The organism is Stenotrophomonas sp. STEN031, from assembly GCF_056759975.1.
In genome coordinates this window covers 53,670-110,247 of record NZ_JBRREA010000010.1, presented here as the reverse complement: position 1 = coordinate 110,247, position 56,578 = coordinate 53,670, and the positions used below count along the sequence as shown (strand labels likewise).

The 56,578-nt window shown below is 63.3% G+C and carries 54 protein-coding genes (2 of these 54 only partly in view); 17 read left to right on the top strand and 37 right to left on the bottom strand.

The features are described 5' to 3' along the window. From trpE to ACVOLQ_RS07050, 3 genes are all read left to right on the top strand, one after another. Positions 1–1,460, top strand: the 3' portion of a protein-coding gene (trpE, locus tag ACVOLQ_RS07060) for an anthranilate synthase component I (RefSeq protein WP_481527508.1). It extends 31 nt beyond the left edge of the window; 1,460 of the gene's 1,491 nt are visible here — the last part of the coding sequence; its start codon lies beyond the left edge, outside the window; it ends in the stop codon at positions 1,458–1,460. Positions 1,461–1,537: 77 nt separating this feature from the next. Further along, complete coding sequence (locus ACVOLQ_RS07055) at positions 1,538–2,185, top strand: SIMPL domain-containing protein (protein WP_481527507.1); 648 nt, start codon at positions 1,538–1,540, stop codon at positions 2,183–2,185. 329 nt (positions 2,186–2,514) lie between these two features. Further along, entirely contained in the window at positions 2,515–3,795 is a 1,281-nt protein-coding gene (locus ACVOLQ_RS07050; protein ID WP_003060765.1) for a tyrosine-type recombinase/integrase, read from the top strand. Positions 3,796–3,878: 83 nt separating this feature from the next. On the opposite strand, the gene ACVOLQ_RS07045 is transcribed toward ACVOLQ_RS07050, so the two are convergent. Then, positions 3,879–4,526, bottom strand: a complete 648-nt coding sequence (locus ACVOLQ_RS07045; protein WP_020307796.1) for a substrate-binding domain-containing protein — start codon at positions 4,524–4,526, stop codon at positions 3,879–3,881. 106 nt (positions 4,527–4,632) lie between these two features. On the opposite strand from ACVOLQ_RS07045, the gene ACVOLQ_RS07040 reads away from it, so the two are divergent. After that, complete coding sequence (locus tag ACVOLQ_RS07040; protein ID WP_003050003.1) at positions 4,633–4,926, top strand: helix-turn-helix domain-containing protein; 294 nt, start codon at positions 4,633–4,635, stop codon at positions 4,924–4,926. Positions 4,927–4,944: 18 nt separating this feature from the next. Here the strand turns inward: ACVOLQ_RS07040 and ACVOLQ_RS07035 are convergent, their stop codons facing one another. The 19 genes from ACVOLQ_RS07035 to ACVOLQ_RS06945 all read right to left on the bottom strand — a co-directional run bounded on the left by ACVOLQ_RS07035 (position 4,945) and on the right by ACVOLQ_RS06945 (position 30,908). After that, a complete protein-coding gene (locus tag ACVOLQ_RS07035) occupies positions 4,945–5,835 on the bottom strand; it encodes a LysR family transcriptional regulator (RefSeq protein ID WP_003050005.1) in 891 nt (296 codons plus the stop codon). 187 nt (positions 5,836–6,022) lie between these two features. Beyond that, on the bottom strand, positions 6,023–7,540 hold the full coding sequence (locus ACVOLQ_RS07030; RefSeq protein WP_020307800.1) for a thymidine phosphorylase family protein: 1,518 nt from the start codon (positions 7,538–7,540) through the stop codon (positions 6,023–6,025). Next, positions 7,537–8,895, bottom strand: a complete 1,359-nt coding sequence (locus ACVOLQ_RS07025) for an MBL fold metallo-hydrolase RNA specificity domain-containing protein (protein WP_020307801.1) — start codon at positions 8,893–8,895, stop codon at positions 7,537–7,539. Before ACVOLQ_RS07025 ends, ACVOLQ_RS07030 begins: the two co-directional genes overlap by 4 nt. Positions 8,896–8,978: 83 nt before the next feature. Next, on the bottom strand, positions 8,979–11,309 hold the full coding sequence (locus ACVOLQ_RS07020; protein WP_020307802.1) for a phosphoketolase family protein: 2,331 nt from the start codon (positions 11,307–11,309) through the stop codon (positions 8,979–8,981). Between the two features lie 38 nt (positions 11,310–11,347). Next, positions 11,348–12,244 (bottom strand): ribose-phosphate pyrophosphokinase, encoded by an 897-nt coding sequence (locus tag ACVOLQ_RS07015; RefSeq protein WP_003050021.1) that lies wholly within the window; start codon positions 12,242–12,244, stop codon positions 11,348–11,350. Between the two features lie 203 nt (positions 12,245–12,447). Then, positions 12,448–13,521 (bottom strand): lipid A deacylase LpxR family protein, encoded by a 1,074-nt coding sequence (locus ACVOLQ_RS07010; protein ID WP_018715726.1) that lies wholly within the window; start codon positions 13,519–13,521, stop codon positions 12,448–12,450. Further along, positions 13,518–14,012, bottom strand: a complete 495-nt coding sequence (locus tag ACVOLQ_RS07005; RefSeq protein ID WP_018715727.1) for a universal stress protein — start codon at positions 14,010–14,012, stop codon at positions 13,518–13,520. The genes ACVOLQ_RS07010 and ACVOLQ_RS07005 overlap by 4 nt, the downstream gene beginning before the upstream one ends. 87 nt (positions 14,013–14,099) lie before the next feature. Further along, entirely contained in the window at positions 14,100–15,851 is a 1,752-nt protein-coding gene (locus tag ACVOLQ_RS07000) for a PHA/PHB synthase family protein (protein ID WP_020307805.1), read from the bottom strand. Positions 15,852–15,994: 143 nt separating this feature from the next. Further along, on the bottom strand, positions 15,995–17,200 hold the full coding sequence (gene gltS / locus ACVOLQ_RS06995) for a sodium/glutamate symporter (RefSeq protein WP_003050035.1): 1,206 nt from the start codon (positions 17,198–17,200) through the stop codon (positions 15,995–15,997). Beyond that, the gene (locus tag ACVOLQ_RS06990) at positions 17,197–18,435 is read right to left on the bottom strand and encodes an acetate/propionate family kinase (RefSeq protein ID WP_003050037.1); all 1,239 of its coding nucleotides are present in this window, start codon (positions 18,433–18,435) and stop codon (positions 17,197–17,199) included. Before ACVOLQ_RS06990 ends, gltS begins: the two co-directional genes overlap by 4 nt. Positions 18,436–18,514: 79 nt before the next feature. Then, positions 18,515–19,267 (bottom strand): SDR family NAD(P)-dependent oxidoreductase, encoded by a 753-nt coding sequence (locus tag ACVOLQ_RS06985; RefSeq protein ID WP_003050039.1) that lies wholly within the window; start codon positions 19,265–19,267, stop codon positions 18,515–18,517. A gap of 43 nt (positions 19,268–19,310) precedes the next feature. Then, a complete protein-coding gene (locus tag ACVOLQ_RS06980; protein ID WP_003050041.1) occupies positions 19,311–20,732 on the bottom strand; it encodes a bifunctional enoyl-CoA hydratase/phosphate acetyltransferase in 1,422 nt (473 codons plus the stop codon). After that, positions 20,729–23,095 (bottom strand): DUF3141 domain-containing protein, encoded by a 2,367-nt coding sequence (locus tag ACVOLQ_RS06975; RefSeq protein WP_023656967.1) that lies wholly within the window; start codon positions 23,093–23,095, stop codon positions 20,729–20,731. The genes ACVOLQ_RS06980 and ACVOLQ_RS06975 overlap by 4 nt, the downstream gene beginning before the upstream one ends. A gap of 85 nt (positions 23,096–23,180) precedes the next feature. Next, a complete protein-coding gene (gene phbB / locus ACVOLQ_RS06970) occupies positions 23,181–23,927 on the bottom strand; it encodes an acetoacetyl-CoA reductase (RefSeq protein ID WP_003050045.1) in 747 nt (248 codons plus the stop codon). Continuing rightward, complete coding sequence (locus ACVOLQ_RS06965; protein WP_003050047.1) at positions 23,917–24,378, bottom strand: phasin family protein; 462 nt, start codon at positions 24,376–24,378, stop codon at positions 23,917–23,919. Before ACVOLQ_RS06965 ends, phbB begins: the two co-directional genes overlap by 11 nt. A gap of 47 nt (positions 24,379–24,425) precedes the next feature. Next, entirely contained in the window at positions 24,426–25,556 is a 1,131-nt protein-coding gene (locus tag ACVOLQ_RS06960) for an ABC transporter permease (RefSeq protein ID WP_003050050.1), read from the bottom strand. 1 nt (position 25,557) lies between these two features. Further along, positions 25,558–28,323, bottom strand: coding sequence for a ribosome-associated ATPase/putative transporter RbbA (gene rbbA / locus ACVOLQ_RS06955; protein WP_003050052.1), 2,766 nt, complete (start codon positions 28,321–28,323; stop codon positions 25,558–25,560). 3 nt (positions 28,324–28,326) lie between these two features. After that, the gene (locus ACVOLQ_RS06950; protein WP_003050054.1) at positions 28,327–29,406 is read right to left on the bottom strand and encodes an HlyD family secretion protein; all 1,080 of its coding nucleotides are present in this window, start codon (positions 29,404–29,406) and stop codon (positions 28,327–28,329) included. A gap of 14 nt (positions 29,407–29,420) precedes the next feature. Next, a complete protein-coding gene (locus tag ACVOLQ_RS06945) occupies positions 29,421–30,908 on the bottom strand; it encodes an efflux transporter outer membrane subunit (protein ID WP_003050056.1) in 1,488 nt (495 codons plus the stop codon). Positions 30,909–31,359: 451 nt separating this feature from the next. Between ACVOLQ_RS06945 and ACVOLQ_RS06940 the strand changes: the two genes are divergently transcribed. From ACVOLQ_RS06940 to ACVOLQ_RS06915, 6 genes are read left to right on the top strand one after another with little or no spacing between them, the layout of a single operon-like run. After that, positions 31,360–31,998: a TetR/AcrR family transcriptional regulator gene (locus tag ACVOLQ_RS06940; RefSeq protein ID WP_003050058.1), complete on the top strand. Its 639-nt coding sequence runs from the start codon at positions 31,360–31,362 to the stop codon at positions 31,996–31,998. A gap of 8 nt (positions 31,999–32,006) precedes the next feature. After that, positions 32,007–33,041 carry an Lnb N-terminal periplasmic domain-containing protein gene (locus tag ACVOLQ_RS06935; protein ID WP_003050060.1) on the top strand — a complete coding sequence of 345 codons (1,035 nt, stop codon included), beginning with the start codon at positions 32,007–32,009 and terminating at the stop codon, positions 33,039–33,041. After that, the gene (locus tag ACVOLQ_RS06930; RefSeq protein ID WP_003050063.1) at positions 33,038–34,978 is read left to right on the top strand and encodes an esterase/lipase family protein; all 1,941 of its coding nucleotides are present in this window, start codon (positions 33,038–33,040) and stop codon (positions 34,976–34,978) included. Before ACVOLQ_RS06935 ends, ACVOLQ_RS06930 begins: the two co-directional genes overlap by 4 nt. Positions 34,979–35,033: 55 nt before the next feature. Further along, complete coding sequence (locus tag ACVOLQ_RS06925; protein ID WP_199917100.1) at positions 35,034–35,240, top strand: IS66 family transposase; 207 nt, start codon at positions 35,034–35,036, stop codon at positions 35,238–35,240. Next, positions 35,237–35,506: a hypothetical protein gene (locus ACVOLQ_RS06920; RefSeq protein WP_003050070.1), complete on the top strand. Its 270-nt coding sequence runs from the start codon at positions 35,237–35,239 to the stop codon at positions 35,504–35,506. The genes ACVOLQ_RS06925 and ACVOLQ_RS06920 overlap by 4 nt, the downstream gene beginning before the upstream one ends. 47 nt (positions 35,507–35,553) lie before the next feature. Then, the gene (locus ACVOLQ_RS06915; protein WP_013520789.1) at positions 35,554–36,036 is read left to right on the top strand and encodes an AAA family ATPase; all 483 of its coding nucleotides are present in this window, start codon (positions 35,554–35,556) and stop codon (positions 36,034–36,036) included. A gap of 50 nt (positions 36,037–36,086) precedes the next feature. On the opposite strand, the gene mobH is transcribed toward ACVOLQ_RS06915, so the two are convergent. Beyond that, a complete protein-coding gene (gene mobH, locus ACVOLQ_RS06910) occupies positions 36,087–37,949 on the bottom strand; it encodes a MobH family relaxase (protein WP_481527506.1) in 1,863 nt (620 codons plus the stop codon). 315 nt (positions 37,950–38,264) lie between these two features. Between mobH and ACVOLQ_RS06905 the strand changes: the two genes are divergently transcribed. The 3 genes from ACVOLQ_RS06905 to ACVOLQ_RS06895 all read left to right on the top strand — a co-directional run bounded on the left by ACVOLQ_RS06905 (position 38,265) and on the right by ACVOLQ_RS06895 (position 39,980). Beyond that, on the top strand, positions 38,265–38,891 hold the full coding sequence (locus ACVOLQ_RS06905; protein WP_003050085.1) for a hypothetical protein: 627 nt from the start codon (positions 38,265–38,267) through the stop codon (positions 38,889–38,891). Between the two features lie 12 nt (positions 38,892–38,903). After that, entirely contained in the window at positions 38,904–39,536 is a 633-nt protein-coding gene (locus ACVOLQ_RS06900) for an RES family NAD+ phosphorylase (protein ID WP_003050087.1), read from the top strand. An 84-nt stretch (positions 39,537–39,620) separates the two neighbouring features. Beyond that, positions 39,621–39,980, top strand: coding sequence for a DUF3742 family protein (locus ACVOLQ_RS06895; protein ID WP_003050090.1), 360 nt, complete (start codon positions 39,621–39,623; stop codon positions 39,978–39,980). A 6-nt stretch (positions 39,981–39,986) separates the two neighbouring features. On the opposite strand, the gene ACVOLQ_RS06890 is transcribed toward ACVOLQ_RS06895, so the two are convergent. The 16 genes from ACVOLQ_RS06890 to ACVOLQ_RS06815 all read right to left on the bottom strand — a co-directional run bounded on the left by ACVOLQ_RS06890 (position 39,987) and on the right by ACVOLQ_RS06815 (position 53,951). Continuing rightward, positions 39,987–41,510 (bottom strand): conjugal transfer protein TraG N-terminal domain-containing protein, encoded by a 1,524-nt coding sequence (locus tag ACVOLQ_RS06890; protein WP_003050092.1) that lies wholly within the window; start codon positions 41,508–41,510, stop codon positions 39,987–39,989. A gap of 15 nt (positions 41,511–41,525) precedes the next feature. Further along, a complete protein-coding gene (locus tag ACVOLQ_RS06885) occupies positions 41,526–41,873 on the bottom strand; it encodes a hypothetical protein (protein ID WP_003050094.1) in 348 nt (115 codons plus the stop codon). Beyond that, positions 41,870–43,264, bottom strand: coding sequence for an integrating conjugative element protein (locus ACVOLQ_RS06880; protein ID WP_003050095.1), 1,395 nt, complete (start codon positions 43,262–43,264; stop codon positions 41,870–41,872). The genes ACVOLQ_RS06885 and ACVOLQ_RS06880 overlap by 4 nt, the downstream gene beginning before the upstream one ends. A 10-nt stretch (positions 43,265–43,274) precedes the next feature. After that, positions 43,275–44,192 carry a TIGR03756 family integrating conjugative element protein gene (locus tag ACVOLQ_RS06875; RefSeq protein WP_199917180.1) on the bottom strand — a complete coding sequence of 306 codons (918 nt, stop codon included), beginning with the start codon at positions 44,190–44,192 and terminating at the stop codon, positions 43,275–43,277. 26 nt (positions 44,193–44,218) lie between these two features. Beyond that, the gene (locus tag ACVOLQ_RS06870) at positions 44,219–44,665 is read right to left on the bottom strand and encodes a TIGR03757 family integrating conjugative element protein (RefSeq protein WP_003050101.1); all 447 of its coding nucleotides are present in this window, start codon (positions 44,663–44,665) and stop codon (positions 44,219–44,221) included. 163 nt (positions 44,666–44,828) lie between these two features. Further along, positions 44,829–45,323 carry a JAB domain-containing protein gene (locus ACVOLQ_RS06865; RefSeq protein WP_003050103.1) on the bottom strand — a complete coding sequence of 165 codons (495 nt, stop codon included), beginning with the start codon at positions 45,321–45,323 and terminating at the stop codon, positions 44,829–44,831. Between the two features lie 176 nt (positions 45,324–45,499). Next, positions 45,500–46,264 carry a DsbA family protein gene (locus ACVOLQ_RS06860; protein ID WP_003050104.1) on the bottom strand — a complete coding sequence of 255 codons (765 nt, stop codon included), beginning with the start codon at positions 46,262–46,264 and terminating at the stop codon, positions 45,500–45,502. 24 nt (positions 46,265–46,288) lie between these two features. Beyond that, positions 46,289–49,171, bottom strand: coding sequence for a conjugative transfer ATPase (locus ACVOLQ_RS06855; protein ID WP_003050106.1), 2,883 nt, complete (start codon positions 49,169–49,171; stop codon positions 46,289–46,291). Then, entirely contained in the window at positions 49,171–49,620 is a 450-nt protein-coding gene (locus ACVOLQ_RS06850) for a TIGR03751 family conjugal transfer lipoprotein (RefSeq protein WP_003050109.1), read from the bottom strand. The genes ACVOLQ_RS06855 and ACVOLQ_RS06850 overlap by 1 nt, the downstream gene beginning before the upstream one ends. Then, complete coding sequence (locus ACVOLQ_RS06845; RefSeq protein ID WP_003050111.1) at positions 49,601–51,019, bottom strand: TIGR03752 family integrating conjugative element protein; 1,419 nt, start codon at positions 51,017–51,019, stop codon at positions 49,601–49,603. Before ACVOLQ_RS06845 ends, ACVOLQ_RS06850 begins: the two co-directional genes overlap by 20 nt. Then, positions 51,009–51,920 (bottom strand): TIGR03749 family integrating conjugative element protein, encoded by a 912-nt coding sequence (locus ACVOLQ_RS06840; protein WP_003050114.1) that lies wholly within the window; start codon positions 51,918–51,920, stop codon positions 51,009–51,011. Before ACVOLQ_RS06840 ends, ACVOLQ_RS06845 begins: the two co-directional genes overlap by 11 nt. After that, entirely contained in the window at positions 51,917–52,609 is a 693-nt protein-coding gene (locus ACVOLQ_RS06835) for a PFL_4703 family integrating conjugative element protein (protein WP_003050116.1), read from the bottom strand. The genes ACVOLQ_RS06840 and ACVOLQ_RS06835 overlap by 4 nt, the downstream gene beginning before the upstream one ends. After that, entirely contained in the window at positions 52,606–53,004 is a 399-nt protein-coding gene (locus ACVOLQ_RS06830) for a TIGR03750 family conjugal transfer protein (protein WP_003050133.1), read from the bottom strand. The genes ACVOLQ_RS06835 and ACVOLQ_RS06830 overlap by 4 nt, the downstream gene beginning before the upstream one ends. Before the next feature lie 11 nt (positions 53,005–53,015). Further along, on the bottom strand, positions 53,016–53,375 hold the full coding sequence (locus ACVOLQ_RS06825; RefSeq protein ID WP_020307818.1) for a TIGR03745 family integrating conjugative element membrane protein: 360 nt from the start codon (positions 53,373–53,375) through the stop codon (positions 53,016–53,018). 16 nt (positions 53,376–53,391) lie between these two features. Beyond that, positions 53,392–53,625, bottom strand: coding sequence for a TIGR03758 family integrating conjugative element protein (locus ACVOLQ_RS06820; RefSeq protein WP_003050225.1), 234 nt, complete (start codon positions 53,623–53,625; stop codon positions 53,392–53,394). Beyond that, entirely contained in the window at positions 53,622–53,951 is a 330-nt protein-coding gene (locus ACVOLQ_RS06815; protein ID WP_481463376.1) for an integrative conjugative element protein, RAQPRD family, read from the bottom strand. The genes ACVOLQ_RS06820 and ACVOLQ_RS06815 overlap by 4 nt, the downstream gene beginning before the upstream one ends. A gap of 257 nt (positions 53,952–54,208) precedes the next feature. Here ACVOLQ_RS06815 and ACVOLQ_RS06810 point away from each other — a divergent pair, with 257 nt between their 5' ends. The 4 genes in view from ACVOLQ_RS06810 to cap8 are tightly spaced (at most 17 nt apart) and all read left to right on the top strand, a layout consistent with a single transcriptional unit that may run on beyond the window. After that, positions 54,209–54,679 (top strand): helix-turn-helix domain-containing protein, encoded by a 471-nt coding sequence (locus ACVOLQ_RS06810; RefSeq protein ID WP_003050245.1) that lies wholly within the window; start codon positions 54,209–54,211, stop codon positions 54,677–54,679. Beyond that, positions 54,676–55,251: a PIN domain-containing protein gene (locus tag ACVOLQ_RS06805; RefSeq protein WP_003050248.1), complete on the top strand. Its 576-nt coding sequence runs from the start codon at positions 54,676–54,678 to the stop codon at positions 55,249–55,251. Before ACVOLQ_RS06810 ends, ACVOLQ_RS06805 begins: the two co-directional genes overlap by 4 nt. 17 nt (positions 55,252–55,268) lie before the next feature. Next, positions 55,269–56,183 (top strand): CBASS system CD-NTase-associated protein Cap6, encoded by a 915-nt coding sequence (gene cap6 / locus ACVOLQ_RS06800; protein ID WP_003050256.1) that lies wholly within the window; start codon positions 55,269–55,271, stop codon positions 56,181–56,183. After that, positions 56,180–56,578: the 5' portion of a type III CBASS phage resistance system CD-NTase-associated protein Cap8 gene (gene cap8 / locus ACVOLQ_RS06795; protein WP_003050260.1), read on the top strand. The gene runs 72 nt beyond the window's last position; only the first 399 of its 471 coding nucleotides appear in the window; its start codon is at positions 56,180–56,182; the stop codon falls past the right edge of the window. Before cap6 ends, cap8 begins: the two co-directional genes overlap by 4 nt.

Sequence of the window (56,578 nt, the reverse complement as noted above, 5' to 3'; positions counted from 1 at the left end):
CCGCTGAAGGCCACAGCGCACACCCGCATAATTTTGTCCCCGTCGTCCGTGAAGTGCTGTCCGACCTGGACACGCCGCTTTCGGTCTACCTGAAACTCGCCGACGGCCCCTATACCTATCTGTTCGAATCGGTCGAAGGCGGCGAACGCTTCGGGCGCTATTCCATCATCGGCCTGCCGGCACGCCGCATCTACAGCTTCCGCAGCCATACGCTGGAAGTCAGCGAGCTGGGCGAAGTGGTGGAGCGCCGCGAGGTGGCCGACCCGCTGGCCGAGGTGGAAGTGCTGCGCAAGCAGTATTCGGTGCCGCAGCTGGACGGCCTGCCGGGCTTCACCGGTGGCCTGGTTGGCTGGTTCGGTTTCGAGTGCATCCAGTACATCGAGCCGCACCTGGGCGCGGGCGAAAAGCCTGATGAGCTGGGCACGCCCGACATCCTGCTGATGCTGTCCGAAGAGCTGGCGGTGTTCGACAACCTCAAGGGCCGCCTGTACCTGATCGTGCACGCCGACCCGGCGCAGCCACAGGCCTGGGCGCGCGCAAATCGCCGCCTCGATGAGCTGGCCCACCGCCTGCGTCAGGGCGGTGCCGGTTACCCGCAGTCGCAGGTGTCCGACGCCATCGACGAGCAGGATTTCCAGTCCTCGTTTACCCGCGAGGAATACCACGCAGTGGTGCGCAAGGCGCAGGAATACGTGCGTGCCGGCGATATCTTCCAGGTGGTGCCGAGCCAGCGCCTGCGCGTGCCGTTCCGTGCGCGGCCGATCGATGTCTACCGCGCGCTGCGCGCGTTGAATCCGTCGCCGTACATGTATTTCATCGATGTTGGCGGCACCCAGGTGGTCGGCTCCTCGCCGGAGATCCTGGCGCGGCTGCGCGATGGCATCGTCACCGTGCGCCCGATCGCCGGCACCCGCCCGCGCGGCGCCACGCCGGAGCTGGACAAGGCCTTGGAGGTCGAGCTGCTGGCCGATCCCAAGGAGCGCGCCGAGCACGTGATGCTGATCGACCTGGGCCGCAATGACGTGGGCCGCGTCGCCGAACCGGGCACGGTCAAGGTGGGCGAGCAGTTCGTGATCGAGCGCTACAGCCACGTCATGCACATCGTCAGCGAAGTCACCGGCACCTTGAGGGCCGGCCTGAGCTATAGCGACGTGATGCGCGCAACCTTCCCGGCCGGCACCGTCAGCGGCGCACCGAAGATCCGCGCGCTGGAGATCATCCGCGAGCTGGAGCCGGTCAAGCGCAATGTCTATTCCGGCGCGGTCGGCTACATCGGCTGGAACGGCGATGCCGATACCGCCATTGCCATCCGCACCGCGGTGATCCAGGACGGTTACCTGTACGTGCAGGCCGGCGGCGGCGTGGTCTATGACTCCGATCCCGATGCCGAATGGCAGGAAACCATGAACAAGGGTCGCGCGCTGTTCCGTGCGGTGGCGCAGGCGGCGAAGGGGCTGTGATGCGCTTCGTGCCGGCTGCTGATTGCCGTGCCTTGCAGGTTCGAGGCGATGTTCGATTTCACCAAGGAGATAGGTTGATGCAACGGATACTGCCGCGTGCTTTGGTTCTGCTGTTGTCGCTGGTTCCATTGGCCGCCATGGCGCAGGTCAACAGCCTCCCATCGCAGCCGCATCTACTGGTGAAGGGGCAGGCGCAGCGGGAAGTTGTGCCGGATCAGTTCGGTATCAAAGTCACCCTGCGTTCGATAGACAAGGCCCCCGCCGTTGCCCGCGAACGCGCGCAAGCCAATGCGGCGCAGGTACTGGCTGCCTTCAAGGCCCAAAAAGCATTGCCTGACAGCGTGCAGGCGTCGGCGCTGAGCATCACTCCGGAGTACAAGTACCAGAACAACGTGCAGGTATTTACCGGAAGCAAGGTTGAGCGCTCGTTGTCGGCCGAGTTCGGTTCATTGGAGGAGGTGCGCCGCCTGCTTGGTAGCTTGACGACCAGTGAAGAGCTGCAGGTTTCGGGGATCACCACCAGCTTCAAGGATGAGGCCGGCGTCCGCGTCGAATTGAAACGCCAGGCTGCTCAGCAGACCCGGGATACGGCCAAGAATCTAGCTGACTCCTACGGGGTACGTTTGGGTGGGCTGTACACCATCTCCGAAGTCGCTCCGAACTTTGCCTATGGCATTCAGGCTGGCACTTGGCCTGGCGAGAATGGGAGTAGGGGGGGGCGGTAGCCGACGGGCGTCCATGGCTCCCCCTGGTAGGCAGGGTGTCGGTGCGCCCGCATCCGCTGGCTTTGCCGAATCGCTTGAAGCCGGCAGCATCACTCTTTCCGAAAACGTCTACGCGGTCTTCCTGATCGCCCAATGAGTCCTTTCCCATGCTGTTGATGATCGATAACTACGATTGAGGTCTACTGGCGTCTATCAACCTCCATGGAACAACTCTAAGTCTATGTTTTTAAAGGGTTGATCGTCCATCGAGCGATTCTGAAAGCTGGACAAATCCAGTGCTCATGTGTGTAATGGAGTGTGTAACGGGCCAAACTGGAGGCGTTATACACATGGCACTCACAGCACTCAATCTTCTCTCGGCGCGCAAAGTGGAAACGGCGCAGCCCAGGCCCAAGGTGTACCAACTCCGGGACGGAGGCAGCCTCTTTTTGCGCGTTCAGCCCAACGGCTCCAAGCTCTGGTGGTACCGCTACCGGCTGGGCGGCGCTGAACAGGTGTACTCAATCGGGGTGTACCCAAAGGTCACGCTGGAGGCAGCCCGTGCGGAACGGGACCGGGCAAAGGCGTTGGTCAAGAAGGGCCTCGACCCCATCGTGGAGAAAAAGGCGGCGATCGCCCTCCAGGCCGACACATACGAACGCACGTTCGAGACCGTTGCTCGGGAGTGGATCGTCAGCAATGCTCACTGGAGCGAGTACTACACCAACCAGGTCACCAGCTACCTTGAGAAGGATGTTTTCCCCCGGATTGGCAAGTTGCCGATCAGCAGCATCAGGGCTCCACATCTGCGCCCCATCATCAAGGATGTGGCGGCTCGTGGCGCGAAGACTGTGGCGATCCTCATCCGCCAGTGGTGTGGGCAAATCTTCAGTTATGCGGCTGCCCAAGGTCTCTGCGAATACGATCCTGCCGCCTTGCTCAAGGGACTGGTCAAGCGCCCTCAGGTCCGCCACAACCCTCCGTTGACATGGGCAGAGATCCCGGACTTTCTCAATCGTGTGGACAACGAAGGGGGTTACCAGACGACAGTCCTCGCCCTCAAGCTGATGGCTTTGACCTACGTGCGCACCGTAGAACTGCGCAAGGCCTCCTGGGAAGAGTTCGACCTGGACAACGCCATGTGGTCGATTCCGTCCGAGCGCATGAAGATGCGACGCCCCCATCTGGTTCCCCTGTCACGGCAGGCGGTGGCCGCTCTTAGGGAACTACATGCTCTAACTGGCGGCGGCAAAGTATTGTTCCCGAGCTACAGAAAGCCGGGACAAGTGATGTCGGCAACGACGCTCAATCAAGCACTCAAGCGCATGGGTTATGGCGGACGGTTTTCGTCCCATGGCTTCCGCTCGACCGCAACGACGATCCTTGGACTGTTGGGATATCCGGAGAAGCGGGTCGATCTTCAACTCGCTCATTCCAAAAAGAGCAAGGACTCATCGCGCGCGCCCTACGATCACACGAAGTTTGTGGAGTCCCGCAAGGTAATCATGCAGGACTGGGCTGACATCCTTGACTCATTGCAGGCAGGGAAACCCGTTGAAGGGGTCACGAAGGCGTTTGGCCCCATGTCGAAGCGTAGAACGGCGCTGCTCCGTGTCATAGAGCGCGAGTGATGTCTGCTGCTTGGCGAGTGGAATGCCTAATGCACGTGTAGCACCTTGAACTGAAGACGCAGAACGAGGACATTGGCACTCGACTAGGTTGGAGCATTCTTGGCGACCTGCAGTGCTCTGCGCTCGAACCGCTCTGAAACAACGTCGGCTTGTCCGCAGGGCCGCTGCAGGTGGGTCACGATCTCGTAGGGTCCGTCAGACAGCGGCCGTGTGTGAATGCCCCATCCCTGCGCATGCTCAATGCGCGATTGCGCGGATACCCCGACGCCGTAGCCGGCAGCGACCCATAGCGCGATCATCTCGAAGGAAGAGACACGCTGAATGTTCTGTTGACTCACCGCGGGAAGAGAAGGCAGCCGCTGATCCAGCAAAGGGCAATTCTCTGCAGGCCAGCGAAAGACGGAGTAGTCCAACAGTTCGGCGATCGTGAGCTTCGCCTGGTCAAGTAAGGGAAAGCGCAACGGCATGGCGACGGCCATGTTCTCGGTCCATAGAGGTTGGCTTTTCAGCGACGGATCGCTCGATCCTTCAAGCGTCATGCCCGCGTCGTAGCGGCCTTCCCGAAGTCCCGCAATCAAATCATCGGCTGTGACCTCATGAAACGAAATGGTGACTTCCGGCTCTTCCGCACGCTGCAACGCAAGCAATGCCGAAAGATGCGATGACGGTACGCCAGGCGCTATGGCAAGCCTGAAATTGGAAAAGGAAAACTGGCTGGTGGCGTCGTGCATGAGAGCCCCCACAAAGCGATCGGATCAAAAAGGCGAGCCACCATGATAGCCAAAAGAGATATCTTTAACGTGGTTAAATTCGGTCGATTGATCGACGCTTCTGGTGATGCAGAAGCGCAGCGTTCAACCGGGCCGCCCCCCTGGCACAACCACCTATGAAGCCGAGCCGGCACTGGCCTTCGGCCAAGCGGTGCGTGCTGCCCGCTTGGCGCAGGGAGTCGCTCAGGATGAATTCGCGTCCATGGCTGGTATAGCTCGCTCGCATATGGGCAAGATCGAGCGTGGGGAGCACATGCCCACGCTCGCATTGATACTGAAAATCTCCGCTGCCCTCAGCATAAGTGCGGCAGAGCTGATGAGTGCAACGGAACGCAATCTTCGTGCCGATGCCCAATCTTAAGTGGTGCGGTCCGTTGCGTCAGTCGCTCGAAGGGTCCCGGAGGCGGTCGATAAATCGCACCAGCGAAGCCGATGAGTTGCTGCTTTCGAGTCGAAGCAGGTAGGTGGTGATCACGGCTGTATCCAGCGCCAATGGACGGATCACCACGTCCGGTCGCTGGCTGACCGGAATCTTGGTCGCCGTCATGAAGCCCACGCCGTAGCCGGCACCGACCAAGGTGAGCATCATGTCCAGCGAGGAAACCTCCTCAACGACATTCAGTTTGTGTTCCTGGGTCTGCAGGAGGCGCGCCAACTCGCGGCAGTAGCCTTCGCACACCTGGGGATCGCACAGGACAAGAGGATGCCCCCGGAGTTCATGGAGTGGAACCTCCTTGTGGACGAGCAGTGCGTGCCGGGCTGGCAAGGCGACCACCAGCGGGTCCTGCCAGATAGGTTCGGCGACGATGCCATCACCGACGTCGGCGGTATGAGCGAATCCGATGCAGAAGTCGCCCGAGCGCAGGCCGCGCAACTGCTCGGCCAAAGGCACTTCGGACATCCGTATCTCGATCTCGGGTTCTTCGGCACGGCAACGGGCTAGAAACGCCGACAGCCGGGGATCGAGCGCGCCGTCGGATACGGCGATGCGCAGGCTGCCTCGCAAGCCCGCCGCGACAGCCTTGACGTTCTCGCGGGCCTGCTCCAGGACGGTGAATAGCCGGCGAGTGTCCTGCAGGAACACGGCACCCGCAGCGGTCAGTCGGGTGCCCCGGCGGTCCCGGTCGAAGAGCACAGCGCCTAACTCGTCCTCAAGCTCCTTGATGGCGCGGGACAGAGGAGGTTGCTCAATGTGAAGACGCTCAGCCGCCCGTGTGAAATGAAGTTCTTCGGCCAAAACGATAAAGCAACGCAGGTGCCGCAGTTCCATGAGCAATGTTCCTATTCAGGCGCTGACGACCTCCTTCTGTTTGCTCCACGCGATGCAGGTTGAAAACTTCTTTTAAGCGATGTTTTTTCATATGTTCTTGAGCATGAGATGTAGGCGTTCAACTTTTCCAAACGAGAGGCCGGGCTGTGTTTGACCGAGCATTCAAGAGCCCTGTTTATCCACGGCGCTAAGGTTCAATCTTTACAATGTCCCCAATGCCTTGTACGTATGCGAGTGCATAGGCCATCTCTCCAGAGGTTTGCGCATGCAAAAACATCAATGGTTGTCCGCGTGTTATCTCGTCACCTAAGCGCACCTGCAATTGAATCCCTGCGGCTGGACTCTCAGGCGCACCGGCCAATTTGGCTAAACGAGAAAGCTTACGGTTGTCGATGTGTACTGCTCGGCCTGAAGTGGTTGCCAAAAGCGGTTCGACATAGAGAGCTTGGGGCGGCTCACGAAATCCCCCCTGAGCCGCGCAGATTCTCTGAAATTTTTCCCACGCGCGGCCACTGCTGATCGTCTCATGAGCCAACCGAAGTCCCTCCCCTTCTTTGGCGACGCCGCCAAGCTCAAGCACCGCGCCCGCCACCAACGCCACGCGGTCACATAGGTCTTGCGGCGCATCCGCCTCGTTGCGCAATACGGCCAACACGTCGCGCGCCTCCAACGCCGGGCCGATACCTCTGCCGACAGGCTGATTCCCGTCTGTAAACAGGCAACGCAATACAAGGCCAAATGACGCGGCGACTTCCGAAAGGTGATGCGCAAGATGCTCGGCAGTTTCCCGGCTGCGGACTTTTGCGGTTGGCCCAACCGGAATATCGATCACGATGTGGGTCGCCCCTGCTGCAATCTTCTTGGATAACACCGAGGCAATCAGTTGTCCTTGCGTGTCGATATCCAGTTCACGCTCAATACGCACGAAGATGTCGTCCGCGGGGCTGAGGTGCATCGCGCCGCCCCACGCCACGCATCCACCCTCTTTCTCCACGACCTTTCTGAGCGTATCCAGGTCCAGGTCTACAGGAGCCAGCGTTTCCATGGTGTCCGCGGTGCCAGCGGGAGAGGTGATGGCGCGTGATGAGGTCTTGGGCATCACCAATCCATTGGCTGCGGCGATGGCAACCACCAACGGCGTGGTGCGATTTCCCGGTAATCCGCCCACGCAATGCTTGTCCACAACAATCGGAGCCTGCCATTGCAGGTGATCCCCGACATCGACCATCGCACGGGTGAGATGGATGGTCTCTTGCATATCCAGAGGCAGTACCGCCGTTGCGGTCAGGAAGGCCGAAAGTGCGACATCGGTATAGCGACCATCGACCACATCACGGACGATCGCCTGCAACTCCGTCGTTTGCAGTCGGTGGCCGTGAATTCGCGCACGCACGGCCGACAACGATTCGAGCAGCGGAGGATGCCGAACCTGCACAAGATCGCCCTCATGAATGTCCAGGGCATCCCAGGCGGCCTCGGACAGAGCGATCTGTCCGGTTTTGAGCAGATCGCTGTCGATTTGGTACAGTAGCGCTTGCACAGTGCGGTCGCCGGCAATGATCAGTACCTGTGACCGCGGTGCCAGCCCTTCGGCACGGCAGACATGGCAATCGGTACGCATCAAGACGACGGGTTGATGCTGGGCATGCAGTCGCATGCGCAATGCTTGCAAGGCGGGTGTCTGGGGCGTGATGCGGGCACTCACAGGGCGAACTCCTGGTTTTGCATGGGCACCGATGCGTGCCAATTGAGTTCGCGCTGGATACGTTCGCGCAGCGCCTCAGAGGCATCAGATTCACCGTGAACAATGAACACTCTTTCCGGCGCCTTGGTAAAGCCGCGCAGCCATCGCATCAGCTCATCGCTGTCGGCATGAGCCGACAACATCGCAAGCTCGGCGACCTCTGCCTTGATCGGCATCCAGCGTCCATGGATCTTGACTTCGCGAGCGCCCTCAAGCAGCTTGCGCCCGCGCGTACCTGCTGCTTGGAATCCAGAGAACAGCAGCGTGTTCTGATGGCTACCGCCAAACGCTTCTATGTGATGCAGCACGCGGCCGCCGGTGGCCATGCCGCTGGCGGAAATAATCACCTTGGGGTATCGATTCGCCGATAGCGCCTTGGACTCTTCAACGTCGCGCACGTATGTGACTTCTGAGAATGCCGTCTCGAAATCGTGTTGAGCGAGCTTGTGGTCGTCGGCATGGCGGTGCAGCAGCGCAGTTGCGCTGGTGGCCATGGGACTGTCCAGATAGACGGGCACGTTGCGGAGCCGACCGCGCTGTCGCAACAGCCATAGGTCATAGATCAACGACTGCGCGCGTCCTACGGCAAAAGCGGGAATCACTACGGTGCCTCCGCGGCGAGTCGTACGCTCGATGATGTCGCCTAGCGCTTCGACGGCATCGGAACGGTCATGATGACGATTGCCATAGGTGGACTCGATGATGATGTAGTCCGCTTCCGTGACGGGTTCAGGATCAGGCATGACCGCATCGTCATAGCGGCCCAGGTCGCCGGAGAACACCAAACGCTTGCCGCCGATGTCGATCTGCGCCGTCGCCGCTCCAAGAATGTGGCCGGCCCTGCGTAGAACCAGGCGTGCACCGCCCGGCAATACCGTCTCCTGATGCAGTGGCACGGGCTTGAACTGCAAGAGCGTGCGTTCGGCATCTCGGACCCGATACAGGGCAAGGGCTGGCTTGTGCTTGGAAAATCCCTTCCGGTTGGCGAACTCGGCATCCTTCTCCTGCAACCAAGCACTGTCGAGCAGGATGAGTTCGGCGACGTCCCGTGTGGCTGGCGTCGAGAAAATCTTCCCGCGGAACCCGTTCAGCACCAATCGGGGGAGATATCCACAATGATCCAGGTGCGCGTGCGTCAGTACAACCGCATCGATGTCCTTGGACTCAACGACAAGATGCTGCCAGTTCAGCTCGCGCAGGTTCTTCAGTCCTTGGAAAAGTCCGCAGTCGATCAGGATGCGGGTACTGCCATATGTGATCAGGTGTTTGGAGCCGGTGACGGTACCGGCACCGCCCAGGCTGGTCAGTGAGAGCATGAAGTTGTCTCCTCGCTTGTTGGTGGGTTGTGAAATCAGGAGCTGGCGCGGTCACTGCGGACCGTGTCAGAACCACTTGAAATTCACGCGTCGGTCGCGGCAGCAGCAGCCTGCGAACTGTTCCAGCCGGTCACTTGCGCAGCGGCATAGATGGCATCCACCCAGGTGCATCGATTGGCGATCAGCATTCCAGCCACATCGAGGGTGCCGCCGTGGTTGATGTAGCCCAAAGCCCGCGTCTTCGAAGGGCCGCTGTCAATGCGGCGAAGCACGCCCAGCATCGGCTCAGGGCGGGTATGGCTTATCAACACGCGCGGCAGGTGAGGCGGGAAGAGCGCTTGCAGGGATTCGTCACCGAGCACGAAGGCGGCCTCAAGTTCGTCTCGCGGAATGCGTAGACGGCCGGGCTCGACCACCACGGTGATGCACGACGCAAGCCCATGGTGCTCCAGGCGGGCATGGGCTTTGAGCGCTTCCTCCAACTGGTAGGCGCCAATCGCTACGAATTGCAGTTGTGCGGTGGACGGATCGCCGGCTACATGGGCTGCTCCATGCTCGATCAGCGATTGAGCCGCGGCGGCACTGAAGTGATTCGGCGTGTCGCGCTTGGAGACCACCACACAAGCCACTTGGCCGCGGCTGGCGTAGACCGCTCGCAACGCGGCGCACGCCGTGTTTTCATCCACCGGGAACAACACGCGTGCGGTGTCCGACATCTCCCCCAGCAATGCTTCGCCAATGGTCGGGTCCTGGTGTGACTGCTCGTTCTTGCTGTTCTCCCAGGTGTGGGATGTGACGATCAGCGGGACGGAGATCCAGCCTGGCGGCTGGCCCAGCTCCTTCTGCCGACGCGCGAAGATGATCTCCTGGCGCATCAATCCAAGCATCTTGACCGCGAATGCCTCGTAGCTGACGATCAGGTTCAGCCCCCCTTTGTTGGCGAGGGCGGCGGCCGCAACGGCTTCTTCATTGAGTGCGGTGACCACCGAGCCATCCGTCGATTCCGGGACGCCGGGTTCGGGCACGTTGACGCGGTGCTTGAGCAGCGCCAGAGTGGCCCCCATCTTGTTGCTGGCCAGTTCGTCGGGATTGCCGATCCGGATGCGCAACTGTGGATTTGCCTGCACCAGCTCCACGAACCAACGGTCCAGTGCGGACATGGCGCTGCCCGATACCTCCGTTGGCGCCCAGGCCGGCATCGGCAGATGAGGGCTCGCTGGATGGCGTAGGGCCATGGGGTGCTCGCTTTCGCGCGAGCGCTGGCTCTGGCCGTGATTCGCAAGGACGGTGAGCGCGTTTTCCAGTTCGCTCTCGGGCACGAACAGCGCCGCAGCCCCTGCGTTGAAGGCCTCGCGTGCCTGCGCATCCTCGCGCGGATTGCCGTTCAGCGGCAGGTTGTGGGCGGCATTGGTCGCCGCGCCCGGGAAGCCAAAACCTTTCTCCGTCTCGGCGATCACGTAGGGCAGCTTGACCGGATAGCGCCGATCCGAGCGTGCGGCGAAGGCGCTCAGCGTGTCTTCGGCTTCAACAATGGCCCATGCGATCGCCATCGGATCACGTCCATCAACGATGACGGGATCGAAGCCGTTGTGGCGCAGATCTTCGGCCAGCCAGGTAGCGCCACCTTCCTGCACGATCTGGGTGCGCTGCTCGATGCGCCGTCCGTTGAGAATCATGACCGGGATGGCGAAGCCGCAGTCCTCGGCGCGCCACCAGCGCGGCGCCCAGTCCGAGCCACGGTGTTCCTCGAAAGCGCCATCACTGAGGAATGCCACCAGGCTTTCTCCCGGCAACGGCGTGTGCACATACTGCAGCCCGGCGAACCCCAGATAGCCGCCTTCGGAGATCGCGCCGGCCGTGTTCGGCCCGGCATGGCTACCCAGCGGTACCGCGGGCCGACCCTGCTTATCGATGGCATAGGAGTAGAAGTCCGCGATCAAACGCGACAGGCCCGCCTCGCTGCGGTCGTAGCGTCCACGCTGGGCGGCGGATACATCGCCGGTCAGTGCGTTCACCGCCTCGATCGCGGCCACGCAGTGCCCCTGCCCCATGAGCCAGCCGCGTGTCGTCCCGGTCAGCGCGTTGGCCAACAGATAACCCACGAAGGCTGGCACCATGTTGAGCGAGCCGCCGGTGTGGCCTTCGGGCGTTTGTTTGAAATCATCGGAGCCCAGTGGGCAGCCGCTTCGGTCGATGCGCCGGGCATAGGTCATATGCGCCACTACGCTCATGGCCGTGCAGGCCACCCGGTCGGCTGCAGCCAGCAGCGCATGGGCCGAGGCTTCGTCTGCTATACGCCTTTGCGCGACCAGACGTTGCACTAGGGCCTGCATACGTTCGATGGTTTCAGACCTGTGCGCGATGGGCCCGTAACCAGCACGCCAATCGGTTGCGAGGTTAGCTTGAGAGGACATTTCAGGTCTCCTTGAAAATAGTTGGATCGATAAAAAGATCAGCCTCGCGGATCGGTTTTCCCGCTAGAGAGAGCGTCGGCAATCAGCGAAGCGAGACCAATCCGGTTGCTCGGATGCGGTACTGCGTCGGTGGACGTAATTCGGGCAAACAACGGTGTCAATTGGGCCCAGGCATCCTCGGCGAACAGGGCATGCACCACTACGCACTCCGGCTTGCGCATTCCTTGCTCGGCGAGCTTGCGCGCCGCGACGGCGAGCGTGCGGCCTGATGATGCGATGTCGTCCACAAGCACCGGCGTTCTGCCGCGCCAGATCGACAGGTCGGGAACATCGATGTCCACGCTGCGATCGCCATGGCGTGTCTTGCGAAGCACAGCGTGCGGTACGCCGATGCGGGACGCGATGGCGCCGGCCCACTGCTCGCTTTCCTCGTCGGGGCCCACGATCAAAGGTTCTTCGACATGATTCGCGATCCAGTCGGCCAGCAGTGGTGCGGCATGCAAGGTGATGGTGGGGATCGTGTAGACCGCTGATAGTGTCGGATAGCGGTGCAGATGCGGATCCACCGTGAGCAGCTTGTCGAAGGTCGATGAGACCAGACGTGCGAAGGACCGCGACGTCACGCTTTCTCCGTCATGGAATCGCTTGTCCTGGCGCATGTAGGCCAGATACGGTGCGATCAGGTTCACCTCTTGCGCGCCAAGTTCGCGCGCCGCGTCAGCGGCAAAAGCCAGAAGCAGGAACTGCGGATCAGGATGGGCCAGCGTGCAAATCACATCCACGATCCGATCGGCAGGTTCGCCATGCAACCGGACATAGCTCTCGCCATCGGGGAATCGGCGCGTTTCGATGCGGCCGGCTTCGCTGCCGCATGCCTGCGCGATGCCGCGGGCCAGATCTTCATTGCCGGGTAGGGCCAGGGTGAGTCGTTGCATCCATTTATCTCCTTATTTGTTGTCCTTGGTCTCTTATCGAGCGCGGGTGCCTTATCGTTCAGCTCGCTGTGTTCACCTTGCCAACTGGCTAATGACGACGGCATTGGCAGTACTGCGTCGACGTGGTAGCTCCACAAGCAACCAGGCTCTTGTCATGAACAGCAACAGAGTGGCTTGCATGGCGTTCAAGGAATCGATCTGCATCAGAATCGCCGTCCTACGGTGATCGTTCCGTAGACCGGGATTTCCTTTTGTCCACGAAATTCGCGGGTGCGGTGGTAGCGGGCTATCGCGATGCGCCAGTTGCCCTGAGTCATCGCGATGCCATAGCCCACATCGGCCACGAATGGCCGTTTATCAACACTATGACTGGACTTGAACGTATTGCCGTCCAACGTGATGTCGTGCAAAACCCAGCGACCGTCGAGTGCCACGAACAGGTGCCCGTTCCAGTTGCTGCCAGCGGTCTTACGCACGGGCGAGGTGTTTTCTCCAGCCGGGCGCAGCGGTGCGGTGCCTAAGTCGTCCGGCAGGCGTAGGCCATAGCGCAGTTCTCCGCCGACATTCGCGTAGGTGGCGAAATTGCCCAAGCTGCCGCCCCAGTGGCGGGTCAGATCCCAACCCCAACCGCTGACGTTTTCTTGCCTGATGACTCGTGTTCGGCGTTCGTGGAGCAACTGCAGCACGGGTTCGTCGCGCAGTTGATGTCTCCAGCCATTGAATCTGTCCACTCCGACGGTGTCATGCCACCAGTTCTGGACTTGCCTGGCCTGGGAGGAGGGCCCCACCACCCCCACGCGGAGTTGCGAAGTGCGCAGCGTATCGCCCCGCCTCGCGTTATAGCCAAGGCTCAACATCAAGGCGCCCGCGAAAGGACGATCATCCTTGATGAGATCGCTGCGCGTTTTGTCGTTCGGGGTGTACATCATCTGCCCGAAGCCGATGGTCATGTTCTGTTCGTCGAAGCCTTGGGGTTGGAGCATCGTGAGAAAGCGATTCAGCCCACGGACGAGACGCGGTAGACAAGGGTCATCGCTATAGTCCACGAGGTTGGGGGAAACCCAACTGGCGAGAAACCCGTTGGAGTACCCTTGGTCTTGTCCAATGCCGCCGAACATGTCGTTGTCGATCCGCAGATTGAGCGTTCCCGTTGAGCGCAGCGGGTTGTCCTGGTGGCAGGACTGGGCCTGTGCGGAGGCGCTCAGCAATAGCAGCAGCAAGGGGGCTGCGACTTTCAGCCTCCATTCAGTTTGGTCGGTGGACTGAACCTTCGTCACGCTGGCGTGCCACCCTGCCCAGGGGTTGCAGTCGCAATGACCGATTGGGGCTGGCGCACCAGCATCACCGGAACTGGTGCGATGCGAGCGAGCTGCTCTGCATCGCTTCCCATCAGCAGCCTGTCCACGCCCCGGCGTCCGTGAGTACCCAACACCACCAACTCGCATTGAGTGGTCAGTGCCTGCTGAGCGATGAGCACCGAGACGCGCTCGCCCTTGCTTTCCAGAAGGACGGTCTCAACCGCCAGGCCTTCCTGCCTCAGCCGCAGCGCCGCCTCGTCCAGCAGCTTCTGCCCGGCCGCCAGGAAGCCCGGCCTCACTTCTTCAATATAGATCCTCGGCCTCTCGAAGCCGTTGCTGTGCTTCATCTCCTCGATGACGTGCAGCAAGACGATGGTTGCGCCATTCAGGCGTGCCAGCACCGCAGCGTGGTGGAGCGCCAAATCGGCAGTAGGACTTCCGTCGAGCGGAACCAGGATTCTTGAGTACATGAATGTCTCCAGTTATCAGAGTAGAACGGGATGACGAACAGATATTGCGTATACCGTGTCGCAATAGCGGACGCGGGATACGCTTATTCAGTTGCGTACATATTCCCCTGGGGCGTCGCAAACAGTGGGGTATCCACTGGATTCAGCACCTATGAGCGGAGGCGCAACAACATCACCGGAACGCTCTCGCAGCCACGCCGACCATGCGGGCCACCAGGAATCCGGATGCGTCTGCATCGTCGCTTGCCACTCATCCGGCGCCATGTATCCATCACCGGCCGCGCGGGTATGGATTTGATATTGGCGGTTACCTCGGCCGGGCTCGCTCACGATGCCGCCGTTGTGTCCTCCAGTGGTCAGCACGAAAGTCAGCTCGGCCGAAGACAGGAGATGCAGCTTGTAAACCGAGCGCCAAGGCGCAATATGATCCGAGGCAGTGCCGACGCAAAACACCGGTACAGCGATGTCTCCCACTGAAACGGGGCGACCCGTGACGGGATAACGCCCCGCGCTGAGATCGTTATTCAGGTAAAGGCGTCGGAGATACTGCGAATGCATCTTCGCGGGGAGGCGAGTCCCATCGGCATTCCAAGCCATCAGGTCGGTCATTGCCCGGCGATCGCCCAATAGGTATTCGTCAATCATGCGAGACCATATGAGATCGTAGGAACGCAGTAGCTGAAAAGCTCCGCTCATCTGGTCGGAGGTCAAATAACCGGTTTGAGCCATGCTGGCTTCCAACAGCGCCACTTGACTCTCGTTGATGAAAAGACTCAGCTCGCCCGGTTCGCTGAAGTCCGTCTGTGCGGCAAGCAGGCTTACCGACACCAGCCGCGTATCGCCATCACGCGCCATGGCTGAAGCACCAATGGCCAGTAGCGTTCCGCCCAGGCAATAACCAGCCGCGTGGACTCCATGCCCGGGGACGACGGAAGTCACAGCGTCCAGCGCTGCATGCAGGCCGAACTCCAGGTACTCATCCATGCCCAAATCTCGATCCTCAGCATCCGGATTTCTCCAGGAGATGCAAAAAACCGTATGCCCTTGCGCAACCAGATACCGTATCAGCGAGTTATGCGGTGACAGATCCAGTACGTAGTACTTCATGATCCAGGCAGGAATGATCAGGATCGGTTCGGGATGGACTTTCTCGGTAGTGGGCGTGTACTGAATCAGTTCGATCAGTCGATTTCTCAGAACGACTTTTCCTTCCGTGACCGCTACGTCGCGCCCAACGACGAAGTTCTCCGTTCCCGCGGGAGGCTGGCCGGATAGTTGCCGACGCAAGTCGTCGAGAAAGTTGGACGTCCCCCGCGCTAGATTGGCGCCTTGCTCTGCGATGGTTCTTTTCAGGACAACGGGGTTGAAAACCGCAGCGTTGGCGGGCGAAAGCATTTCCAGCCACTGTTTGGCGCCAAACGCCAGCAGGCGTTGGTGTTTCGGATCCACTCCCCACACCCCCTGCGTGGCCTGCTCCCACCATTTGGTCTGATTGACGAATGAACTGCGGAAAAGGTCGTAGGGCCATTGATCCCATGCAGGATCGTTGAAGCGGCGGTCATTGACAGGTGACCGGTCAGGAGCGGTGGCTCCCCGGTCCGGGTTGGCCGGATTCTTCTTCAATACGGCCATCCATTGCTCGGACAGGGAGGCTGCAAACGCCAAAAGCTCGGCTTGCTTGCCAGGACTGTTTGCTAAATGGCTCGCCCAGTCCACCCACGCGAGCAACGATGTCTCCGGCGAAATAGACGACCAAGCCTGTGCCCAAGCGACATGGGCATCCCCATCCAACTTCGGATTGATGGCTGAGTCGATATTGCCGTTCTTTTTATTCGTCAAAGCGTATTACCTCTATTTCTGCACAAGTAGAAAGAGCCCCTTGCTTGAAAACGGGAGTCGATTGCGATTTCCTGGGCGACGACGCCTCGCCAGCGCGTCAGCGATGTATCCATCTGCCAGCTCGCTCCGCTGTTTCGCTTCGCCTAACCGGCCATCAGGCTGATTACCAGTGCGTTCGCAATATCGATGACGAACCCACATACCAAGGGCACCACAATGAACGCCTCGCGTGCCGCACCATGCTCCCGAGTCACCGCCGTCATGTTGGCGATGGCAGTGGCGGTAGATCCCAGCGCAATACCGCCGAAACCCGCGCACACCACGGCGGCTTGGTAATCCTTGCCCATTGCCCGAAAAACAATCAGCAAAACGAATGCGATGACCAAGGCAATCTGCACCAGCATCGCCGCCGTGATGAAGGCGAGCACGGGCTGCAGTTCCCAGAGCCTGAGTCCCATCAGCGCCATGGTCAGAAACAGGCCCAATGACATGTCGGAAACCAGGGCGATGCCTGGCTGCATGCTCGGCCAGTTCCATAAACGTCCGCGCCCACTTGGCCTCATCCAGTCGGCCGCCATGCGCAGGAGAATTCCGGCCAGCAGGCAGCCCACAAAGGCGGGCAGCGTGACGGCGGTACGCGCGACCAAGGCATTGATTCCGTATCCCAACATCAAGGCGAAGTTGAGCCAGAGCAATGCCAGCAGCAGGCCGTAGTAGTCCAGGCGGGCATGCTGCTCATCCCTGTGCAGCGTGCCAATTTCCAGGGCGCTGTCCCCAGAGGCTTGAAGCCGATGCCTACGCATGAGCAAGCTTGCGACTGGGCCCCCGATGGTGCAGGCCGCGATCAGGCCGATCATGTTCGCTGCCAATCCCAGTTCCTGCGCTTGCGCAATGCCGAGGTTGTGAACGAAGTGATCGGACCAGGCCAAGGTGGTGCCCACGCCTCCTGTCAGGGAAATCGATCCCACCATCAGCCCGGTGCGCGGATCCAGGCCGAAGGCGCGTGCCATCTCCATCCCGGCCAGGTTCTGCAGCACCATGAACCCGATGGCCAACCCCGACAGGATCAGCAAGGGCCGTCCACCATGGCGCAGCGTGCGGGCGTCGGTACCCAGGCCAATGGCCGCAAAGAAGTACAGCAGCAGCGCGTCACGCGCTTCGAGATCGAAACTGATGACGATCCCCGCACCGTAGTACAGGGCGAAGACAACCAGGGCGCAGGCCAAGCCGCCCACCAGGGATTCCGGGATGCTGTATCGACGCAAGATGCCCCAACGCGCAACCAAGCCCTTGCCCACGAACAACAGCAGGATGGCGAGCGTGAATCCATGGAAGGCATCGATCGTCATCGCGCCTTCTCCCTGTCCAGGCAGGACAGCGCATGGCTGGCGGCTATCCACTCTTCGTTGGTGGGCTCGACCGCCACGGTGACCTGACTGTGATCGCTGGAAATCTTCGCCGCGTGGCTGGCGTTGGCATCGGTATCCAAGGCAATGCCCAAAAAGCCCAGCGCCGCACAGATGCGCTCGCGAATGAACGCATTGTGTTCACCGACACCCGCCGTGAACACCAGCATGTCCAGGCCACCCAGCACGGCGACCAAGGCCCCGATCTCGCGTACGATGCGGCGCACGTAAAGGGCCAGTGCCAAGCGCGCTCGCTCCCCCGTTTCGCCTGCATCGTTCTCGTGTCCGACAATGACGCGCGGCTCGGCCGAGATTCCCGAAACGCCGAGCAGGCCGGACTCGTGATAGAGGACGCGCCCCACTTGCTCCAGTGAGAGCTTCTCGATTTCCATCAGGTAGAGCACCGCACCCGGATCGAGCGCGCCGGTGCGGGTGCCCATCATCAGGCCGTCAAGCGCGGAGAAGCCCATGGTGGTGGCCGCGCTTTTGAGTCCACGCATGGCGCACAGACTGGCGCCACTGCCCAGATGGGCAACGACGGTGCGACCGCGCGCGGCGTCGCCATGGCGTTCGGGCAAGGCCACTGCCATGTACTCATACGACAGGCCGTGAAACCCGTACCGACGCAGACCGCGCTCCCATGCGGCATAGGGCAACGGCAGGACCTTCTCGACCTGGGGCAAAGTGTGGTGGAAGGCCGTGTCGAAGCAGGCCATCTGTGGCAGATCTGGCTGCTCCCGCAGCAGGATCTCCACGGCTTCGAGCGCGAATGGCTGGTGCAGCGGGGCCAGAGGAATGTAGCCCTTGAGGTCGGCCAGGACATTCGCGTCCACGCGCACGGGCATGAAGTATTTACTGCCGCCGTGGACGATACGATGGGCGACCGCACCGATCCGGCGGCCGTCGAGCCGCCGGCTGACACGATCGCGGATGAGGCGCAGTGCGGCGCGATACGGATGTGCCGTGTCCAGTTCGATCGAGAACGGCGCAACTCCGGTCTCTCCGAAATCCGGGTTGGCGCCGCCGATTCCCTGCACCTTGCCATTCCACAATGCCTGACGCGGCAGTGGCGCGGCCGAGGAATCGAACACCGCAAACTTGATGCTGGATGAACCGCAGTTCAGCACAAGGATCAGTCCGTGTTCGCGGCGCCCGGAGCGGGCCATGGTGACGTCCATCAGGTCGTCCTCTCTGCGCGCCGTCCGCGCGACTTCGCCGAGGTGTGCGGGGGTGTCTGCTGTCTCATCGTCTTCAGACTCAGCGCGCCGTGTAGCCGCCATCGGCGATGAGCTGGGTGCCCACAAGGAAGCTGCTTCCTTCCGACAGCAAAAACGCCACGGCATGGGCGATTTCGTCCGGTGTACCCAGGCGACCGATCGGATGCAGGCCAACGGCCTCTTGGAGGGCCGATTCATCCAGGAAATCCAGGATGGGCGTACGCACGTAACCGGGATGAATCGAATTGATCCGGATTCCCTTGGACGCATAGGCCAGTCCTGCCGAGCGGGTCAGCCCGGTCACGCCATGTTTGGCTGCGACGTACGCAGGGTTCGCTGCGTCGCCCACCACCCCCAGGATGGAGGAGACGTTGACGATGGCGCCGCCTCCCGAGCGCAGGATGGCGGGAATCTGATGGCGCAGGCCATAGAACACGCCGTTCAGGTTGACATCGATCACCCGGCGCCAGGCGGCAGGGTCCAGTTCTCCCGCCGGGCTCTGGTCGCCACCGATACCGGCGTTGTTGACGGCAAAATGAAGGTCGCCGAACGTATCGACCGCGCAGGCCACGGCAGCCTGGACCTCATCGATGCATGCCACGTCGGCCACGTTGGCCACGGCGTGGCCGCCCTCGGCGTTGATGAGGCTGGTGACGCGCTGCGCATTGTCGGCGCTGACATCGGAGACGACGACATTCAGGCCGTTGCTTGCAAGCAGCCGGGCAATGGCCTCGCCAATGCCAGACCCTGCACCGGTGACCAGGGCTACGCGGCCAGAGAATGAGTACTGCATGGTGTTTCCTCCAAAGGGGTGGTTAAGTTGCTAACAAGTCCGCTCAAGGGGGTGACAGCCGATAGTGGTGGGCCAGCATCAGTGCGATCGCGCATGAGGCGATGCGTGTATCACGCGAGTCGGCGCGGCTGGTCAGAATGACTGGCACCTTGGCTCCAAGAACGATCCCGGCGCTGGCTGCGCCGCCCATGAAGATCAACTGCTTGGCAAGCATGTTGCCGCTCTCCAGGTCAGGCACGACGAGGATGTCAGCTTGCCCGGCGACCTCGGAAACGATCCCCTTGATACGCGCAGCGGCGATGGAGACGGCGTTGTCGAAGGCCAGCGGCCCGTCGAGCAGGCCGCCAGTGATCTGGCCGCGATCGGCCATCTTGCACAGCGCCGCAGCGTCCAGCGTGGCCGTCATCGTCGGGCTGACCGTCTCGACTGCGGCCAGGATTGCGACCTTGGGTTCGCGCACGCCGATCACCTGCGCCAGCTCGATGGCGTTGCGGATGATGTCTGCCTTCTGTTCCAGAGTCGGGGCGATATTGATCGCTGCATCGGTGACGATGAACGGGCGCGGATAGGCCGGTGTCTGTAGCAAAAAGCAATGGCTGACCCGGCGCTTGGTGCGCAACCCCGCTGCTGCCGAAACCAGCGCGGACATCAGTTCGTCGGTGTGCAGACTCCCTTTCATCAGGGCTTCGACTTCGCCATTGGCCGCCAAGGCTACGGCTTGCTGCGCGGCGGCGTGGCTGTGGGGTGTGTCCACAATGGTGACGTCGGCCAGATCCAGCCCGGCCTCTGTGGCGACTGCTTCCAGCCGCGCCCGTGATCCGACCAGCACCGGTTCGATCAACCCCGCGTGGCGTGCTTCGAGCGCAGCGGACAGACTGGGGGCATCGCAGGGATGGGCGACGGCCACCCGAATCGGTTGCAAGTGCGCGACGTGCGCCAGCAGGCTTTGCAGGCCTGTGCGGCCCTGCGCATTCGGGTGGATTTCCGGCAACACGGTGCGCGTTCGTTCCAAGCGTTCGGTGGGCGCCACGACCTCTACCTGGCCTTGGAAAACCGCTACCCCCTCCTGGTTGGTGCAGGTGCAGGCCAGCGTGACATGGTGGTTGGCCGTGTCCTTGCTGGTCACCTGCATCCGCACGGTCAGCCTGTCGCCGGGTCGAACGGCCCCGAGGAAGCACAGATTCTGGTTGACATAGCGGGTTCCAGGCCCCGGCAGGCGTGTGCTCAGCACAGCCGAGATCAGGGCGTTTGCACAAATGGCCTCCGTGGTGCCCCGAGCGCTTGAGGACACAGCAGGTTCTGGATCCACATCGCCCGATTGCAGCGCGAACATGTGGATGTCTTGCGACGAAAACGCGCGTTCGAGGCTGGCGCTGTCGCCGATGGCGATCTCGTCGAAGGTGCGGTTGCGCAGGACATGCCATGCATCGGCAGTGGCATCGACCGGTTTGGGCGAAGTCGTCATGTGCTTTTTCCTCGCCGTGTTTGTCTTGTCTGCGGCGCGGCGGGTGTCTTGGACGCGGTTGTCTTTTGAGGCGCCTTCGGCTTTGGCGAGGAGGTCTTGGGTTTCGTGTCCGCGACCGCAGAGGGTGCGTCATGGGCAGAGGGCATAGCGGGCGCCGAAGCCGCCTGCGCCCGGCGGATCGCCTGCTCGAACAGGGTAGACACCTGCTTCAACTTGGCTTGCTCTGGTGCGGACAGCGCATCGCCGCTGCCGAGCACCTGCGCGATCATCCCCGCAACCTGTCGGATGTCATCAGGCGCTACGTTGTTCAGCAGCCCGGGGATGGCGGACACCGCGGCGTCCTCGTGGAGCCTCATGAGCAAAGCCTGGCGACGCACGAGGTGGCGGAAGGCCTGCATGTCGAAGTCGTTGCCCAGTTGGGGGCGCACCAGCTCTTCTGCGTGGCGAAAATGCCGTTCATCGGCCTCGCCACGCTCGGCCAGCACGAAGAACAGTGCCCGTATGGCTGCTTCCACCAGCCCACCGCTGTGAACGGCTCCTTCGAGGCGGGTCAACTCTTGCGCCAGATACTGGCGGTGCTCGGGCGTCTCGCTGGGATGGGCCCGCGGCGGTGCCTCATCGTGCAGGCTCTGCCCTGTCATGGCCTGCACCAGCGGCAGGCTGTACAGCGTGTCAAAGGCTTGCGCGTAGATCCGGTCGCGGCAATCGCGGAATTGATCCAGCGTCTGTTCGAGAGCGGTGGAAAACTGTGCCTGCAGTTGCAGGAAAGGATTGGCCTCGGCGACGGGCTGGCGGTGCTCGCGCACATGTTGCGCAGCCTCTTGCACAGCGGCTGCCAGCGGCTGGCGGTCGGACCACAGTTCGTAGCCGACGCGCAGGGGATGCAGGGGCTCCAGCGACCGTGCGCCCTCGGTCGTGACCCAGGCGCGTACACACGGCTGCACGAAGCTGCGGTAGCAGGCCAAGTTGATCTCGGAGATCCGCGCAGCGGCGGCAAAACGGCGATCGCTCTCGGGATCGGGGCGAACGATCTCACGGATTTCATCGATGTTGCTGCGGCGAATCCGGGTCAGATAGGCGTCACTGGCTGGCTCGTGTTCCTGCGCCTCGTCGTGATGCTCGTCGATCTGCATGTGGTGAATGCCTGCCGGCAGCACGTCGATGATGTCGATGTTCTCAGCGAACTCCTGGTGCTCTTTACGCCCGACGCTGCCGGAGACGAAGATTCCCAGATGTCCGATGCTGTCATGGGTAGCGTAGACGATGGTCTGGTCATGTCCCAGCACGTCCAGGTCGTTGCGGTACAGGTCGGTGATCCAGCCCAGGGCCTGGGGCGGTGGCGTGATGTTGTCCCCATAGGAGCAGAACACCAGGATCGGCGAGCGAATATTGCGCAGGTCGATGCGCACGCCATCGGATGTCATCAGTTGGGCGGTGCTCAGCTTGTTGCCGATGAACAGGTTATCGACGATGTACTGTATTTCCACATCGTTCAGGAACACGTGGCCGCCCCAGTACTTCTCGAATTGCAAGTGGCGCGGGCCTTCCGTGTCGACCTTGGCGTACAGGTTGTACTGTTTGCTCCACAGCGTATTGGCCGGGTCCAGGTTCTCGAAGTTCTGTACCAGCCAGGCGCCGTCGAACCGACCGGCGCCCAGATCGCCGGTCAATGCCGTCAACCAACTACCGCCGGTCAGGCCGCCTGCATAGCGCATCGGCATGTCGCCCGCCCAGTACGACAGCGGCGCGCCGGCGACGATGATCGGTCCGAACAGTTCGGGCCAGACGGCAGCTGCCATCAGGATCTGCCAGCCCGCCTGGCAATTGCCGATGACAGCGGGCTTGCCGCGGCTGCCGGGGTGCAGCTCGCCGACCTTGCGCACGAAGGCCGCTTCGGCGCGCATGACGTCCTCGACGGTCTGGCCGGGAACGGGATCGGGCAGAAAGCCAACGAAGTAGCAGGGATGCCCTGCCTTGAGGGCTGCCCCGACCTCGCTGTCGGGTTTGAAGCCGCCGATGCCCGGGCCGTGGCCCGCGCGTGGATCGACCACCACGAACGGTCGCTTGCGGGGATCGCTCGGCGTGTCGGCTGGCGGCAGGATGCGCACGAGGCCATAGTTGACTGGCCGCGGAAGATCCAGCCCGGACATGATGACCTCGGAGGCGAAGTCGAGTACGTTCGGCGTCTGCTCCTGCAAATGCTCCAGGTACTGGTTGCCGCGTTGGCGGCGAACGTCGGCATACAGAATGGATCGCTGCCAGGCATCCACTGCATACTCGGTTGCCATCGCCGATAGTCGCAACGGGTCCCACAGCAACTGCCCCCAATCGGCCGCTGGTGATGTCGTGGTGTCTCGATTCATGGCGATGGGCACTCCTTCTGTGATGAAACTGAAAAATTGAATGGCAAGGGGCCGCAGGCACATCGTCTTGCTGGCCCTTCCTCACTCAGTACATATGCTGGCCACCGTTCATCGATACATTGCTGCCGGTCATGAACCCCGCAGATTCACTGACGATGAATGCAACCAGTGCAGCGATTTCCTCAGGCCGTCCCAGACGACCCACGGGAATACCGGCAATCACTTGCTTGACCACTTCTTCCGACATGCTCGTCACCATCTTCGTATCCAGATACCCCGGCGAGACGGTGTTGACCGTCACGCCCTTGCGCGCCACCTCCTGCGCAAGGGCTTTAGTGAAGCCATGCATGCCGGCCTTTGCGGCGGAGTAGTTGGTCTGGCCGAACTGCCCCTTGGAGCCGTTGATGGAGGCGATGTTGACGATCCTGCCCCAGCCGCGTTCGAGCATGCCGTCGATGAATGGCCGGGTGACGTTGAAAACGGAGTCGAGATTGACGCGCAGGACCGCATCCCAATCGGCGTAGCTCAGCTTGCGGAACGTAGCATCGCGCGTGATGCCCGCGTTGTTGACCAGAATGTCGATGTGGTAACCGTCTGCTTGAATGAGGCCGGCCAACTCCTGGCAGGAGGCATGGTCGGCCACATCCGCGCCGTAGGCGATGAAGTTGTAGCCTTCGTCCGTCTGGGCTTCCAACCACGCGCCGATGCTGGCATTGCCTGGCGAGTGGACGACGAGCACGGTATGGCCAACATCGTGCAAGGCCCGGGCGATGGCTTCGCCCAGGCCGCCAGTGCCGCCCGTGACCAGGGCGGTACGTTGTTCAGCCGGCATTGCGGCCACCGGTCTTGCCCGGTGCCTCCTTATCCTGCGCCGAGGCCCACACGGCTCCCCACTGTTTGAAGATATCCTGGAACGGGAGTACCGCATCGCCCTGGCCTACGGCCTGCGTAACCGATTTCTGCCAGTCTTGAATAGCTATTTGCAGGCCTTGGGTGAAGGTTGTCTGGTTTTTGATCGCGACTTGTGTCAGCGCCTGCGCGCCGCCCACGTGGTACTGGAACTGACGCCAGAAGGCTTGTGCGGGCAGCGTGGCCAGTTCCTGCCAATTCTGGGCCTTGAGCAGGCTTTCGATTTCGGCGCCGGACTCGGCAATGCTCTCGCTGCCCGCGCGCGTGGCGTTCTCCAGCCATTGCTGGCCGTTTTCCTGCATCAAGCGCTGTAGGCGTAACTGCAGTTCCACGTTCGCCTTGAACAGGTTCAGGGGGATAGTTTCGTTGCTCATGGTCAAGCTCCTTACTGGTTGAAATGCCCAAGTGGGCGGTGAACCGATCAGGCCATCTGGCCGATGGTTTTGCGAAAACGCGCCAACGACAGGGAAAACAGCACCGTGCCGATCAAGGCCAGCGCCAGAAAGGGCTGCCACACCGTCTCCAGGCCCGCACCCCGGTAGAGAATGGCCTGGCTCAATTCCACGAAATGGGTGGTGGGCGCGATCAGCATGATGTTCTGCACGATCTCGGGCATGCTTTCGCGCGGCGTGGTGCCACCCGAGAGCATCTGCAGCGGCATGATGGTGAGCATCATCAACATGCCGAACTGCGGCATGTTGCGCGCCAGCGTGGCGATGAAGATGCCCATCGACGTGGTGGCGAAGAGACTCAGCGCCGCGCCGGCGAAAAACAGCGCAAGGGAGCCCTCGATGGGCACGCCCAGGACGCCGCGCACCATGAGGTTGAGGGACAGGAAGGAGGCGATCAGCACGACCAGAGCCATCGACCAGACCTTGGAAAGCATGATCTGCGCGGGCGTGACCGGCATCACCAGCAGGTGCTCGATGGTGCCGTGCTCGCGCTCGCGGATCAGCGCTGCGCCGGTCAGGATGATGGACAGCAGTGTGATGTGGTTGATGATCTGCACCACCGAGCCGAACCAGGCCTTGTCGAGGGCGGGGTTGAAGCGCGCGCGCAAGGCCAGATCCACGGGTGGCGCGGTGGTGCTGCGATAACGCTTGACGAACTCGTTGACTTCACCGGTGAAAATTTGTTGAACATGGCCACTGCCGGTGAAGGCCTGGCTCATGCGGGTGGCGTCGACATTGAGCTGCACGGCAGGCGATCGCCCCGCCAGCACGTCGCGCTGGAAGTTGGGCGGAATGACCAGAGCGAAGGTGTACAGCCCCGCGTCCATGCCCGGGTCCACGTCCCCATAGTCGATCATGGCCGGTGGCGTGAACTGCGGGGGGTAGAAGGCCGAGGCAACCCGCTGGGACAGCGCCGAATTATCCTCGTCGACGATGGCGATGGGCGCGTTGTGCAGCGTCTCCGGCATGGACGTGGCCTTGGTGTAGACCGACGCGGTGAACACGTAGACGATGAGCACAAGCATCATCGGATCGCGCCAAAGACTCCACAGCTCCTTGACACCAAGGTCGTAGATGTTGGCCAGGTTTCTTCTGCGCATCTCAACGCTCCTGCTTCTTGAGTAGCAAAACAGCCACGCCGAGAATGACCGGAACCGAAATGAGCATCGACCACAGCGGCCCTGTCAGGTCGGCCAGGCCAAGCGCTTTGCTGAATACGCCACGGCTGATGGAAATCATGTGCGTGGCGGGGTAGATCTCGCCGATGAACTTGCTGGAGCCTTCGAGCGAGGACACGGGATCGATCAGGCCGGCGAACTGGGTGGCCGGTATGAGGGTGCCGATCATGGCGAAGAACATGGCCGCGATCTGGCTGCGTGTAACGGCCGAGGCCAGCAGCCCCATGCCTGTCGCGGCGAAGGAGAAGATCAGCGCGGCCAGCGCCAGGGTGAAGAAGCTGCCCTTGACCGGCACACCGAAGATGGTCACTGCGAGCAGGCTCATCAGCAGGAAGTTCACCATGGCCAGGCCGACATAGGGCAACTGCTTGCCAAGCAGGAACTCGATGCGCGTGACCGGCGTCACGTAGAGATTGGTGATCGATCCCGTCTCTTTCTCGCGCACCACCGCCAGCGCGGTCAGCATGGCCGGCAGCATGAGCAGCAGCAGAGGGATCACCGCAGGCACCATGGCCGGCAGGCTCTTGACATCGGGGTTGTAGCGAAAGCGCGTCTCGACGTTGGTGTTGCCAGCCATGCTGGCGCCGCCGCGCTCGCTGGCCTGTATCTGCAGCCAGTGCTGGTGCATGCCCTGAACGTAGCCCTGGACGGTTTCCGCGCGCTGCGGCATGGCGCCGTCGAGCCAGGCGCCGATCTGCACGTTCTGGCCCCGCAACACGTCGCGGGCAAAGCCAGCGGGGATTTCGATGGCCAGCGACAGTTCGCCGTTGCGCATGCGTCGATCAAGGTCCTCGTAGTCGATGATCGGCGCGTGCTCGGTGAAGTAGCGCGATCCGGCCAAGTTCAGCGTGTAGTTCTGGCTAAGCGTGGTCTGGTCGCGATCGAGCACCGCATAGCTCAGGTCCTCGACGTCCATGGTGATGCCGAAGCCGATCACGAACATCAGCAGCAGCGAACCGCCCAGCGCCAGCGTGGCGCGCACCGGGTCGCGCTGCAGTTCCAGCGTTTCGCGCCATAGATAGCTGAACATGCGCTGCAGACTGAAACCGCCAGCGGAGTGACCGCCGCCGTGTTCGGCGGGCACCGCGGGTGGCTGATCCGCCTGGTCGGCAGCCGGAGGCTGGCTGGCCGGGGCGGCCGTGCCGCCCTCCGCTTCGACGAGGTAGCCGATGAAGGCCTCTTCCAGGGTTTTGGCACCACGCTTCTCAACCAGTCTGGCGGGCACGTCGCTGTCGAGCACCTTGCCCGCATGCATCATCGACATGCGGTCGCAGCGTTCGGCCTCGTTCATGAAGTGGGTGGAAATGAAGACCGTCACCCGGTCGCGCCGCGACAGCTCGATGAGCAGCCGCCAGAACGCGTCGCGTGCCACCGGATCGACGCCGGAGGTCGGTTCGTCCAGAATCAGCAACTCTGGCTTGTGCACCATGGCAACGGCCAGCGACAGGCGCTGGCGTATGCCCAGAGGCAGACTGGCCGGCAGACTGTCGATGACGTCCACCAGGCCGAAGCGCTCCACCATCTCTTCGACGCGGCCCGGAATGTCCTTCGGGGGCACGCTGAACAGCTTGGCGTGCAACTCCAGGTTCTGGCGTACCGTGATTTCGCTGTAGAGCGAGAACGCTTGGGACATGTAGCCGACGCGGCGGCGGGTGCCCAGATCATGCGGGTTCACTTCGTGGCCGAACAGCCAGGCCCGGCCCTCGCTCGCCGGCAGCAGGCCGGTGAGCATCTTCATCGTCGTGGACTTGCCGCACCCGTTGGAACCGAGGAAGCCGAAGATCTCACCGCGCCGGATACGGAAGGAGACACTGTCGACAGCAACGAAGTCGCCAAAGCGCATGGTCAGCCCCTCGGCTTCGATGGCGATATCGTCCGCGCCGTCCTCAGGCAGAGGCGGAATGACAACCGCTTGGTGTCCGCGCTTTTTCTCTTCCGGGAGCAGGCGGATGAATGCCTCTTCCAGGTTCGGGCTGTTTGTTGTCTCCAGCAATTCCTTCGGCGTACCGGTGGCGAGGACCTTGCCGTCGTCGATGGCGGCCAGCCAGTCGAAGCGCTGGGCCTCATCCATGTAGGCCGTGGCCACAATCACGCTCATGCCGGGGCGATCGGCGCGGATACGGTCAATCAGATCCCAGAACTGCGCGCGCGCCAGCGGGTCCACGCCAGTCGTCGGCTCATCGAGAATCAGAAAATCCGGGTCATGAATCAGCGCGCAGCACAGGCCGAGTTTTTGCTTCATGCCCCCGGACAGCTTGCCTGCCGGGCGCTCCAGGAATTTGAACAGGCCAGTGGCCTGAGTCAGTTCGTCGATCCGCTGGCGGCGCTCTGCGGCGCCATGACCGAACAGGCGCGCGAAGAATTGCAGATTCTCCTCGACCGAGAGCGTCGGATACAGGTTTTTGCCCAGTCCCTGCGGCATGTAGGCGATGCGCGGGCATACCTGCTTGCGATGGGCCTTGCTGGCCATGTCGCCACCCAGCACCTCGACCGTGCCCTCCTGGATGATGCGCACACCCGCCAGCAATGAGAGCAGACTGGATTTGCCCACGCCGTCGGGGCCGATCAGACCGACCATCCGTCCAGCGGGGATGTCCAGGTCAATGCCATCCAAGGCAATGACGTCGCGGTAGCGCAGTCTTACCTGGCGGACACTTGCAACGGTCGCGAGCTGCGCGCTGTGGCTCATATCTTACTCCGGCACACGAACGGAGAGGTTCTGAGGCCACTCGGCCTTGGCGTCGAGCTTGACCCAGGCTACGCCGGGCAGACCGGTCTTGACCTGGTTCAGGTGCTCACGCAGCAGCTCCTGCGAAATCTGCGCGCGCACGCGAAACATCAGCTTTTGTCGCTCGCTGGCGGTTTCCACCGTCTTGGGGGTGAACTGCGCTGCGCTGGCGACGAAGGAAACGGTGGCTGGAATCACATACTCGGGCGCGGCATCCAGAATGATGCGAACCTCCGAGCCCAGCGCAACGCGGCCGGCCACGGTTTCGGGCAGGAAGAAGGTGATGTACACGTCCGACAGATCAAGGAGGTTCAAGACACGTCCGCCCGCTCCAAGCACCTCGCCGGGTTGCGCGACACGCACCTGAACCCGTCCGTCGCGCGGAGACCGCAGTTCGCTGTCGCGGATGTCGGCTTCGATGCGGCTGATACTGGCCGTAGCGGCGGACACGCTGGACTGCGCGCCGACAAACTGCGCCCTGGCGGCTTCGACCGCGGCGCGGGCAGCGGCGGCCTGTGCCTTGCTGGCCGCGAGGGTCGCTTGGGCGCCCCGTACGCGCGCCCGGTCATCGTCCAGTTCCTGGATCGAGGCGGCTCCCTCACTCGACAGCGTGCTGGAGCGTGTCAGGCGCCGTTGCGCGGCGTCCAGTTCGGACTCGCGCTGACCAACCAGAGCCAAGGCGGCAGTCACGTCGGCTTCACGCAGCGCCACCTGTGCCTGCGCCGCGGTCACCGAATGCTCAGCCTGCTGACGCATGGCCAGGGCCTCGTCGCGCTGCGCTTCCAGCGTTTCCAGCCGCATCTTGGCCAGTGGCTGGCCGGCTGTGACGAAATCGCCTTCACGCACCAGGATGTCTTCGATGCGGCCGGGAAGTTTGGTGGCCACGTCGATCTCGGTGGCTTCGATGCGGCCATTGCCGTTGACGAATCCTTCGCCCGGGCCGCTGTCGGTAAACCTCGTCCAGCTCCACCAGGCCAGCGCGGCAACAACCGCTGCAGCGAAAGCGACCAGGAGTTTTTTCTTGAGAGAGGGGGAGACAGTCATGGGTTCGGCGTGCCTTAACGGGTTGATGGGGTGGAAGCGGGAGTCGAGGCCGCACCCTGTGCCTCGCCGGCTGCGGCGAGGGTGCCGCCGCCGAGCGCGGCATACAGCGCCACCTGGCTGGACAGCAGCGCGCGGCGCGCCTGTACCAGTTGTTGCTGGGCTCCCAGCAGATCGCGTTGGGCATCCAGCACTTCCAAGAAGGCGGCCGAGCCGTTGTCGTAGCGCAACTTGGCCAGGCGTGCGCGTTCGCTTTGCGCTTCCAGGTTGGCTCTCTGGATCGTCAACTGCTCAGCCAGCCAGTGCTTTGCGCTCAGCGCATCGGCCACCTCGCGGAAGGCCGTTTGAATGGTTTTTTCGTATCCGGCGACGGCGATGTCGCGGCGCACTTCGCTCAGCTCCAGATTGGCGCGGCGGCGCCCGCCATCGAAGATGGGCAGCGACAGGGTGGGCATGAAGGTCCAGGCACGACTGCCGGAATCGAACAAGCCATTCAAGTCGGAGCTGGCCGTGCCGAAGCTGCCGGTCAGCGCAATGCGCGGCAAAAACGCCGCGCGGGCCGCGCCGATGTGGGCATTGCTGGCACGCAATTGGTGTTCGGCGGAAATGATGTCCGGGCGACTGACCAGCAGCTCCGAAGGCAGACCGGCCCGCAGCTCAGCCAGAACCGTCGTTTCATCGAAGGGTGCCTTGGCGGGCAGCGGGCCGGGATCAGCGCCTACCAGCAGTGCCAGGGCGTGCAGTTGCGTGGTGCGAGCCTGCTCAAGCTGCGTCAGCAGCGCCTGAGCTTGGTTCAGCAGGGTCTGGACCTGTGTGAGATCCAGCTTCGAGGTCGAGCCGACTTCGACGCGGCGCCGGAAAATGCGATAGGACTCCTCGCGGGTGGTCACGGTTTGCCGTGCGATCGCCACGCGTTCGTCGATCTCGCGCAGGCCAAGATAGCCGTCTGCCACCTGGGCGATCAGCGCCAAATGGACGGCCTGGCGAGCCGCGTCGGAAGCCAGCCAAGTTTGCAGGGCGGCGTCTTCCAGGTTGCGGATCCGACCCCACAGATCCAGTTCCCAGGTGGTCAAACCCACCTCGGCCCGGTACTCGCCGCCCACCTGCGATCGGCCCGACATGTTCAGGTCGCCAGGGACCCGCGCGCGTCCACCTTGGGCGCCCACGCCCATGGCAGGAAAACGATCCGAGCGCTGAATGCGGAATGTGGCGCTGGCTTCCTCGACGCGCAGCGCGGCCACGCGCAGGTCGCGGTTGTTTTCCAGCGCAGTCTCGATGAGGCGTTGCAGCAGGGGGTCGGTGAAGTACGCCTGCCAGGCAAGCTCTCCCGCGTGGGCGCCGTCGGTGCCTGATCCAAGATGCGCGGGCCAGGCTTCGGGCACGGGCAATGGCGGGGTGTCTGGCGCCGGAGCGAGCGACATGCAGCCGGTCAAGACGACGGCGCTCAGGGCCAACGAGGCAGCGCGCAATCTGAACGCGGGAAACAACGGGGAAGTTGGGAGCATGGTCACGTTCCGTACAGGTATCGGGCTGAAGAGGGTCTGGTCGCAGAGGAGGGAATGGCTGCCACCCCCGCAATGCGGGGTTCGTGGCTGGTGTCCGCAGGCCCTACTTTCTTGCTTGCAAGTGCTGTCAAGCCCACTTCATCTCCTTGTTGATATGTGCATCCCCGTGTTCCCCGGCTGGTTGATAGGGCGCTCTTCCTGTGTCGTAACCCGATGTGCCGGGTTCACTCGCGCCCTGTGTTGATCTGCATTGTGAAATCTGAAAACAAACGACTGGACGGTTGCTTTCAATTATACGTTACAATCCAAGAACCGCAATCAGCGGGCTCGTCGGTCATTGACGCAGGTCAATTCGAGCTGCCGGCTTGGGTTCAAGGAAGGCCCTGATTCTTGGTAGAGCCGGTGACAGGCCCATGGGAACACCCCTCAGATCTTTGAACAGAGCCTTTGAATGCCACCCAATAAAGATGACGCGCCAGACAACAAGCGCCCCTACCTGTCCTCTGCCGCCAGGAAAGAGGAAATACTCGACGCGGCCCTGGTCGAATTCGCGGATCGGACATACAACGCAGTGTCGATGGAGCGCCTGGCGGAATGCGCGGGCTTGTCCAAGGCTGGCATCTATGCCCACTTCAAAAGCAAGGAAGAAATTTTTCACGCCTTGCTCGAACGTACGACGAAGCAGATTTGTGATTTCCAGGGCTGGCTCCCGGATGAGGATCTGACGTTGCCAGAGCTGGTAGATGTCTACCTGGATCGCCTGTACGCGACCTTCAGCTCCCCTGCCACGATGTCGATCTACCGGCTGCTTCTGGCCGAAAGCGCCCGAACTCCAGAGCTGGTGCAGCGTTGGCACAACGAAGTTGCGCTCGGGCTGAAAGAGCGGGCGCAGACCATCATCCACCGCAACATACGCCGAGGCGTCATTCGCCCAGGCGTCTTGACCGAACACTTCTTCCCGTTGGCGCTCGCGCCCGCAGTGCTGTGGCTGAGTTCCTCGATGCTGTCCAAGGGCAGTCCTTCCATCTCGCTGGTGCAGTTACGGGATGCGCACCGGCAACTGTTGCTTGAGCTTTTGCAGCCTCAATGAGCGGAGTGATGCACAGAGTCCTGCGCGCCCTTGCAGGCTTGGCGATCGGCTTTGTGGTACTGCTGCTGACTGTGTGGGGTGCGCTGGCTCTGTGGCATCAGATGCCGGGACCTTCGGTGGTGCGATGGTTCGTCATTGCCATGTGGTCTACGTTGGGTGTGACCGTTGTCTTGTCGCGGGCGGGCTTGCTTGGGCGGCGCAATCGCAACATCGCCGGATTCGCATTTGTGATCGCAGCCGCCTCCCTGCTCATGTGGTGGGGGACGCTGCAGCCGTCACACCAGCGTGTATGGGCTGACGATGTCGCCCAGTTGCTGGAGGCCAGGATCGACGGCAACCATGTTCACCTGAATAATGTGCGCAACTTCCAGTGGCGCAGCGAAACCGACTACACCCCGCAGTGGGAGAGCCGCACATACGACCTGGATCGTCTGCGCAGCGCCGACTTGGTGCTTTCCTACTGGATGGGGCCGCACATCGCCCACACCCTGGTGTCGTTCGGCTTCGATGGCGGTGATCGCGTGGTGTTCTCGCTGGAAATTCGCAAGGAACGCCATGAGTCCTTCTCGGCGGTAGGAGGATTCTTCCGTCAGTTCGAGCAGATCCTGGTAGCCGCCGATGAGCGAGACATTGTGCGTACGCGCAGCAACGCGCGAGGCGAAGATGTTTATCTCTATCGCTTGCAGATGAATCAGGCGAGTGCCCGCGCGTTGTTTCTGGAGTTTCTGAACGCGGCCAATGAACTGCGGCAGAAACCGCGCTTTTACAACACGTTAACCAGTAACTGCACGACCATCGTATTCGAGCTGGCCCGGGTCATTGCGCCCGCATTGCCAATGGACTATCGCCTGCTGCTGTCTGGATATTTTGCGCGGTACGTCTACGACATGCATGGATTGACGCCTGGCTATCGTTACGATGAATTGCAGGCACTGGGGCATATCAACGAACGTGCCCTTGCTTCCGATGTGTCAGAGGATGACTTCTCGATGTCGATTCGACAAGGCGTGCCAGGCATCCCTGCCAACGAGGTGAATCCATGAGGTTCCCGCAGGCCTGCCTTCTCATTACATGCGCCGCTCTTGCTCCGCTGCTGCTGGGGGGCTGCTCGATCCTGCGCGAGTTCGGCCCAGTGGTTGAAGTTCATACGCTACCTACCAGGGAGGCCATCGAACTCAAGCGCGGCGACATCCTGACACGTGGCAAGCTCAGCGATGCGACTGTCCAGACCATCAGGGTGGCGGCATTGGATGAGCAGGCATGCGCAAAGCCGATCTCCTCGGAGTGCGCGGAGGCCTTGGCTACCGTGACGGGGGTTGCCACGGATAGACGCCTGGCTGCACTGTCCGAACTATGGCTGGCGCAGGCTCAGGCCATGAAGCCCGGTTCAGCGCAGCAAGCCGCCTGGCTTGAGACGATTCGCTATGCCTATGCTTATCTGTTCCTTGGTGACCATACTCCGGGAGAGCGGGCCTTCGAGGATCGCCAGACCCAAGTGCGGGATTGGTATAACTATGCCGTCGAGCATGCGGCCACCGGCATGTTCGAAGTTCGGCAACAAATGCCGACGCAGTTGTCCGACCAGACCAGTTGGAACATTGCAGGCTGGGAACTGAAGCTGGATATGCGCGGCGCGCGCTTACCGGGCAGTACGGCGGTGCCAGCCGAACTCCTGCCAGCCTCGTCCCTGTCTTTCCGTGGATTGCGTAGCCTCTACCGGCGCGACGGCTTTGGCGCCGAGCTTGTGGCGGTCATTCCGGACGAGTCCCTGAGCGCCGCCCCAACTCGGGGTGGTCGCCCAGCGGCAAAACATGATCAGCAACCGCTGCCCTGGAGCGAGATGCCCGCGCCGTCCATGACGGTTCTGCTGCATCCCGACGGAGACAACTTGGACAGCGTGCTGCATGCTCGTACAGCCCGTCTGACGGTGCATGACCCCTATGTGGAATCGGCCATTATGCTGCGCGGCCAACGTGTGCCGCTGGCGGCCAATTTCACGGCCGGCTATGGCGTATGGCTGGCCCGTGCCAATTTCAACCGCCAGTCGCTGCGCAGCCTGCTCGGGCGCGAGGGTGGCATCGACCGCCCGCACGTCTACTTGATGCAGCCCTACGATCCGAACAGGCGGATCATCGTCATGCTGCACGGACTGGCCAGCAGCCCTGAAGCCTGGGTGGAACTCGCCAACGAAATCCTGGGCGATGAGGCCCTGCGCCAGCATTACCAGATCTGGCAGGTCTACTACCCGACCAACATGCCAGTCGCGTTGAACCACGCCATGATTCGCAGGGCGCTCGGGGATACGCTGACGCATTTCGACCCATCCGGCCAAGCGCCGGCGTCGTCCGACCTCGTGCTGGTGGGGCATAGCATGGGCGGGGTCATCGCGCGGTTGATGGTGTCGTCAACCGATCAATCGCTGGTGCAATTGGCTGCGGATCACAGTCGGTTGACGCCGCAGCAGATCAGGCGCATTGATCCCATGTTGCGCTTCGAGCCCTTCCCGAATGTCAGCAGTGCCATCTTCATCGCGGCGCCTCATCGGGGCACATCGGTCGCGGGTGGACGCCTGGGGCGCTGGATGGCGGGATTTATCCGCTTTCCCATTACGGTGCTCGAAGAACTCGCCCATACACTGACACCCAATGCGGCCGCCAGCAGCCGTGAAAGCCTGGCAACCATTCCCAATAGCGTGAACAATCTCGACGAAAACGATCCGTTCGTGCGTACGGCGGCGGGCTTTCCCATCTCATCCCAGGTGCGCTATCACTCGATCGTGGCCCAAGCCAATTCCGAAGTGGCCCTCGATGATTCCGATGACGGTCTTGTGCCTTATCGCAGCGCACATCTTCCCGGCGCACAGTCCGAGAAAGTCATTATTTCGGGGCACAGCGTGCAACAGAGCGCGGCCGCGATACTGGAGATCCAGCGTATTCTGAGAGAGGACATGGCTCTGCGGGAAGCGCATTTACAGCCATAGACAACTGCCATCTGCTGTGCGCGGCCGAGCTGATTTCGGATTTCGTATGGGCGTAATGCATTCATCTGAATGCGCAAAGAGCATCAGACTTACTGTTGCCCGCTCGACGCTGGCACAGTGGGTCGGTGCGTGCGGCGCGCAACTGCAGCCGATGGTAAAGGCGCTGGATGACGAACTGCGTCGCCACGTGGTGCTGCACGCCCACGAGACGCCGATGCTCAAGCCCAAGCATCTTGGCGACGGCAAGGCGTACCCAACGTGATCCGCCGTCTGGCGGCGACCCAGCCCATGCTCGACAAGATCGTCGGCCACCAACGCCACATCGCTCAGGCCTACGGCATATCGATGGAGCATGCGCGCTGGCTGTTGACCACCGTGGCGTTCCACTGCCTTGCCGTGGCCGACACGGTGTACTCGGTCGCCGAACGGGAACCCGTCGTGGATGCAGACCGTGCGACGGAGGAAGCCGAGATGGAGGCCGAACTCAACAGGGCATGCACGCACTCATTGTTGGCATGCTGGCCTTGATGGATGCTGATGGCCTTTCAGGAGATAGTTGATCGTCGTTCTCGTTTGTGGGGGTTGAATGGAAATCCAGGGATGCCGTAATTGAGGAGCCTGGACGGCGTATCGTTCAGGAACAAACACGCACGGGCGGCCAGGCCCTGCCGTGGCTCGACATGACGGCCTTCCTGCGCGGGGCCATCGACCTTGCGCTAGACAACCATGCCAATGCGCCACGCAGCAATACGCAATGGGTGTTCTTCGACCGTGGCCTGATCGACGCGGCGGCAGCACCCCAGGCACTGGACGGCACTACTATTCTGGACACGATTGCCCAGTCGCATCGCTACCACTCGCGCATCTTTCTGGCCCCGCCGTGGCCTGAAATCTATGTGCAGGACGAAGAACGCCGTCACAGCATGGATGAAGCGCGGGCTGAATTCGAGCGGCTTCAGCGCACCTATCCAGCGCTGGGCTATGCGGTATCGCGGTTGCCCAAGATCAGAGTGGCGCAACGCGCTGACTTTGTGCTGGACACCTTGGCTAGCCGCTAACCTACCAAGGCGAACTCTACCGTATCTCACCGCCACGTAGGACTCCATGCTCAAATCTCTTGCGTAACTCTGAGATAAGGATTGTTGGGTGGTACTGCATCGAACAACCAATTCGCATCGATCAGCAAATACCCATGCAGCTTCCGGGACTTGCGCGGCCCGGTGACTTCACAGATCCAGATGTTCAAGCCGCTGTCGTGCTTTCGATGCAACCCCAGTTTCTCAAAGCGCTTCTGCACCCACTGCCAATCCGGCATCTTGTCCTGCCGTGCCAGCGTGCCGACATGAGGGTGCTCCTGGACGTAGCGCTGGAACACACCTGGGCTGACCAAGTAGGCCGTGTCATTCACGGAATGCACGAGCGCTTTTGCGTCGTTGATGATGAGCCGGCGCGAAGCAATTCCCTGTTTCAGCCACATCATGAAATGTTCGCCTGACGGGGGCGCTGCTGTTAGGGGTGGTTTAGCAGTAGATGGTGGTGGCGAAGGAAGCACTGCGGCAGTCGCTGGCATAGGAGTGCTGGGGTCTGCGGGGTAGCTTCTCTGTGCAACCGGCTCCACATCCTGCTCGGCACCAGGCGAGCCGCTCGTGCTCACCATTGCCAGCATGTCCTCCATGACATCGGACACGGGCTGGGCCTTAGGCGGTGAGGCGGTGACGGTACTACTGCCTTCCCAAGATGGAAGTTTCTGACCGTTCGGGGCTGCCTTCGCCATGGCCGCAGGCGGCATTTTCGGCGCCTCGGCGTCGTTTTCGGCGACTGCCGCGTCGATCGCTACCGTGCCTGCAAAAGGCGTCGGTCGCTCGCCAGATTCCCAGATCAGCGCAGGAGCGAGGCGCAACAGGGTGAACGAGTGGGACCAGCCGGTGGAACTGGTTATGGTCGCGCGCCAAATAGCCTTGCCGTCGGGCGCCGGCTGCAACATGCCGTGATCCTGGAGGACGTTGAACACCGCGGTGTTGTTCGCAGGGATGCCATCGACGCCTTGGGACAGCAGGTGCGCACGCAGTTTGTCCGAGACCGTTTTGCTCACCAGCCACAGGGCATCGTCGGTGAGCCAGCCATCGGAGGCTTCCGGCTGGTTCAGTTTCAACTGTTCCTTGAGCAGGTAGCGCAACCCGTCGAGCAGCTTGCGCTGCAGCGCGTGCTTGGGCGCAGCCATGGCGCGGGCCGGATCGCCGCCCAGCTCCTGGGCCACCGAGGCCCGGTCTGCCTGCACGACAAGTTCGCCCAGTACGCCGGCGTGCTCGTACTGCCCGGCCAGGACGTAGAGCAGTGGTGCCCACAGGGACGGATAGCCGCTGAGCCAGTCCAGGGCCTCACGGTCGAGCAGTTGGTGGTAGAGCAAACCTGTCGCGGCGCTGTGCAGGCGGTACTCGTGATCGTCGCGGTAGCGGAATCGGTATGGCTGGCGCAGCGGGCCGTGCCAAGGGTGCCAGATGCTGCCGTCGGCCAGCTCGACGTGCAGATCGACGGCGATCTTGCCGATGTCGTGCAGCAGCGCGGCGTAGGCGACGGCGGCGGTCCAGGCTTCGGACTGTGCCGCTTGGTCTTCGGGGCTGGCGCCGATGGGCAGCAGATGGGACTGCCGCAGTTTCAGACTGTAGGCGACGATTTCGAGGCCGTGGTCGAGCATGCCGCCCAGATAGGCATGGTGATGCGCCTCGGAGGCCGGGAAGGCCTGGACCAGCTCGGCGTAGCGTTCCAGGGGCGCTCGGTACAGCGTGGCGAATTGCCTGCGCGACAGCGAGGTGCGCTGCCAAATGTGCTCCAGCAGCTTCTGCCGGCGCGGGGTGGCCAGCAGCGATGCGGCCGACTCGGGCCGCATCAACCCTTTCGGGAGGACGGTGGCGGGTGCTGGCGGTGGCGCGCCGGCGACCGGGGGCCGTTTTCGCTGGAACAGGGAGAGCATGCGGGTGTCCTGTGGCGGGCCGACCGGGAGGCCTTTTTGCCTTTTCGAGGTAGGGCCTTTCCCCTTGCACCCCATTCCCTTGCCGTTTCGGCCCTTTGGCCTTTAACCGTTTCGGTATAGCGGGGCCTGGGTTGCGGTTCCAGCGTCAATGTGGAACCCGCACGAATGGATTGCGCGGCGACCAGCCGCTGGCCTCGGCCTATGCTGCGGAGACGCTGTTTTCGCCAGGTAGGTTGCTCTCTAGGCGTCAAAGTTGACAAATGCGACAAAGGCGACTAGAGTAAGTCCTGTCTCAAACCTACCTGGGAGATGACCATGCCCACCGCCATTGAATTCATTGCCGACCGTCTGCCGCGTGTCACCGTGGAGGATGTGCGCCGCTTCGCGGATACCGTCGAAATCCGGGATGCGCCGGCTTTCGCGGCCGAGTTGCAGGCGTTCATTCACGAGCGCGTGGAGGCGGTAAAGCTGCCAGCCAACCTCGAAGGTGAAACGGTGGAGCACGCCTTGAAGCGTAAGACGGCTGCGCTGCGCGCTGAGACGCGCTGGGCGCCGACTGAAACCGACGTCCAGCGAGGCCGCGCCGTGCTGCTGGAAACCTTCAACCAGCCGCACAACCTGCCGCCCGCGGAGTACGCCAAGCTGGCGGACAAGTCGCGCCAGCAGATCTACAAGGACATCCTCGCCCGTCGGCTGCTGGCGCTGAACGTGGGGCCGCGAGGCCAGAAACTGCCCGACTGGCAGCTCGACCCGGTGAAGCAGCAGTTGACCCAAACCGTGCTTCAGGAGGTCGAGGGCATCGACCCTTGGACGATCTACCGCGCACTGTCCGAACCGCTCGAAGGCTTGGGCGGCCGCTCGCCAGTGGATGCGGTGACGCATGGCACGATCGACGACGTGGCCGAGGCCGTGTTCAACGTGCTGGGCGTTCAGGTGCATTGAAGCGAGATCGCCATGAGCCACGAGCTGCCTTCGTTCCTGATCGATGCCGGTGAGCTGCTCCAGCATGTGAGCCGCGTCGTCTATCGGGGCAGCCCGCTGTACTATGGCCGCAGCAGCACCAATCGCTACGATGACCCGGCCCAGGCCTACGGGGTGCTCTACCTGGGGCGCGACCTGCCCACGGCGCTGATGGAGTCGGTGTTTCATAAGCACCAGTGGCTTGCGGACACGAAGCGCTCGATCGCGCTGAAAGAAGTCCAGAGCCGGATGGTGCGCGCAGTGGGCGTGATGGACGACGTGCTTCTGGCCGACCTCACGGCGCCGGGCGTCATGGCGGGCTACTTCGGCCTGAACCTGGAGCAGTTGGCCAGCCGCGACTACACGCACACGCAGCAGGTGTCGGCCCAGGTGCATGCGATGCTTGGAGATGACGGCCAGGTGCTGTTCGACGGGGTGCTCTATCCGTCGCGCAACAACTATCCCGCCAAGAGCATCGCGCTGTTCGAGCGTGCCAGCGCGAAGGTCAGTGTCATCGAGGACATCGATCTCGTTGACCATGTGGACTGGCCGCGTTTCGTTGCTACATACCGCATCGGCGTGGAGCCCGACCCTGGCCCGTTGGAACCGGATGACGAAGCGTCCTGAAGCAGCAAGAGAACACATTGAAGCCCTAAACAGAATGAAATGGACCAAACTGAAATAGGCATCCCTCAGCAGTAGGAGACGACCATGAACACCACGACTCGCACCAGCACCGCAGAACGCCTCGGCCGCGCCTTTGGCCGCGGATGGCGTGCCTACGCGCGCTGTGAACGGCGGGCGTCGAACTGGTTGGTTTCCAAGGGCATGCCGACGGCTGGAGCCACCGCGCTCGTGTGGATGGTTAAGCTGGCTGCGCTCGGGGTGCTGCTGTACACCACCTTCTGGCTGGCCCTGGTGATGGTGTGCGTCATGGTGGTTGCCTGGATGGCCCGCAACACCGACTTGGGCGAGGAGTTGCCCGAGCCAGAGTGGCGAAACGGACCAGCAGGATTCGGCCTATACACCTACGACGGTTTCCGCATTGATCCTCATGTCGAGGACGACTAGCAGCGATCACTTCTTCGACACTGCATTGATCGCAATGCTTCCTCCCCTTCCGCCAGCAGCCTTGGCATCTCCGGTGGCTCCTGCGAGGCCTTGCAACACGTTGCCGGCACGAACGCCCGCCCAAGCCAAGGCCATGATCCAGAACGTAGGCAGTACGATGAACATCGTGCCCGTGACAAACATCAGGAGCATGTCTCCGAAGGCGTTGTTCAGCCCCACCAGCGGGTCGAAGTTGGTGTGCGGCCGATTCCAGCCGAACCCCCAGCCATAGAGCGCATCCAGGATCGTCGAATCGATCCAGCGCGCAAGCTGAAACCAGAAGTCCGTGAAGAAGAGCGCGAACTGCACGACGCTGACGGTAACGACCGTCTTCAGATCGTAGGTGCCTACGACCAGCACAAGCGGGATGCAGATGACCAGCGCCATCTTGAGCAAGGCGAGGACCATGGGCAGAGACTGTCTCACGACGTCCATGGCGGGAAACGCGGCAATCGCGCCGACGGCCATCCCAACGTCTCCCGTGGCCCGCGTCACGATGTTCGGCAAGGTCTTGTCGATCTGGCCGCCATAGTCCGTATAGACGCTACCCTGGTTCAATTTCTGTTGCCGCGGTGACGCGATGGCGCGGATCACCGAGTCGTCCACCTCGGCCCTGCTCAGGAACCCGGCCCAGCCTGCCAGGCGATTCAACAGGTTCGGGTCCACCTGTCCCAGCAGGCGTGCCCGCAGGCCATTGCCGCCATCGGCCCACCACTGCCTGCAGGTCGGGTAGCCGCCACCGCTGCCCACCTGTGCAAGCCCCGCATCGCGGGTGCTGTCGTAGGGCCAGTCGTCGCGCGGCGTGCTTGAGCGGTAGGTGTCGTAGTAGCCGCCCGTGTCCGTGAAAAACCTCGACCCTATCCAGGTCACGTCGTGCATCTGCTGCTCATCAAGCTGAGGGCGCTGCATGAACAATTTGGCCCGCGCAGGCCCATAGCAATCCCGCGAGAAATCCGCTACTTCCTGAGCCAGTACCGGGTCGTCAATGCGGGTCGCGTCGATCTCCATGCGCATCTGCCGCAGGTCCGTGCCGCATGGGATCGCCGCCACCGAGGCGCTCGTGACGGCGCGCGAGAGCGCGTGCATGAAAGCCCACCAGACCGGCACCTTCGCCGACTGGTTGTTGATGGTGCTGAAGGACTGCGACCAGCCGGTATCCGTGGGCTGCGGCACGCTGACCTGGCACTGGGCCGAGCGCGAGCTGTCGTACTGGATGGTGTTGAGGTCCACGTCGATGAACGGGATGCCAGCGAACATCACCACCACGATGGCGACGAAGACCCGGTTCTCGATGCGCGCAGCCGAGAGCACGCCCTTGTTGCCTTCGTCGGCACCTTCCGCACGGGCCTTCAACCACTCCTGCACGATGATGGCGACGAACGGCAGCGCGAATACTCCGCTCGACACCAGCACCGCCCAGATGCCGTTGTTGACGATCCAGGACACCAGCGTCAGGTAGTACTCCAGGTAGTCGGTCGTAAAAAGCGTCATGGCGCGGCTCCCTCTTCAGCTCTGCATCAGCAGGCTGGCTTCCAGCGCCACGATGGCGACGACGCCGGCGATCTCGCTGCGCACCAGGCGTCGCCGCGCTTGCGCGTCTTCCTCGCGGGCCAGCAGCCGGCGGCGCATCCAGACCCAGCCATAGACCGTCGCGCCGTACAGGCACAGCCGCCACACCAGGAAGTAGCCCGCGCTGGCAGCCAGCCACCGCTCCCAGCCGGCAACGCTGCCGACGAGGTAGATGCCGACGAGATTGGCGCCCACGGCCGCGGCGATGATGACCACCGCCAGGAGCAGCGCCTTTGCCGCGCGCCGGCTGAAAAGCCAGCGCGGGCGCAGCCAGGCCGCGTTCATGGCGTGCCTCCCGGGTTGCCCCGCTGCAACCGATCGAGGCGGTCGGGCACCGGGTCGCCTTCGTAGATGCCGCGCGAGCCGGCCGCGCGCGTCCCGTGGCGCTGGATGATGGCCATGGGCGAGTTGTTCGCCAGTTCGCGCCGCAGTTCAAGTTCGGTCTTGAGGTTGCGGATCTCCTGATCGAGCGTGTCGCTCTCGTGGTTCACGGCCTCGACCGCCAACTGGTTGGCCGCCACGTTGGGTTCCTTCTTGCCGGTCAGCAGGGTCCGCTGGAGCAGCAATGCCTTCTCCAGCACGGACGACAACGCGACCTCGGACGCGAGACGTCGCGCCAGCAGGTCTTGGTCTGGCTCGTCGCGCAGCGCCTCGATGACGCCGCGTGTAATGGGCAGCGAGGTGCTGCCGGCTGCATGCAGGTTCTCGAACGTCGTGTTGCGCGTCCCAGAGACCAGTTCCTGCAAGGCCTCCAGCTTGGTCTCGTACTCCTCCTGGATCAGCGGCGTCAGCCCGACGCCAGGCACGGTCTCGGTCTTGGTGCAGGAATCACACGTGCGCTGTACCTGTTCCCCGAGAACCCGCGTCGCCCATTCGGTCGCCTGCTGCGGCGACGTCCAGGTCTGGCAGGACAGGCTCGCGCAACTGGCGGGCGCGATGGAGGACGTGTCAGTCACGCTGCGCCCGTTGACCAGGTTGTAGCCCGCCCGCGTCACGTCACCGACCACCCGGATGGCCGACTGGCCCGCGCCGCCGGCATTGCTGCCGCCCACCCAGGGCACGCCGTCGTTGCCGCGGCGCGTCTCGGCCTGCTCGATCGCCGATACGGCATCCGTGCTCGACACCGCATCGCGCAGCGCCATGCCTTCCGCCATCTGGCTCCATCCGAGCTGGCCGCCCGCCGTCTCGGCCATCTTCTCGGCCATCGCGCGACACGTCAGCTTGGAGCGGTCGAAATCCAGCCTCGCCTGCAGCACACCATTGGTCAGCAGGTTGTACAGCCCCGGATCGGCACGCTGGATGATCAGCGCCGGCAGCGATGCCACGGCACTGGTCGCGCTCTGGATCACGTTGCTCATGATCTGCTGGAACCCATTCGTGATCCCATTGAGCTGATTGCGCAGCGTGGTCTGGATGCTCATGTCGCCGCAGATGAGGTTGCTGTTCCAACCCAGGCCGACCCCGATCGAACGCATGCCAGCGGCGCGGCCCATGGACACCGCACTGCCACCGCCGATCGAGTACATGACCTCATCGCCGATGACGGGGCCGCTGGTCTGGAAGCCGGCCTGCGCCCACGCGAGGCCACAGACCAGGGCGAGCGCGCCGGCTAGCGCCGTGGGGCGCAGCGGGCGGCGAACCTTGGCGGATGGGTTCATCAGTTCAGGACGCTTCATCGCCGTACCCTCAATAGAAATCGACGCTGCCGAGGAACACCTGGCCCCGGCGTTCGCAGCACGCATAGGGCCGCCACAACGCCCAGGCGTAGTCGCCTTGTTGGGCCTGTGTCAGGAAGCCGTTGCGCGGGAAGACCGTGCAGGACGAGGACAGGACGGGCGTGAGTTCCTGCCACTTGCCGGTCGAGGCATCGCCCTCCATCAGCGCGCCGGCCGGCCAGTAGCCATCGCGGGAGTTGGCGAGCAGCGGCTGATAGACGTGGATCTGCCCGCGGCGCGTGACCACATCGCCGGCCCGTTGGGCCACCACGGCACCGGCCTTGTGGTCGTCCGTCTGGTGCAGGAAGCCGCCGCGCGGATAGACGTTGCCCCAGAGGTTCAGGGTCGAGCGCGCGCCGACCTCGCGCATGCCCGGGATCAATGCCTCCGGGTACACCATCTCCGGTACGTTGTAGCGCCAGGCCGGCGTGTCCAGCGTACTGAGCAGGTACGGCATGAAGGCCGTGCCTGCGCCCTCGCAGAAATAGCCCGAGGACGAGACGAACTGGTTGAACACCTCGACGCCGGGGTGGCCGATGACGTCCGCGTTCTTGAACTTCGCGAGATTGTTTTCGTGATCTTCATTGGTGGTGCCGTCCCCGCCGGCCTGGGCCGAAGGGTTGGGCGTGCTCATGGCGCGCACTTCGACCCAGGGGTTCTCGCCGGTGTTCGAGTAGGACGAAACCACCGCATCGGGGATGTAGTGCCTGACCTTGACGGACGTGCGCACCGTGCAGCCGGTCCAGGTGCAGTAGAGCCAGTAGCAGATACCCACCACCCGGTACTCCAGGCAATCGGGCGAAGCCACTGAACCCACGATGGTCGCCGTGTTCAGGGCGTAGCTGCCCGTGGCGCTGAGCAGCAGCACGGAGGTGACGGCAGCCCGCATGCGGCGCAGAAGGTCGAATGAGCGGATCACGGTTCGGCCCTCCGGTGCTGTTCGATGCGCGCGATGGCGCGGGCCACGTCAGGCTCGCCATAGACCACGTAGCGCTGATCCACCACGACAGCCGGAATGGTGGTGATGCCCAGGCTCCATGCGTCGGCAACGCCCTGGTATTCGGTGGCGATGCGACGCTGGAGGTCAGCGCCCCCCTGGCTCAGCCGGCGCTTCACGATGGCTGTTGCCTGTCCGGGATCGGCGGGCAGCGCCGCAGAAAGCTCCGCTTCGATCCGGGGCGCTTCATCCAGCTCGATCAGCTGCTCGCCACCCATGGTCCTGACCGGGTGACGGCTGTCGGTGATGATCACCACATCGGCGGCGAAGCTGGCCGGGCTGAACACGGCCAGGGAAGCCGGCAGCGCAACGGCCAGGCCAAGGGTTCGCCAGCCCGATGCGAACCTGGATGAAGATGCTGGCATGTCGAGCGCCCCCAAGAGTTGTCAAGGGCCATAGTCAAACGCCGAACGCCATGCGGCCCCAACAAACAATGCGCATCGCGGACTGCCCGCATACCTGCTTGTCTTGCGCCAATGAAAAGCGGAGGCCGAAGCCTCCGCGTGGATCAAGGAGCCGGTGCCATTGCTACAGCAGGCCGGATTCCGCAAAGGAGAACGGGGCACCCTGGCCGACGATGATGTGGTCCAGTACCCGCACATCGATGAGCGCCAGCGCGGCTTGCAGTTGCTGGGTCAGCATGCGATCCGCGCTGGACGGCTCGGAGACGCCCGAAGGATGCTGGTGGGCGAAGACCACCGCGGCGGCATTCAACTCCAGCACACGCTGCACGACGACACGCGGATAGACCGAAGTCGCGTTGATCGTGCCCCTGAACAGCGGCTCGTAGGCCAGCACCTGGTGCAGGCTGTCCAGGAACACAGCGGCGAATATCTCATTGGGCTCAGCGACCAGTTTCAGACGCAGGTAGTCCCGTACAGCGGCCGGTTGGCTGAGGCACGGTCCAGCTTTGAAGACCCGTCTCTCCAGCAGCACGATGGCTTGCTGGATGATCCAGTCCTCGTGTTGGGCAGCGATGGCGGAAAGCGACTCCAGGCAGGAGTCATTGACGGCGAAAGACATGGCGAACCTCCAGACGGTGAGATCGGAGGGCACTCGCCCTGGGAGGGCAAGCCCTCCTGGGGAACGAACAAGGTGCATCCATCACCGCGGCAGCGGTGATCGTTCGCGGCCAGGATGCGAGGCGAACGGGGTTGTGGTCAGCGCAGCGGACTGCGCCGTAGCCTTGAAGACCGGGGCTACCTGGGCATGTCGCCGACGACGTCGGCAGGCATTTCCGATGTGGGTGTGGCGGCGGGATCGCCGGCCGCGAGCATGTCCATGGCCGACAGCAAGGCATCGCCCTCGATCGGGCCCTGCAGCAGGATCGCCTTGCCGGTTTCGCGATCGTGCAGCCGCAGCGACGGCGTGGCGGTCACGCCGCTGTTCGTGGCTTCCGCAGTTTGGGTACGAATCGCCGCGTCGGGCCGCTCGCTCGCAATGCACTGTTCGATGGCTGGCGTCAGGGCGGGGTGGCGCAGGTCTTCGGGCAAGCCCTGGCCGTCGCTGTGTGTGTGGACATAGACCCACTCGACAGCCTGCCAGAAGGCGGGATGGCCGCCGGCTTCGCCCGCGCATTCCACCAAGCGCGCTTCGGCGGACGCGGCCGGCTCATGCGCGGCCAACGGCAGGTGGTGCCATTGCAAGGCCACGTCCGCATTGCCGGCCACCCAACGCTTGAGGACAGGGAAATAGGACCGGCAGAACGGGCATTCGAGGTCCGCGTAGAGCGTCAGCGTGAAACGACCTGCCGGGTTGCCCATCTGCCAAGGAGGCCCGGCCACCTGCGTCTCGCTGACAGGCGCCGAGGTTTGGGGCGTGGACTCGCCTGGCGAACGGGACACGAGCCAGATCAGCAGCAGCGCAACCAGCACTGCGCCTAACGCCCATGGCCAGCGGGCCCGCCAGCGCCGACGGCGGAACGCCTGGACCTGCATCGGAATGGATGAGCGTTTCTGTTCCATGGCGTTCTCCGGTGCACGGCAGATTCAGGGCAGGGCCAGGGCCGGCGACTCGATGCCGCGTGCCCGGTCGATCTTCTCGGCCACCTTGAAGGCGGCATCCAACTCGCTGACGCCGTGCTGCTGCATGAGCTGGTAGCGCTCGGCCTTCTCTTCGGGTTCGGTCTGCGCGAGCGCGAGATACAGGCTCGGCGGCACGGCGCGGAAGAGCACCTCCATGCTTTTGGAGAGGATGACGCCCTCGGTGAACTTGCCCGCTTCCTTGCGTGCCGAAAGCATCAGCGCCTTCTGCGCCGGCGAGAGTTCGCGGAATCGTGCGATCTTCTCCACCTCGTCCGGCGGCATCGACAGGCAGATCCACCACTCGATCATGTTGAGCATGGGCTCTGCGGCGCGCGGCAGATCGTCGATGTTTTGCGTCGCCAGCCAGAACCAGGCGCCCAACTTGCGCCACATTTTTGTAATTTTCACGACATACGGCGCGAGCAGCGGGTTCTTCGTGATGATGTGGCCTTCGTCGGTCACGTTGATGATCGGGCGGCCGAGATACTGGTCACGCTCCGCGATGTTGTTCACCGTGCTGATGAGGCTGATGTACGCGATCGAGAGCTGCGCGTTGTAGCCCTCACGGGCATAGGTCGCGAGATCCACCAGCGTGATGTCGGCCTCGGGCCACGGCGTGCCGTCGCGGTCGAACATCTCGCCGTCCGTGCCTTGGCAGAACATGTCCATCGCGTCCGCCATCTCCAGCAGCCGCACGCGCCGCATCTCGGGCAACGTCGGGTCCTGGCCGCGGGTGCGCAGCGCATTGCGCACGTCGCGCGTGAGCACCGTGCGCTTCTCGGCCACGCAGTGCTCGGCGGCGTCGAGGATGCACTGGCGGATCAGCGAGCGGTCGGCGCGCGTCATCCTGGCTTCCTCCTTGTCCTCGCCGCCAGTGATCATCAGCCGCGCCGTGATCTCCAGTTCGCCCAGCACGTCGCGCTGTTCGTCCGCCTCCATGGCTGAGGCATCGGGTGGCAGGTCTTCGTCCAGCGCATCGGCATCGAGCGTTTGCACATCGCTGGGCGTTTCGATCAGCCGGCGCGCGTCGGCGAACGGCGCTAGGCTGATGCCCGATCCGGGGGCCAGCTTGACCCGATTCACGGTCAGGCCCAGGCGCCTGGCGAAGTCGCTGAACAAGCCGAAGCTATTGCCGGCTTCCACGATGAAGAGGCGCGGCCGATAAATGGCCGTGACCTGGTTCAGCAGATTGTTGAGCGTGGCCGATTTGCCGGAACCCGTCGGGCCGAACAGGAACAGGTGGGCGTTCATCTGCCGGTCCAGGCGATTGAGCGGATCGAAGGTGATCGGCCCGCCGCCGCGGTTGAACATCGTGATGCCTGGATGCCCCGTACCCTGGGCACGGCCCCACACCGGCGACAGGTTTGCCGCGTGCTGGGCGAACATCAGTTGCGTGTACCACCGGCGCCGATCCTTGCCGGGGTTGTAGCAGCACGGCAGCCAGCGCAGGTAGCTGTTGAGCGGCGCCACCTCATCATCCTCTCGCACCGGCTGCAAACCAGCGTTGAGCATCACGTTCGCCAGGTCCAGGCCGCGCCGATCCAGTTCCGCCTCGTCGCGCCCGCGCAGGTAGAACGCCAGCGTGCCCCGGTAGAGCTTGTGCGCGCTGCCGATCAGCGAGCGGGCTTCATGCACGTCCTTGAGCGTCTGCTCCGACGCCAGCGTCTCGCCCACGGCCTTCTTCGCCAGGTGGTTCAGATCCGATTCCAGGACATCCTGGGGCGTGGCAACCATCGTGAGACAAAGCAAGGTGTCTTCCGGCATCTGGTCGAACAGCGTGTTGATCGCATCGCCCTTGCGGGTCTCGCCGGTTAGATGTCCCGTGCCGGGCGGCATGCGCAGCCGGTCGGTGATCAGCACACGGTGCGGCATGCCGTCGAAGTACCAGGTGCCGTGCTCCACGTCGGAGCGTGGCTGGCCGAAGAACAGCCGCTGGCTGAAATCCCGCCCGCTCGCCAGTTCGATCTCGCCGGCCTCAGTCTCGTCCGGGTAGCGCGCCAGTGCGTAGAAGCGCTCCCGGTCCTCTGTACTGGGCCCGAGCATCGCGGGGCGCGGATTGAGCCACCGCAGCAGCCAGTCGTGGACGTCGGCTGCGACCATGCGCCGTGCCTGGATGCCGGCGTTCGCCAGCCCGCCACACAGGCGGTCGCAGACGATGTTCAGCATCTGCTCGGGCGTCTGGCCGCGGCGGCTTGCCTGCCCGGTGGCACGTCGATAGACCACCATGCGCACGCGCCGCGTCTGCCCGCGCCAGCGCAGCCGCGTGACCACCGTGTCCTCGAACAGGCCGCCGGGCTTGGCCACCGCACGCAGATGGTGGCCGAAGAAGCGCAGGTAGAACTCGGTGAACGCTGTCCCGCGGGCACGTGGCTGCACGTAGTCACGCAGGGTCTGCATGTACTGGTCGAAACTCGGCTCGTCCTGGGCATAGAGCTGGAGCACCCAGGGGTTCTCGTCCAGCTCATCGAAGCTGTCCTGCAGCGCGTTCTCCAAGGCGTCGCGGGCGTGGGCAAGCCAGCCCGGTTCCCGGCCCTCGGTCCCCAGCGGCACCAGCTCGAAGAAGGCCGCCACCGATTGGCCGTCCTCCAGCAACATGGACCTTGACTCGGGCAAGAACTCGACCCAGGGCAGCAGTTCCACGAAGGACGGTGCGACCTCGTACAGCGCCTGCTCGTCGGCCTCCGTCGCCGGTTTGCGGCCCCGGACTGCCGAGCCGGGTTCGGGGATGCCGGCTTGGCGCAAGGCCTCAATGTGGCGCTGCCAGCCGTCCGGCTGCTCGTCATCACCAGCGCCGGATGCGGCCAGCTTCAGCGCGGCCGGCTTAGGCCAGGGAAGTTTCCAGCGCATCAGTAGTCCTCCACGCGCTCACCCGGCATCGCGTACTGAATGCGCTGGTACAGCGGGAAGACGGTCGTGTAGCCGGGCACCGGCACGGGATCGGTGCCGGCCAGGTGCGGGTACACGTACATCACGAGATCGGGATTGGGCAGGCGCTGGAACTGGCGATGGACCTCGTTGCGCGCGGTGCGCGTGTAGCGCATCTGCTCGGCAGGTGCGGCCTGCATATCGGCGTCGGTCAGCGGCCGACGCAGGCTCTGGCGCGCATCGAGCAGTTGGCCGCCGGCGTTCCGTCCGGCTGCGCCACCGCCGTCCCCGGCCTCCTGCTGCCAGATGTCCATCATCGTGCGGTCACCGTGGGTCAGCAGCTTTTCCTTGCTGGTGGCGCAGCCGGCGAGCGCCGCGACGGCGAGGACCAGCGCCAGGCCACGGGCCAAGCTATTCAAGTTCGAGAGCATGGCTTTCTCCTGTGCGGTGATCGACCTTGCGGCCTTCGGGATCGAAGTCGATGGCGAGCGGCTTTTCGAGGTGGACGGCGACCTTCGCGCCGGGCTGGACATAGACGGCGGCGAACGCTTGGCCGTAGAGCTTGTTGACCCAGGCCGACATGTCCCGCACGCCGCCCGCCAGAATCTGGCCGACCGCCTCCTGGCCGCTGATGCCCACGGTGCCGATGGAGCCGTCCGAGCCGACATACGACATGCGGCCGCTGTCGCTCTCGATGAGCGAGGCCACGCCGGCACCGGCCGCCGTGATCAGGGCCTGCGAGCCCAAGTACTGCTGGGCGTTGCTGCGCCGCTCGCCGCTGACGCAGGGGATGCCGTGCGGGTCGCTGATCCATCCCAAGCCGTCGCGTTGCTGGTTATTCTGCTGGTTGCCCTCGCGGTCTTCGGGGATCGTGCGGATCGTGCCGTCGTTGAACACGAACGTGATGCTGCGCACCTGGCCGCGCACGCACGAAAGCGTCCAGTCGCCCGAGGCGGTGCCGCTGAACACGGCGCCGGCCACATCGGGAATGTCGATGCCATTCGCCGTCAGGTTGTCCGGCCCGACCAGGACTTTGAACGGATAGGGATCGTTCACCGTGCCGTCGATCGGCACACGGCCGATCAGCGCCGTCATCGCGACCGAGCCCATGAGCGTGGAGTTGGTCGGCACGGTATAGACGGGCTTCGCGGTCTTGACGCCCGCGACTTGCGCGCCCGCGTTCGCCACGGTTTCCGCGGTGGTTTCGAGCGTGCTCTGCGCCGGGCCGAAGCTCGTGGGGAAGCTCATTCCGCCGCTCGCGCCACGACCGGCGTTGCGCCCCTCGGCGGGCTTTGCGTCGTCCGGCTCGACCCACCGCACGCCGCCCTCCATGCCGGCCTCGTCGCCGCCCTGCAGCCCCAGGCCCACGGGCAGGTCCGCATGGCCGCCGCCGCGCCCGCCGATGCTGTCCAGGCGCCGCTGCAGGTCGGCGAGCAGCCCTTCGGTCTGCTGGCGCGCGCTGGCCGCCTGCTCCTGGTCGCGGCGCAGGTTGGACCGCTCGGATTCGAGCGCCGAGTTGATGCGCTGGTCGATGGAGTTCTCGCGCTGGCGCAGCCGCTGGTTCTCTTCACGCTGCGACTTGTTGTCCGAGAGCGCGGTCTGAAGCTCGGTGCGCAACTGCTTCACTTGGGCAACGAGCGTCGCCACGGTGTCGCGCGGGGTGTCGCCTTCGATGCCCAGCGCCTTCATTTCCTCGGGCGTGAGCTGGGCGCCGTTGTCCGCCGCGGGTGGCGCCGTGCTGCCGCCACCCGAGAACAGCCGGATACCGACGAACAGCACCAGGATGGCGACAGGGATCATCAGCCACTTGAGCAGGCCGTTACTGCGCATGGCGGGCCTCCTCGACGTTCTCGTCGCCGTCCGGCTGCGGCAGATGCACGGCAGGGTCGAAGCGGTGAATCGCCGGCAGCAGCGACTGCGCGAGGCCGCGGCCGCGCGTGACCAGGTAGAGGACGGTCGTGTCCTCGGGCGTGCCGCGCGGACCCAGCGCCTCGTGCTGGAAGGTGGCGGTGAGGAAATCGCCTTGCAGCACGCGCGGGTCGAGCGCGACCCAGTCGGCGCCGGTGTTGGTGAGGCGCACGGCAGTCACCCATTGGTCTTCCAGGCGCCACGACGCGAGCGCGACCGCGCGCACCGGCAGCGTTGGCATCAGTGTGTCCAGGTCGAGGTCGCGGGGCAGGTTGGCCCGCATGACGCCCGGAAGCGGCTCGACGGTGCGCAGCGGTGCGTAGAGGTTCTGCGCGGCGAAGCGCGTCAGCACGACAGGGACCGGAGTTTCGCGCCGCGCGGTCCGCGCACCTGCCTGGCCCTGGGCGCGTGCCGGGGCCTCGGCACTGTCGGCTTGCTCGCCATAGCGTCCCGGTGCGCTGTCACCCTCGACGATGCGCACCGGCTCCAGCTCGGCTTCCCCGTCCTTGGGCAGTTCAGCTGCGATGTCCAGCAGGATCAGCGCGCCCGTGTCGGCGTCCTGCAGTTGCAACCGCGTGGGCTCGATCGGCTCGCTGGCGCGCAGGTACACCGCGCCGCCCGCACTCTGCACGCGCAGGCGTTCGCCCACGCCCGCGGGCACGCCCACGCGCACGTTCCGGTTGATGAACACGATGCGTTCCTGACCGACCTTCAGCGGCACTGCCAGTGGCATGCGTTCCCAACGCAGGATCTCCACCGCCTGGGCGACGGGTGCCGCGGCCACGGCCAGTAGCCCCAGCAGCGCGAGTACAGGATGCTTCATGGGGTGTTTCCTCCTTGAGGCGCTTGCGGAGAAAGGCCACTCGGCGCCGGGCGCGCCGGCTCCGGTGCACTGATGCGCTGGGGCGCGCCCTCATAGCAGTCCAGCGCCAGGCCGAACGGGTTGCGGGCGGGATCGACGTCCACCCGCGTGACCTTGATCGGATAGCGCACCAGGGCGCGTTTAACCTGCTCGGCGCCGTAGTACTCGTCCGCCGTGATGTCCAGCGTCACCACCCAGTCGCGATCGGATACGGTGCGCACGCGCGCCGTGGGGTCGTCGCCATAGCCGCGGCCGGGAATCTCGTAGATGCCGCGCACGCGCTGACGCAGCTCGCCCGTGGAGCGGCGGTAGTCATAGTCCGCCCGCAGGAAGGCCTGGCAGGACGGGGTGAGGTACGGCGAGAGCGTGTGGAGGTTGCGCGAGTAGTCTTCTTCGCCATTGGTCGGCCAGCGGTTCAGCGTCTGGAACACGTAGAACGTGAACGCATAGACCGATTCGGGCGGCACTTCCCACCACTTGCGGGTACTGCCAGAGCGCAGGTCGGGCGGGACGTGGATGGTCAGGTCGCGCGGCGCGCTCCACCAGCCGCCGCCCATGACCAGGGCGACGACGACCAGCGCGCCCGCGCCCAGCCGCAAGGTCTTGATGTGCGCCTGCAGGTGGGTAACCTCGTTTTTGAAGCGGCTCATCGCATGCTCCTGCGGGTGGACCAGAAGCCCGAGCGCGAGATCAGCACATGGCCACCGACCCAGCCAGCCATCAGCGGATGGCGCGTGGCGATGCGCCATTGCAGTTGCCGATACAGCCAGGTGTCGGGGCGCCCACGCTTGAGGCGGCGCAGGATGCCGCCGCCGATGAACACGCCCAAGGCCACGCCCAGGACGACGAACGTCGGCGCCAGCGCGATCGTGCGGAACACCCAGGACAGCGGCGCGCCGACCAGCAGGCCGGCGGCGCCGGACAGGCCGCAGCAGATCCACAGCTCGTCGGCGGTGAGGCCGCGCACGACAACGGGATGGCGGTTGAGCCGGTGCGGAAGGAAGGTGACCGTTCCGTCCGCACGGACGTGCTGCTGCTCGGACATACCGGCCTCGCTTACAGGATGCCGGTGGCTTCGGTGAGCAGCCAGATGCCGATCACGAGCAGCACGGCGCCGATGGCGACCGTGAGGCCGAACTGGCCCCAGGTCTTGCGGCCGGTGTGGATTTCCGCGTAGGTGCCGTAGGCGTGGTAGCACACGCCGATGAACATCGACGCCACCACCAACAGGGCCACGAGCATGATGATGTCGTAGCCGTAGTTGCGGATCGTCTCCATGATGCCGTTGCCGGTGCCGCGCGTCGGGTTCTCCAACTGCGGCAAGCCTTGCGCGAACGACAGCGCGGGCAGCGCGGCGGCGCCCAGGGCCACGGCGGCGCGCTGGGCAAAACGGGAAGTGAAGATGCGGTTGTGCATGGTCGGGCCTTTCAGGTCAGGACAGGAGGAAGAAACTCAGGACGAGGTACATCGCGACGAAGCGGATGCAGACGCCGAGGAACTGGCGCTGGTTGAGGCGGCTCTCGGACCACCCCACGTAGGCCGTTCGGATGGCCCAGACGCCCCACACGAGCAGGACCGCGAACACGACGCCGACCAGGACGGTCGCCATCGCGGAAGGCGCGATGCCGCTGTTGGCTTGAAATGCTGAGACCTGGGCGCCGTTCATGGCTTGCCCTCCGCAGTCGTCGCCGGCAGCGGCTCGGTCGCCCGCTCGGTGCGGTAGTCGCCGGCCAGTTCGGAGGGGTCGCGCGGCTGGGCGCGCGATGGCGTCAGATGGAACTGGATGCCGGCGCGAACACGCGCCAGGTCAGCCAGCAGCCGCGGGTAGTCGAAGTGGTAGCGCTCGCCCGGCTGGATGGGGGCATGCGCGGCGCTGTCCGCGACGGTGCGCTCCAGCGCGTCGAGCTGGCGCAGTGCGGCGACCAGCTCCTGGCGCTGCGCAGGGGACTCGGCCAAGGCCATCGGGGACTGACCCAGCAGGAGGGCCGTCACGAGAAGAGTGGGTACGCCGCGATGCGCGGCGCGCAGCCAGATCGAAGCCACCATCGCGCCATTCCTGTGTGATCAGCAATGGGGTGATCGTGGAGATCAGGGCTGTTTTAGGCCGCAAACAATAGGAACTGGCGGACGACCGGATTGGGCATGCCGCGAGCGAACCTACAAAAGCCCGGATCGCGTTTCGATTATTGCGTTTTTCGAGTGTTTCGAATATGATCGGCTCTGCAACCGTTTTCGCTTAGGAGCTACCCATGACCACCGCCACTGCCCAATCCAAGATGACCCTTCCCGCCGCGGGAGAGGTTAAGGCAGCCGTCCAGGGTCAACGTGCCTTGGCGGCTTACCTCGCAACCCAGTTCGAGACGCAGCACATCCAGATCTTTGATGACCACAAACAGGCTCATCAGGTGGAACTGCCTACCTCGGCGTTGCGCCTGCTGGTCGACATCCTGGCCGAGTTGGCCGATGGCAATGCAGTAAAGGTGGTGCCCGTCCATGCAGAGCTGACGACCCAAGAGGCGGCGGACTTGCTCAACGTGTCCCGTCCCCATTTCGTCAAGCTGCTAGAAGATGGGGTGTTGGCATTTCATCGCACCGGCAAGCACCGCAGGGTGAGGTTCGCCGATCTGATGCAGTACAAGGAAGCGCGCGAGCGCGCCAGTGAGCAGGCGATGGCCGAACTCGCTCAGCAGTCGCAAGAGTTGGGAATGGGATACGAATGAGGCATTCCCCATTCACCGCCGTCTACGACGCGTGCGTTCTATATCCCGCGCCACTGCGGGATTTCCTGATGTGGCTCGGCCTGTCTGGCCGCTTCCGGGCGCGGTGGAGCCAAGCCATTCATGAGGAGTGGAAACGCAACCTGTTGATCAACCGCCCCGATCTCACCCGGGTTCAGGTCGACAGGACGTCGGATCTCATGGACAGGGCCATTCCGGACGGCTTGGTGGAGGGCTACGAAGCGCTCGTGGCAGGCCTGACATTGCCCGATCCGGACGATCGGCACGTCCTGGCTGCGGCGATTCGCTGCGGTGCGAGCGTGATTGTGACGTTCAACGAACGGGATTTCCCGAACGATCTGCTGGCTCCGTACGGCATCGAATCGCAGCACCCCGATGAGTTTGTGGACAACCTGCTGGATCTGGATGCGGCCGCCGTAGTGTCGGCTGCGCAGCGCCAGCGTGCCCAACTCAAGCATCCGCCGATCGATGTGGACCGCTATCTCGAAATCCTGCTGCGCCAAGGCCTTGTGCAAACGACCAAGGTGCTGGCGACCTATCGCACCATTCTCTGACCCGCCGAGAGCCACGGATGACCAAGAATCCTTCATCAGACGCCACTTTGCCGAAAGGCATCCATCGAAGCTGGAAGCTGCCGGACAAGTCGCTGGGTGACTTGTGGGATTCGATCGTGATGGACGAAGCCATCAAAAAACAGTTGCTGTCACAAGCGATCGTCAACTTCACGGTGCGCCCCAAGGTGGAGCGCACGGTACTCCCCCTGCACGGCGTGATCTTGTTGGTCGGCCCACCGGGGACTGGGAAGACCTCCTTGGCACGGGGCTTGGCGCATCGTGTGGCCGAATCTTTTTCTTCTGCGAAGTTTCGATTGCTGGAAGTGGAGCCTCACACGCTGACGAGCTCTGCAATGGGAAAGACTCAACGCGCCGTGGCAGACCTGTTCTCGCAATCGATCGCAGAATCCGCAGCGGCGGGCCCGACGATCGTCCTTCTGGACGAGGTCGAAACGCTTGCGGCTGATCGAGCCAAGCTCAGCCTGGAAGCCAACCCGGTTGATGTGCACCGGGCCACCGATGCGGTGTTGGTGCAGTTGGACATGTTGGCCGAACGCAACCCGCATCTGCTGTTCGTGGCCACCAGCAACTTCCCACAGGCCGTCGACAGTGCCTTCCTGTCTCGTTGCGACATGGTGATGGAGGTGCCACTGCCCGGCAAGGATGCCTGCAAGCAGATCCTGGTGGACTGCCTGAATGGCCTGGCAAAGACATTTCCGGGGATTGGCAAGCTTTCCTCGGCTCACCAGTTCGACGCGTGTGCTGGCGAGTGCGTCGGATTGGATGGTCGGGCCATTCGCAAGGTCGTAGCCAACGCCCTCGCGGCCGACCCGCAAGTGGCTATCGATCCGAACAAGCTTTCCGTAGAGCACCTGCGCAGTGCGATACGACAGGCAAAGCAAATGCGCCTTCAAGGAGGGAAGCAAAAATGACCACCGTTGTCAGCCGGACGTTTCGCAGTTCGCCGCACCGCGATGCGTTGCAGACGTGGGATGCCATTGTCGAACTGCTCACTCAGGGCAAGGACGGCACGGCTCGCTCTGAACTCAGGGCCGTGGCGGGCGTGGCCGCCAGCTTGATCGCCGACCAGGCACCCAAGAGCGCGCCCATCGTTGCGACATGCGATGGACCACGGACCAGGATCTACTGCCTCTTCGACGAAGACGCGATCGATGGTGATGATGCCAACGAAGAAGTCTTGGGGTTCGAGCCGTTGAAGGGAGACTGGGGAGTCTCGCTGCCGTGTCCGAAGGAGCAGCTCGGCTGGGTGCAAACCGCGCTCAAAAAGCACTGTTCTCGCATCATTGCACGGGACTTGAGCCAAGGA

Bases quoted from the DNA above. Each gene is read 5' to 3' on its own strand.
- ACVOLQ_RS07055 (WP_481527507.1), top strand. From the start codon at position 1,538: ATGCAACGGATACTGCCGCGTGCTTTGGTTCTGCTGTTGTCGCTGGTT.
- ACVOLQ_RS07050 (WP_003060765.1), top strand. From the start codon at position 2,515: ATGGCACTCACAGCACTCAATCTTCTCTCGGCGCGCAAAGTGGAAACG.
- ACVOLQ_RS07045 (WP_020307796.1), bottom strand. From the start codon at position 4,526: ATGCACGACGCCACCAGCCAGTTTTCCTTTTCCAATTTCAGGCTTGCC.
- ACVOLQ_RS07040 (WP_003050003.1), top strand. From the start codon at position 4,633: ATGCAGAAGCGCAGCGTTCAACCGGGCCGCCCCCCTGGCACAACCACC.
- ACVOLQ_RS07035 (WP_003050005.1), bottom strand. From the start codon at position 5,835: ATGGAACTGCGGCACCTGCGTTGCTTTATCGTTTTGGCCGAAGAACTT.
- ACVOLQ_RS07025 (WP_020307801.1), bottom strand. From the start codon at position 8,895: ATGCTCTCACTGACCAGCCTGGGCGGTGCCGGTACCGTCACCGGCTCC.
- ACVOLQ_RS07020 (WP_020307802.1), bottom strand. From the start codon at position 11,309: ATGTCCTCTCAAGCTAACCTCGCAACCGATTGGCGTGCTGGTTACGGG.
- ACVOLQ_RS07015 (WP_003050021.1), bottom strand. From the start codon at position 12,244: ATGCAACGACTCACCCTGGCCCTACCCGGCAATGAAGATCTGGCCCGC.
- ACVOLQ_RS07005 (WP_018715727.1), bottom strand. From the start codon at position 14,012: ATGTACTCAAGAATCCTGGTTCCGCTCGACGGAAGTCCTACTGCCGAT.
- gltS (WP_003050035.1), bottom strand. From the start codon at position 17,200: ATGACGATCGATGCCTTCCATGGATTCACGCTCGCCATCCTGCTGTTG.
- ACVOLQ_RS06990 (WP_003050037.1), bottom strand. From the start codon at position 18,435: ATGGACGTCACCATGGCCCGCTCCGGGCGCCGCGAACACGGACTGATC.
- ACVOLQ_RS06985 (WP_003050039.1), bottom strand. From the start codon at position 19,267: ATGCAGTACTCATTCTCTGGCCGCGTAGCCCTGGTCACCGGTGCAGGG.
- ACVOLQ_RS06980 (WP_003050041.1), bottom strand. From the start codon at position 20,732: ATGACGACTTCGCCCAAACCGGTCGATGCCACTGCCGATGCATGGCAT.
- ACVOLQ_RS06975 (WP_023656967.1), bottom strand. From the start codon at position 23,095: ATGAATCGAGACACCACGACATCACCAGCGGCCGATTGGGGGCAGTTG.
- phbB (WP_003050045.1), bottom strand. From the start codon at position 23,927: ATGCCGGCTGAACAACGTACCGCCCTGGTCACGGGCGGCACTGGCGGC.
- ACVOLQ_RS06965 (WP_003050047.1), bottom strand. From the start codon at position 24,378: ATGAGCAACGAAACTATCCCCCTGAACCTGTTCAAGGCGAACGTGGAA.
- ACVOLQ_RS06960 (WP_003050050.1), bottom strand. From the start codon at position 25,556: ATGCGCAGAAGAAACCTGGCCAACATCTACGACCTTGGTGTCAAGGAG.
- rbbA (WP_003050052.1), bottom strand. From the start codon at position 28,323: ATGAGCCACAGCGCGCAGCTCGCGACCGTTGCAAGTGTCCGCCAGGTA.
- ACVOLQ_RS06950 (WP_003050054.1), bottom strand. From the start codon at position 29,406: ATGACTGTCTCCCCCTCTCTCAAGAAAAAACTCCTGGTCGCTTTCGCT.
- ACVOLQ_RS06945 (WP_003050056.1), bottom strand. From the start codon at position 30,908: ATGCTCCCAACTTCCCCGTTGTTTCCCGCGTTCAGATTGCGCGCTGCC.
- ACVOLQ_RS06940 (WP_003050058.1), top strand. From the start codon at position 31,360: ATGCCACCCAATAAAGATGACGCGCCAGACAACAAGCGCCCCTACCTG.
- ACVOLQ_RS06935 (WP_003050060.1), top strand. From the start codon at position 32,007: ATGCACAGAGTCCTGCGCGCCCTTGCAGGCTTGGCGATCGGCTTTGTG.
- ACVOLQ_RS06930 (WP_003050063.1), top strand. From the start codon at position 33,038: ATGAGGTTCCCGCAGGCCTGCCTTCTCATTACATGCGCCGCTCTTGCT.
- ACVOLQ_RS06925 (WP_199917100.1), top strand. From the start codon at position 35,034: ATGCATTCATCTGAATGCGCAAAGAGCATCAGACTTACTGTTGCCCGC.
- mobH (WP_481527506.1), bottom strand. From the start codon at position 37,949: ATGCTCTCCCTGTTCCAGCGAAAACGGCCCCCGGTCGCCGGCGCGCCA.
- ACVOLQ_RS06905 (WP_003050085.1), top strand. From the start codon at position 38,265: ATGCCCACCGCCATTGAATTCATTGCCGACCGTCTGCCGCGTGTCACC.
- ACVOLQ_RS06900 (WP_003050087.1), top strand. From the start codon at position 38,904: ATGAGCCACGAGCTGCCTTCGTTCCTGATCGATGCCGGTGAGCTGCTC.
- ACVOLQ_RS06895 (WP_003050090.1), top strand. From the start codon at position 39,621: ATGAACACCACGACTCGCACCAGCACCGCAGAACGCCTCGGCCGCGCC.
- ACVOLQ_RS06890 (WP_003050092.1), bottom strand. From the start codon at position 41,510: ATGACGCTTTTTACGACCGACTACCTGGAGTACTACCTGACGCTGGTG.
- ACVOLQ_RS06885 (WP_003050094.1), bottom strand. From the start codon at position 41,873: ATGAACGCGGCCTGGCTGCGCCCGCGCTGGCTTTTCAGCCGGCGCGCG.
- ACVOLQ_RS06880 (WP_003050095.1), bottom strand. From the start codon at position 43,264: ATGAAGCGTCCTGAACTGATGAACCCATCCGCCAAGGTTCGCCGCCCG.
- ACVOLQ_RS06875 (WP_199917180.1), bottom strand. From the start codon at position 44,192: ATGCGGGCTGCCGTCACCTCCGTGCTGCTGCTCAGCGCCACGGGCAGC.
- ACVOLQ_RS06870 (WP_003050101.1), bottom strand. From the start codon at position 44,665: ATGCCAGCATCTTCATCCAGGTTCGCATCGGGCTGGCGAACCCTTGGC.
- ACVOLQ_RS06865 (WP_003050103.1), bottom strand. From the start codon at position 45,323: ATGTCTTTCGCCGTCAATGACTCCTGCCTGGAGTCGCTTTCCGCCATC.
- ACVOLQ_RS06860 (WP_003050104.1), bottom strand. From the start codon at position 46,264: ATGGAACAGAAACGCTCATCCATTCCGATGCAGGTCCAGGCGTTCCGC.
- ACVOLQ_RS06855 (WP_003050106.1), bottom strand. From the start codon at position 49,171: ATGCGCTGGAAACTTCCCTGGCCTAAGCCGGCCGCGCTGAAGCTGGCC.
- ACVOLQ_RS06850 (WP_003050109.1), bottom strand. From the start codon at position 49,620: ATGCTCTCGAACTTGAATAGCTTGGCCCGTGGCCTGGCGCTGGTCCTC.
- ACVOLQ_RS06845 (WP_003050111.1), bottom strand. From the start codon at position 51,019: ATGCGCAGTAACGGCCTGCTCAAGTGGCTGATGATCCCTGTCGCCATC.
- ACVOLQ_RS06840 (WP_003050114.1), bottom strand. From the start codon at position 51,920: ATGAAGCATCCTGTACTCGCGCTGCTGGGGCTACTGGCCGTGGCCGCG.
- ACVOLQ_RS06835 (WP_003050116.1), bottom strand. From the start codon at position 52,609: ATGAGCCGCTTCAAAAACGAGGTTACCCACCTGCAGGCGCACATCAAG.
- ACVOLQ_RS06830 (WP_003050133.1), bottom strand. From the start codon at position 53,004: ATGTCCGAGCAGCAGCACGTCCGTGCGGACGGAACGGTCACCTTCCTT.
- ACVOLQ_RS06825 (WP_020307818.1), bottom strand. From the start codon at position 53,375: ATGCACAACCGCATCTTCACTTCCCGTTTTGCCCAGCGCGCCGCCGTG.
- ACVOLQ_RS06820 (WP_003050225.1), bottom strand. From the start codon at position 53,625: ATGAACGGCGCCCAGGTCTCAGCATTTCAAGCCAACAGCGGCATCGCG.
- ACVOLQ_RS06810 (WP_003050245.1), top strand. From the start codon at position 54,209: ATGACCACCGCCACTGCCCAATCCAAGATGACCCTTCCCGCCGCGGGA.
- ACVOLQ_RS06805 (WP_003050248.1), top strand. From the start codon at position 54,676: ATGAGGCATTCCCCATTCACCGCCGTCTACGACGCGTGCGTTCTATAT.
- cap6 (WP_003050256.1), top strand. From the start codon at position 55,269: ATGACCAAGAATCCTTCATCAGACGCCACTTTGCCGAAAGGCATCCAT.